Annotated in this window: 61 protein-coding genes and 2 tRNA genes (1 of these 63 running past the window's edge); 24 read left to right on the top strand and 39 right to left on the bottom strand. The window is 42.5% G+C overall.

Annotation, left to right across the window (positions count from 1 at the left end; genetic code table 11):
• Positions 1-282: 282 nt before the first annotated feature.
• Positions 283-690, top strand: a complete 408-nt coding sequence (locus ACPK8D_RS00555; protein ID WP_424715897.1) for a DUF3303 domain-containing protein — start codon at positions 283-285, stop codon at positions 688-690.
• A gap of 107 nt (positions 691-797) precedes the next feature.
• On the opposite strand, the gene ACPK8D_RS00560 is transcribed toward ACPK8D_RS00555, so the two are convergent.
• Complete coding sequence (locus tag ACPK8D_RS00560) at positions 798-1337, bottom strand: N-acetyltransferase family protein (protein ID WP_424715898.1); 540 nt, start codon at positions 1335-1337, stop codon at positions 798-800.
• Between the two features lie 155 nt (positions 1338-1492).
• On the opposite strand from ACPK8D_RS00560, the gene ACPK8D_RS00565 reads away from it, so the two are divergent.
• Positions 1493-2407 (top strand): DUF2156 domain-containing protein, encoded by a 915-nt coding sequence (locus tag ACPK8D_RS00565; protein WP_424715899.1) that lies wholly within the window; start codon positions 1493-1495, stop codon positions 2405-2407.
• A 116-nt stretch (positions 2408-2523) separates the two neighbouring features.
• Here the strand turns inward: ACPK8D_RS00565 and thiC are convergent, their stop codons facing one another.
• Positions 2524-3810, bottom strand: coding sequence for a phosphomethylpyrimidine synthase ThiC (gene thiC, locus ACPK8D_RS00570; RefSeq protein WP_424715900.1), 1287 nt, complete (start codon positions 3808-3810; stop codon positions 2524-2526).
• A gap of 660 nt (positions 3811-4470) precedes the next feature.
• On the opposite strand from thiC, the gene ACPK8D_RS00575 reads away from it, so the two are divergent.
• Genes ACPK8D_RS00575 through ACPK8D_RS00585 form a run of 3 tightly spaced genes read left to right on the top strand, consistent with a single transcriptional unit; the run spans position 4471 to position 7322 of the window.
• Complete coding sequence (locus ACPK8D_RS00575; RefSeq protein WP_424715901.1) at positions 4471-6960, top strand: DNA topoisomerase; 2490 nt, start codon at positions 4471-4473, stop codon at positions 6958-6960.
• A 16-nt stretch (positions 6961-6976) separates the two neighbouring features.
• The gene (locus ACPK8D_RS00580; RefSeq protein WP_424715902.1) at positions 6977-7123 is read left to right on the top strand and encodes a hypothetical protein; all 147 of its coding nucleotides are present in this window, start codon (positions 6977-6979) and stop codon (positions 7121-7123) included.
• A 34-nt stretch (positions 7124-7157) separates the two neighbouring features.
• Entirely contained in the window at positions 7158-7322 is a 165-nt protein-coding gene (locus tag ACPK8D_RS00585) for a hypothetical protein (RefSeq protein ID WP_424715903.1), read from the top strand.
• Positions 7323-7610: 288 nt separating this feature from the next.
• Here ACPK8D_RS00585 and ACPK8D_RS00590 read toward each other — a convergent pair whose 3' ends face one another.
• From ACPK8D_RS00590 to ACPK8D_RS00600, 3 genes are all read right to left on the bottom strand, one after another.
• A complete protein-coding gene (locus ACPK8D_RS00590; RefSeq protein ID WP_424715904.1) occupies positions 7611-8216 on the bottom strand; it encodes a 30S ribosomal protein S3ae in 606 nt (201 codons plus the stop codon).
• Positions 8217-8742: 526 nt separating this feature from the next.
• Positions 8743-10251, bottom strand: coding sequence for a serine--tRNA ligase (locus ACPK8D_RS00595; RefSeq protein ID WP_424715905.1), 1509 nt, complete (start codon positions 10249-10251; stop codon positions 8743-8745).
• 898 nt (positions 10252-11149) lie between these two features.
• Complete coding sequence (locus tag ACPK8D_RS00600) at positions 11150-11293, bottom strand: hypothetical protein (protein WP_424715906.1); 144 nt, start codon at positions 11291-11293, stop codon at positions 11150-11152.
• Between the two features lie 326 nt (positions 11294-11619).
• Here ACPK8D_RS00600 and ACPK8D_RS00605 point away from each other — a divergent pair, with 326 nt between their 5' ends.
• From ACPK8D_RS00605 to ACPK8D_RS00620, 4 genes are all read left to right on the top strand, one after another.
• Positions 11620-11811, top strand: a complete 192-nt coding sequence (locus ACPK8D_RS00605; protein WP_424715907.1) for a DUF7557 family protein — start codon at positions 11620-11622, stop codon at positions 11809-11811.
• A 177-nt stretch (positions 11812-11988) separates the two neighbouring features.
• Positions 11989-12087: a type II toxin-antitoxin system RelE family toxin gene (locus ACPK8D_RS00610; protein ID WP_424715908.1), complete on the top strand. Its 99-nt coding sequence runs from the start codon at positions 11989-11991 to the stop codon at positions 12085-12087.
• A gap of 140 nt (positions 12088-12227) precedes the next feature.
• A complete protein-coding gene (locus ACPK8D_RS00615) occupies positions 12228-12482 on the top strand; it encodes a type II toxin-antitoxin system MqsA family antitoxin (RefSeq protein WP_424715909.1) in 255 nt (84 codons plus the stop codon).
• 173 nt (positions 12483-12655) lie between these two features.
• Positions 12656-12964 (top strand): nucleotidyltransferase family protein, encoded by a 309-nt coding sequence (locus ACPK8D_RS00620; protein ID WP_424715910.1) that lies wholly within the window; start codon positions 12656-12658, stop codon positions 12962-12964.
• A gap of 143 nt (positions 12965-13107) precedes the next feature.
• On the opposite strand, the gene ACPK8D_RS00625 is transcribed toward ACPK8D_RS00620, so the two are convergent.
• The 4 genes from ACPK8D_RS00625 to ACPK8D_RS00640 form a co-directional block, all read right to left on the bottom strand.
• The gene (locus tag ACPK8D_RS00625; protein ID WP_424715911.1) at positions 13108-13914 is read right to left on the bottom strand and encodes an HNH endonuclease; all 807 of its coding nucleotides are present in this window, start codon (positions 13912-13914) and stop codon (positions 13108-13110) included.
• Positions 13915-14247: 333 nt separating this feature from the next.
• Entirely contained in the window at positions 14248-14925 is a 678-nt protein-coding gene (locus ACPK8D_RS00630; RefSeq protein WP_424715912.1) for an ATP-binding protein, read from the bottom strand.
• Between the two features lie 346 nt (positions 14926-15271).
• Positions 15272-15586 carry a helix-turn-helix domain-containing protein gene (locus ACPK8D_RS00635; protein WP_424715913.1) on the bottom strand — a complete coding sequence of 105 codons (315 nt, stop codon included), beginning with the start codon at positions 15584-15586 and terminating at the stop codon, positions 15272-15274.
• Positions 15587-15768: 182 nt separating this feature from the next.
• Complete coding sequence (locus ACPK8D_RS00640; protein ID WP_424715914.1) at positions 15769-15975, bottom strand: type II toxin-antitoxin system HicB family antitoxin; 207 nt, start codon at positions 15973-15975, stop codon at positions 15769-15771.
• 147 nt (positions 15976-16122) lie between these two features.
• On the opposite strand from ACPK8D_RS00640, the gene ACPK8D_RS00645 reads away from it, so the two are divergent.
• Complete coding sequence (locus ACPK8D_RS00645) at positions 16123-16266, top strand: type II toxin-antitoxin system HicB family antitoxin (RefSeq protein ID WP_424715994.1); 144 nt, start codon at positions 16123-16125, stop codon at positions 16264-16266.
• Positions 16267-16281: 15 nt separating this feature from the next.
• Here ACPK8D_RS00645 and ACPK8D_RS00650 read toward each other — a convergent pair whose 3' ends face one another.
• From ACPK8D_RS00650 to ACPK8D_RS00665, 4 genes are all read right to left on the bottom strand, one after another.
• On the bottom strand, positions 16282-16914 hold the full coding sequence (locus tag ACPK8D_RS00650; RefSeq protein ID WP_424715915.1) for a type II toxin-antitoxin system VapC family toxin: 633 nt from the start codon (positions 16912-16914) through the stop codon (positions 16282-16284).
• A complete protein-coding gene (locus ACPK8D_RS00655; RefSeq protein WP_424715916.1) occupies positions 16907-17281 on the bottom strand; it encodes an STAS-like domain-containing protein in 375 nt (124 codons plus the stop codon). Before ACPK8D_RS00655 ends, ACPK8D_RS00650 begins: the two co-directional genes overlap by 8 nt.
• 222 nt (positions 17282-17503) lie before the next feature.
• Complete coding sequence (locus ACPK8D_RS00660; protein ID WP_424715917.1) at positions 17504-17992, bottom strand: DNA polymerase ligase N-terminal domain-containing protein; 489 nt, start codon at positions 17990-17992, stop codon at positions 17504-17506.
• A gap of 255 nt (positions 17993-18247) precedes the next feature.
• A complete protein-coding gene (locus ACPK8D_RS00665) occupies positions 18248-18523 on the bottom strand; it encodes a ferritin family protein (RefSeq protein WP_424715995.1) in 276 nt (91 codons plus the stop codon).
• A gap of 596 nt (positions 18524-19119) precedes the next feature.
• Between ACPK8D_RS00665 and ACPK8D_RS00670 the strand changes: the two genes are divergently transcribed.
• On the top strand, positions 19120-21324 hold the full coding sequence (locus ACPK8D_RS00670) for a lectin like domain-containing protein (protein WP_424715918.1): 2205 nt from the start codon (positions 19120-19122) through the stop codon (positions 21322-21324).
• Positions 21325-21485: 161 nt separating this feature from the next.
• Here ACPK8D_RS00670 and ACPK8D_RS00675 read toward each other — a convergent pair whose 3' ends face one another.
• From ACPK8D_RS00675 to ACPK8D_RS00690, 4 genes are all read right to left on the bottom strand, one after another.
• The gene (locus ACPK8D_RS00675) at positions 21486-21740 is read right to left on the bottom strand and encodes a KEOPS complex subunit Pcc1 (protein ID WP_424715919.1); all 255 of its coding nucleotides are present in this window, start codon (positions 21738-21740) and stop codon (positions 21486-21488) included.
• 235 nt (positions 21741-21975) lie between these two features.
• Entirely contained in the window at positions 21976-23313 is a 1338-nt protein-coding gene (locus ACPK8D_RS00680; RefSeq protein ID WP_424715920.1) for a DHHA1 domain-containing protein, read from the bottom strand.
• A gap of 232 nt (positions 23314-23545) precedes the next feature.
• On the bottom strand, positions 23546-23866 hold the full coding sequence (locus ACPK8D_RS00685) for a hypothetical protein (protein ID WP_424715921.1): 321 nt from the start codon (positions 23864-23866) through the stop codon (positions 23546-23548).
• A gap of 896 nt (positions 23867-24762) precedes the next feature.
• Positions 24763-25497: a hypothetical protein gene (locus ACPK8D_RS00690; RefSeq protein ID WP_424715922.1), complete on the bottom strand. Its 735-nt coding sequence runs from the start codon at positions 25495-25497 to the stop codon at positions 24763-24765.
• Between the two features lie 258 nt (positions 25498-25755).
• Here ACPK8D_RS00690 and ACPK8D_RS00695 point away from each other — a divergent pair, with 258 nt between their 5' ends.
• Together ACPK8D_RS00695 and ACPK8D_RS00700 are read left to right on the top strand one after the other, a co-directional pair.
• Positions 25756-26133 carry a hypothetical protein gene (locus ACPK8D_RS00695; protein ID WP_424715923.1) on the top strand — a complete coding sequence of 126 codons (378 nt, stop codon included), beginning with the start codon at positions 25756-25758 and terminating at the stop codon, positions 26131-26133.
• 389 nt (positions 26134-26522) lie between these two features.
• Positions 26523-26594, top strand: a tRNA-Gly gene (locus ACPK8D_RS00700).
• A gap of 386 nt (positions 26595-26980) precedes the next feature.
• Here ACPK8D_RS00700 and ACPK8D_RS00705 read toward each other — a convergent pair.
• From ACPK8D_RS00705 to ACPK8D_RS00715, 3 genes are all read right to left on the bottom strand, one after another.
• Entirely contained in the window at positions 26981-28912 is a 1932-nt protein-coding gene (locus tag ACPK8D_RS00705; protein ID WP_424715924.1) for a PGF-pre-PGF domain-containing protein, read from the bottom strand.
• A gap of 30 nt (positions 28913-28942) precedes the next feature.
• Positions 28943-29707: a hypothetical protein gene (locus ACPK8D_RS00710; protein WP_424715925.1), complete on the bottom strand. Its 765-nt coding sequence runs from the start codon at positions 29705-29707 to the stop codon at positions 28943-28945.
• Positions 29708-29791: 84 nt separating this feature from the next.
• Positions 29792-32392, bottom strand: a complete 2601-nt coding sequence (locus tag ACPK8D_RS00715; protein WP_424715926.1) for a hypothetical protein — start codon at positions 32390-32392, stop codon at positions 29792-29794.
• 1165 nt (positions 32393-33557) lie between these two features.
• Here ACPK8D_RS00715 and ACPK8D_RS00720 point away from each other — a divergent pair.
• Entirely contained in the window at positions 33558-34631 is a 1074-nt protein-coding gene (locus ACPK8D_RS00720) for a hypothetical protein (protein WP_424715927.1), read from the top strand.
• 373 nt (positions 34632-35004) lie between these two features.
• Here ACPK8D_RS00720 and ACPK8D_RS00725 read toward each other — a convergent pair whose 3' ends face one another.
• On the bottom strand, positions 35005-35211 hold the full coding sequence (locus tag ACPK8D_RS00725; protein ID WP_424715928.1) for a hypothetical protein: 207 nt from the start codon (positions 35209-35211) through the stop codon (positions 35005-35007).
• A 932-nt stretch (positions 35212-36143) separates the two neighbouring features.
• Between ACPK8D_RS00725 and ACPK8D_RS00730 the strand changes: the two genes are divergently transcribed.
• Positions 36144-36554: a superoxide dismutase family protein gene (locus ACPK8D_RS00730; RefSeq protein ID WP_424715929.1), complete on the top strand. Its 411-nt coding sequence runs from the start codon at positions 36144-36146 to the stop codon at positions 36552-36554.
• 194 nt (positions 36555-36748) lie between these two features.
• On the opposite strand, the gene ACPK8D_RS00735 is transcribed toward ACPK8D_RS00730, so the two are convergent.
• From ACPK8D_RS00735 to ACPK8D_RS00745, 3 genes are all read right to left on the bottom strand, one after another.
• Positions 36749-38476: a radical SAM protein gene (locus ACPK8D_RS00735; RefSeq protein WP_424715930.1), complete on the bottom strand. Its 1728-nt coding sequence runs from the start codon at positions 38474-38476 to the stop codon at positions 36749-36751.
• Positions 38477-38765: 289 nt separating this feature from the next.
• A tRNA-His gene (locus tag ACPK8D_RS00740) sits at positions 38766-38838 on the bottom strand.
• Positions 38839-39002: 164 nt separating this feature from the next.
• Positions 39003-39785, bottom strand: coding sequence for a sulfide-dependent adenosine diphosphate thiazole synthase (locus ACPK8D_RS00745; protein ID WP_424715931.1), 783 nt, complete (start codon positions 39783-39785; stop codon positions 39003-39005).
• 110 nt (positions 39786-39895) lie between these two features.
• Here ACPK8D_RS00745 and ACPK8D_RS00750 point away from each other — a divergent pair, with 110 nt between their 5' ends.
• Positions 39896-40114: a hypothetical protein gene (locus ACPK8D_RS00750; protein WP_424715932.1), complete on the top strand. Its 219-nt coding sequence runs from the start codon at positions 39896-39898 to the stop codon at positions 40112-40114.
• A 111-nt stretch (positions 40115-40225) separates the two neighbouring features.
• On the opposite strand, the gene ACPK8D_RS00755 is transcribed toward ACPK8D_RS00750, so the two are convergent.
• Positions 40226-40366: a hypothetical protein gene (locus ACPK8D_RS00755; protein WP_424715933.1), complete on the bottom strand. Its 141-nt coding sequence runs from the start codon at positions 40364-40366 to the stop codon at positions 40226-40228.
• Between the two features lie 126 nt (positions 40367-40492).
• Here ACPK8D_RS00755 and ACPK8D_RS00760 point away from each other — a divergent pair, with 126 nt between their 5' ends.
• On the top strand, positions 40493-40675 hold the full coding sequence (locus ACPK8D_RS00760) for a hypothetical protein (RefSeq protein ID WP_424715934.1): 183 nt from the start codon (positions 40493-40495) through the stop codon (positions 40673-40675).
• 15 nt (positions 40676-40690) lie between these two features.
• On the opposite strand, the gene ACPK8D_RS00765 is transcribed toward ACPK8D_RS00760, so the two are convergent.
• Complete coding sequence (locus tag ACPK8D_RS00765) at positions 40691-40951, bottom strand: hypothetical protein (protein ID WP_424715935.1); 261 nt, start codon at positions 40949-40951, stop codon at positions 40691-40693.
• Between the two features lie 251 nt (positions 40952-41202).
• Entirely contained in the window at positions 41203-41736 is a 534-nt protein-coding gene (locus tag ACPK8D_RS00770; RefSeq protein ID WP_424715936.1) for an META domain-containing protein, read from the bottom strand.
• Between the two features lie 274 nt (positions 41737-42010).
• On the opposite strand from ACPK8D_RS00770, the gene ACPK8D_RS00775 reads away from it, so the two are divergent.
• From ACPK8D_RS00775 to ACPK8D_RS00790, 4 genes are all read left to right on the top strand, one after another.
• Complete coding sequence (locus ACPK8D_RS00775) at positions 42011-42220, top strand: TOBE domain-containing protein (RefSeq protein WP_424715937.1); 210 nt, start codon at positions 42011-42013, stop codon at positions 42218-42220.
• Between the two features lie 274 nt (positions 42221-42494).
• Positions 42495-42635 carry a hypothetical protein gene (locus ACPK8D_RS00780; protein ID WP_424715938.1) on the top strand — a complete coding sequence of 47 codons (141 nt, stop codon included), beginning with the start codon at positions 42495-42497 and terminating at the stop codon, positions 42633-42635.
• 23 nt (positions 42636-42658) lie between these two features.
• Positions 42659-43219 (top strand): TIR domain-containing protein, encoded by a 561-nt coding sequence (locus tag ACPK8D_RS00785; protein WP_424715939.1) that lies wholly within the window; start codon positions 42659-42661, stop codon positions 43217-43219.
• A gap of 45 nt (positions 43220-43264) precedes the next feature.
• A complete protein-coding gene (locus tag ACPK8D_RS00790; protein WP_424715940.1) occupies positions 43265-43618 on the top strand; it encodes a hypothetical protein in 354 nt (117 codons plus the stop codon).
• Positions 43619-43983: 365 nt separating this feature from the next.
• On the opposite strand, the gene ACPK8D_RS00795 is transcribed toward ACPK8D_RS00790, so the two are convergent.
• From ACPK8D_RS00795 to ACPK8D_RS00825, 7 genes are all read right to left on the bottom strand, one after another.
• Positions 43984-44175: a CxxC-x17-CxxC domain-containing protein gene (locus ACPK8D_RS00795; RefSeq protein WP_424715941.1), complete on the bottom strand. Its 192-nt coding sequence runs from the start codon at positions 44173-44175 to the stop codon at positions 43984-43986.
• A 691-nt stretch (positions 44176-44866) separates the two neighbouring features.
• Complete coding sequence (locus ACPK8D_RS00800; protein ID WP_424715942.1) at positions 44867-45364, bottom strand: DUF2795 domain-containing protein; 498 nt, start codon at positions 45362-45364, stop codon at positions 44867-44869.
• Between the two features lie 18 nt (positions 45365-45382).
• Positions 45383-45571 (bottom strand): DUF2795 domain-containing protein, encoded by a 189-nt coding sequence (locus tag ACPK8D_RS00805; RefSeq protein WP_424715943.1) that lies wholly within the window; start codon positions 45569-45571, stop codon positions 45383-45385.
• 35 nt (positions 45572-45606) lie between these two features.
• On the bottom strand, positions 45607-45795 hold the full coding sequence (locus tag ACPK8D_RS00810; protein ID WP_424715944.1) for a DUF2795 domain-containing protein: 189 nt from the start codon (positions 45793-45795) through the stop codon (positions 45607-45609).
• A 36-nt stretch (positions 45796-45831) separates the two neighbouring features.
• Entirely contained in the window at positions 45832-46020 is a 189-nt protein-coding gene (locus tag ACPK8D_RS00815) for a DUF2795 domain-containing protein (RefSeq protein WP_424715945.1), read from the bottom strand.
• Positions 46021-46038: 18 nt separating this feature from the next.
• Positions 46039-46227, bottom strand: a complete 189-nt coding sequence (locus ACPK8D_RS00820; RefSeq protein WP_424715946.1) for a DUF2795 domain-containing protein — start codon at positions 46225-46227, stop codon at positions 46039-46041.
• A 320-nt stretch (positions 46228-46547) separates the two neighbouring features.
• Positions 46548-46799 carry a DUF2795 domain-containing protein gene (locus ACPK8D_RS00825; protein WP_424715996.1) on the bottom strand — a complete coding sequence of 84 codons (252 nt, stop codon included), beginning with the start codon at positions 46797-46799 and terminating at the stop codon, positions 46548-46550.
• A gap of 647 nt (positions 46800-47446) precedes the next feature.
• On the opposite strand from ACPK8D_RS00825, the gene ACPK8D_RS00830 reads away from it, so the two are divergent.
• Positions 47447-48478: a calcium/sodium antiporter gene (locus tag ACPK8D_RS00830; RefSeq protein WP_424715947.1), complete on the top strand. Its 1032-nt coding sequence runs from the start codon at positions 47447-47449 to the stop codon at positions 48476-48478.
• Between the two features lie 447 nt (positions 48479-48925).
• Here ACPK8D_RS00830 and ACPK8D_RS00835 read toward each other — a convergent pair whose 3' ends face one another.
• The gene (locus ACPK8D_RS00835) at positions 48926-49603 is read right to left on the bottom strand and encodes a diacylglycerol/polyprenol kinase family protein (protein WP_424715948.1); all 678 of its coding nucleotides are present in this window, start codon (positions 49601-49603) and stop codon (positions 48926-48928) included.
• Positions 49604-49972: 369 nt separating this feature from the next.
• Between ACPK8D_RS00835 and ACPK8D_RS00840 the strand changes: the two genes are divergently transcribed.
• Positions 49973-50344, top strand: a complete 372-nt coding sequence (locus ACPK8D_RS00840) for a VOC family protein (protein ID WP_424715949.1) — start codon at positions 49973-49975, stop codon at positions 50342-50344.
• Between the two features lie 460 nt (positions 50345-50804).
• On the opposite strand, the gene ACPK8D_RS00845 is transcribed toward ACPK8D_RS00840, so the two are convergent.
• The 4 genes from ACPK8D_RS00845 to ACPK8D_RS00860 all read right to left on the bottom strand — a co-directional run bounded on the left by ACPK8D_RS00845 (position 50805) and on the right by ACPK8D_RS00860 (position 54993).
• The gene (locus ACPK8D_RS00845) at positions 50805-51194 is read right to left on the bottom strand and encodes a VOC family protein (RefSeq protein ID WP_424715950.1); all 390 of its coding nucleotides are present in this window, start codon (positions 51192-51194) and stop codon (positions 50805-50807) included.
• Between the two features lie 343 nt (positions 51195-51537).
• Complete coding sequence (locus tag ACPK8D_RS00850; protein ID WP_424715951.1) at positions 51538-52536, bottom strand: TIGR03557 family F420-dependent LLM class oxidoreductase; 999 nt, start codon at positions 52534-52536, stop codon at positions 51538-51540.
• Positions 52537-52887: 351 nt separating this feature from the next.
• The gene (alaXM, locus tag ACPK8D_RS00855; RefSeq protein WP_424715952.1) at positions 52888-53619 is read right to left on the bottom strand and encodes an alanyl-tRNA editing protein AlaXM; all 732 of its coding nucleotides are present in this window, start codon (positions 53617-53619) and stop codon (positions 52888-52890) included.
• A gap of 87 nt (positions 53620-53706) precedes the next feature.
• Positions 53707-54993: a cell surface protein gene (locus ACPK8D_RS00860; RefSeq protein ID WP_424715953.1), complete on the bottom strand. Its 1287-nt coding sequence runs from the start codon at positions 54991-54993 to the stop codon at positions 53707-53709.
• Positions 54994-55337: 344 nt separating this feature from the next.
• Here ACPK8D_RS00860 and ACPK8D_RS00865 point away from each other — a divergent pair, with 344 nt between their 5' ends.
• Positions 55338-56036: the 5' portion of a mechanosensitive ion channel family protein gene (locus ACPK8D_RS00865; RefSeq protein WP_424715954.1), read on the top strand. Its footprint extends 198 nt past the window's final position; only the first 699 of its 897 coding nucleotides appear in the window; the start codon lies at positions 55338-55340; its stop codon lies off the right edge, out of view.

Below are 56036 nucleotides of genomic sequence, written 5' to 3' on the forward strand. Positions count from 1 at the left end.
AGAGCAAGAATCTCTTCACGTTTCATAAAAGAAAAAAATAATTCATTTTATATCCAATTTTTCCTCGGAACGAGGAAAAATTGTGGAGCCCTAACAAGGCTACCTGAATAGTTACATAAAATAAAACATTTTACCGAACCTTTTTTCCTGAACATTCGTTCCTAAAAGTATATGCCCGTTTGAGGAGAAACAATACTTAAGTTTGGCAGATGTGCGTTTGAGTCCAGTTCAGATTCGACATAACAGGATTCGGACCGATTTTTAACTTGGGGGTGTAATGAAATGCTGCTGATGGATATTATTACCTGGGAGCCGAAAGACTCATGGAAAGTTGCGGAATTCTATGCGAATTACGAATACCCGAAGGGCATAAAAGTAATCGACGAGTGGACTGACCTTACGGGCTACCGCACATTTGTGATTTATGAATCTGACGACGAAAAAACATATGCAGCGTCAGTGCTTCCTTTCATAGGGCTGTGCAGGTTCGAGACCTTCCCGGTCATGAAACTTGACAAATTTATGCAACTTGCCCAGAAATTTGCCGAGAAAACCGGCGGAAAAGGATTCGGAGCTGAAAAGGGCGGAGAAACTGCAGAAAAAGAAATTCTGCAAGAAATCGAAAATCTGGAAAAAAGGATTGAACGTCTGGAACGCCATTCTTTTGTCCAGCAGGAAGATGTCACCTGAAGCCAATAAGATATTACCTGAACCTGCCTGAACCCAACTGTAGAAAGATACGAGTTTAAAGTATTACGTTCAGGTCTTAAAGAAATAACTGTAGAGAAATAACCTTTTTATTTTTCAAGGGCGCTCTCGAACTTATCCGCGCCCATCCTGTAGATTTGCCATCCTTCTACAGGGCCTGCCCCAAAGTATTCGTAGAATTCCCTGGCAGGATTCCAGTCGAGAACAGCCCATTCCATTCTTCCGCAGTTTCTCTCTTTTGCAAGCTTTACGCAGTGGAGAAACATTGCTTTTCCTATCCCTTTTCCCCGGAACTCGGGTTTTACGAAAATATCTTCGATGTAGAGCCCCGGTTTTCCCACAAATGTAGAGAAGTTATGGAAAAAGACCGTAAAGCCGGCAGGCACCCCTTCCAGTTCGGCAAAGAAAACTTCGGCATAGGGCCTTTTCCCGAACATTGATTCAGCCAGGGTTTCTTCCGTGGCTGTAACCAGATGGGAAAGGTTTTCGAACCCGGCAATGCCTCTGACGAACTCAAGAATCAGGGGGATATCTTTCCTTTCTGCGGTGCGGATTTTCAGATCGGGTTTTACCCCATTGTTTGCAGGTTTTATTTCATTTTGTGCAGGTTCGGTTTTATTTTCGGACATTTTACGATTCCTGTATCAAATCGATAGATTTAGATAATCTCAATAGGTTGATGAAACTGAATTTACTTGATTTCATTTATAATGCATTTAGTTTTTGTTAGCTTGAGGATTGCCAGTAAAAATAAATTTGAAGCCAAAAAAAAGTCTTGTTTAAAATGCTTGGTCAGGAAGATTTCAAACCGGTCACGCTCGCAGATCGGGCTTTTTTCGAGCGCCATTATGCGCTCTACCCGCAAACCCACAGCGACAATACTTTCACGAGCATGGTCTGCTGGAACCATTTTATGCATTACAGGTACGCATACGTGAACGGAAGTGTAATTCTTGCGTGCACTGCCTCAGGCGTGACCCGGTTACACCCGCCTATAGGCCCCCGTGATCCTGAGCTCATGAGGGAAGTAATACGGCTGGCGCTGGACGTGGGCGATGAGAATAAGCCCCTTATACACATCGACCCCGAAACTGCACGATGGATAAGGGAAATCGAACCTGACCTTGTGCTGGTTCCGGACCTGAAGCATTTTGAGTATGTGTACCGGGCTCTCGACCTCGCCGAACTTCAGGGAAAGAAATATCTCAAGATCCGCAGCCAGATTAACAGGTTCCGGAAAAATTACCCGCACACGGTCGAGCCGATAGCACCCGAAAACCGGGAAGAGATAATGGAGTTCCTGGTAAAATGGTGTGAGAGCAAAAGGTGTGAAGATAATTTCATCCTTGCCCACGAAGTAGAGGCGATCTTCTACGCGATCGAACACTTCGCCGAATTGCCCCTGCGAGGTCTTATGATAAGGGTCGATTCACAGGTAGCAGCCATCTCTCTTTTTGAACGTCTCAACGCTAATACGGCGCTAATTCATTTCGAGAAAGGGCTGCCTGAATATAAAGGAATCTACAAGGCGATCAATGCAGAAACTGCAGCAGTTCTTGCCAGCGAGGTGGAGTACATCAACCGGGAAAGCGATCTCGGCATCAGCGGGCTTCGAAAAGCAAAACTTAGATATCACCCGCATTATATGGTCAAGGTGTATTCACTCAAACGCCAAACCTGTTTTTCAATTACCATTTAATCTCTACTCTACCGGCATAGAAGATTGAAAAATGAATTTAGAGAATTGAAAAGAGAATTGAGAAAAAAGAATTGAAAAGGGAAAAAAGCTGAAAAGAGGAAAAATCTAAAAATCCTTCATTCTTCCTTCTTCTTTTCCTCAAAAGCTTCCTTTACGATTTTCAAGGCACAGAGCTCCCCACACATCGAGCAGGTATCGCTTTCGGTTCTTCGGGCATCCCGGATTTTGCGAGCTCTGTCACCGTCGATTGCCAGTTCGAACTGCTTTTCCCAGTCAAGATCCCTGCGGGCATAGGCCATGGCCAGGTCCTTTTCCCAGGCGCGTTCTCTCGGGCCTTCTTTTAAAAGGTCGATAGTGTGGGCTGCGACCTTTGTCACAAGCAGTCCCTCTTTTATATCCTCAAGGGTTGGAAGGGCAAGGTGTTCCGAGGGGGTTACCATGCAGAGAAAATCCGTGCCGTACATGCCTGCAATAGCTCCTCCGATTGCGCCTGTAATGTGATCGAAGCCGGGAGCAATATCGGTAACAAGCGGGCCCAGAAGGTAAAGAGGGGCGTCGTTGCAGAGTTCTTTCATGCCCCTGACACTGAGTTCGATCTCGTTTAAAGGCACGTGGCCTGGGCCTTCCACAAAGGTCTGGACATTAACGGCCCGTGCCCGTTTCACGAGTTCACCGAGTGTGATAAATTCCATGAACTTCGGGCGGTCGGAGGCATCGGCAATGCAGCCTGGACGCATGCCGTCTCCAAGGCTAAGGGTCATATCATACTCTTTTGCGATTTCAAGAAGGTAATCGAATTCGGCATAGAAGGGATTGTCTTCCCCGTTGTGCAGCATCCAGGCAAGAGTAAAAGAACCTCCGCGGCTCACGACATTCATTATCCTGTCGCTCTGGCGCAGGCGCTCAAGGGAATTTAAGTTAACCCCGGCATGCACGGTCACAAAGTCCACACCCTGTTCGGCATGTTTCCGGACGGCATTGAACATGTCATCCGATGTCATCTCCACAACAATTTTCCTGGAAGCTGCAGCCTGGTAGATCGGAACCGTCCCGACTGGAATTTTAACGGATTTCAGGATGAGGGTGCGGATTTCGTCCAGGTTCCCGCCTGTGGAAAGATCCATTACGGCATGAGCGCCGAAAGCTTCTGCGGCCTTTGCTTTTTCGATTTCGGCATCAAGGTCTATACAGTCCCTTGAGGTTCCCACATTGGCATTGATTTTTGTGCTCATATATTTGCCAATGCCGATAGGAAGAGTATCTCGCCTGTTATTCACGGGGATTGCTATCAGCCCTTTTGCAACGCAGGAGCGGACAGTCTCGGGGTCTATTCCTTCAGCTTTTGCCACGGCTTCAATTGGGGTGGTGATGATTCCCCTCTTCGCATCTTCCATCAGTGTCATTGTTACTCCAGATTGTGAGGTGAATGAGGCAGCTATAGTTCTATATTAATTAAAATATTTGATAAAACACATCAGTAATAATATGAGGAATCTAATATGAATAATCTCAACTGCAATTAATTCCCAAGTCTTACGGTCCGGCCGGAATAATCGGGTGTAAAGATAAATCAAGTATTCCTGTCTTGCAGAGTAGAACAGACAGTGAACTGATATATATCTTTTCACGTTTGGGAAGTCGCTTAGTATGTATAAGCAGACAAATATATAAATAATGTAGACATATTATCTAGCGCAATATATACAGAGAAAACTGAAAGAAAGCTGGAGAACTTGTTTTTAAAGTAATGGGTTTTTACCGGATGAAGGGTTTTTATCGGATAAAGGGTTTTTACCGGATGAAGGGTTTTTACCAGAGAACCGATATAGTTAAACCGAACCAGTATAATTAAACCGGCGAACACAAGCAAAACGAGAAAAAGAAAGCACGGAAATCTTTCCTGTGTATTTCCTTATACACCTTGCTATATATTTCATTACTATTTCCTTACACATTTCCTTATGCATCCAATTACGCATTTACTTACGCACTTCTTTACGAATTTCTTTATTTGACTATTTTATATCTCAAAGTTATCCAAGAAAAGAATCAGGGTATTTTATATGACAGTTGTCGCATTTGCAGAAAAGAATAAGGCAGCAGCCCAGATTGCCAGCATCCTGGGCGATGGGGAAGTTGAGAAGATTTCAGTGGAAGGGCTGCCGGTATATGAGTTTAAGTGGAAAGGGGAAGAGTGGCTGGTAATGGGACTGTCCGGGCATATTATGAATTATGATTTCCCGGAGCAGTATAACAAATGGAGTGAGGTTAACCCGGGTGTACTCCTTGGAGTAGACCCCGAAAAGCTTGTAACGCGAGCCGACTATGCAGCGGCCGTAAAAAACCTTGCAAAACGAGCGAACAGGATCGTGCTTGCCTGCGACTATGACAGGGAAGGAGAAAACATAGGCTTCGAGGCCAAAACACTCGCCGAGGAAGTTACAGGTGTACCGGTCACAAGGGCACGTTTCTCGGCTCTCTCTCCAAAAGAGGTCAGAAGAGCCTTTGAAAGCCTGGTAGACCCGGACTATAACATGGCAATGGCTGCCGAGGCAAGGCAGATCCTTGACCTGAAAATGGGAGCTGCTTTTACTCGCTTTGTCACGCTTTCGGTCAGGGAGAAGGCAAGGACAAAGGATATTCTTTCAATCGGCCCCTGCCAGACGCCTACCTGCGGGTTTGTATACGAAAGGGAAAAAGCAATCCGGGCTTTTCAGGCAAAGGACTTCTGGAAAATAACTGCAATTTTCTCGGCAGATGGCGGAGAATTCGAGGGCACCCACAGGGCAGGAAATATTCACGAGAAGGAAAAAGCCGCTGAGATCTTCAAGAGATTAAAAGGGGCAAAGGAAGGGCTGGTTGCGAAAAAGACCGTAAAAGAAGCCAAAACCAGCCCTCCGAATCCGTTAAACACTACCGAGTTCCTGAAGCGGGCCTCCAAGTTCCTTGGAATAAGCCCGGAACTTGCCCTTGAGGTCGCAGAACAGCTTTACCTTGCAGGATTTACCAGTTACCCCAGGACCGAGACAAACAAATACGCCGATGACTTTGATTTCAAGTCCCTTGTATTTGATTTTGCGCGCCAGAAGGAGTACAAACCTTTTGCGGAAGCTATCCTCATAGCTCCTATTGTGCCGAAAAACGGGGAGAAGGATGCACATGACCACCCTCCGATCCACCCGATCAGGGCGGCTTCAAGAGGAGAAGTAAGCTCTGCAGTAAATATCCCTCAGGCCCCTGAGGTCTACGACCTTATAGCAAGGCATTTCCTGGCAAACCTAATGCCGGCAGCAGTTTTCGAGAAAACCCACCTCCACCTGCTTGTGCAGGAAGAGCCCTTTGACTCGTCCGGGACCGTACTGAAGGACTCGGGCTGGCTTGAAGCTTATCCCTTCGAAAACAAAAAGGATAAACTTCTCCCGTTTGTGGCAGAAGGCCAGAAGCCGGGTATAAAGAAGCTCAGCAACACAAAGTCCAAGACCAGCCCGCCAAAGAAACTGACCGAAGCCGAACTTCTGACCCTCATGGACAAAAATGGAATCGGCACAAAGGCAACAGCTCCGAGTCACATTGAAACAAATAAGAAGCGAGGATATTTTGAGACAAAAGGAAAAACGGTTTCTATCCTGGATACAGGTTTTACCCTTATGGAAGGGCTCTCTCTGACCGTCCCGATTCTTGTCAGGCCGGACATAAGGGCAAAGATCGAAGCCTTAATCCAGGAAGTAGAAGATGGGAAAAAAGAGTTTGAAGCCGCTCTTGATGAGGGTACAGCCCTGATCCGGGAGATGTACGCCCAGCTTGAAGCAAACAAAAAGGAGTTAACTTCAAGAATAGCAGGCACGATCAAGGACGAAGCTGCCCTTGAAGATAAGAAAAACTACATAGGAACCTGTAAGGCCTGCGGGCACGTGCTCAGGATCGTGCAGACGGATTCGGGCCGTTTTGTGGGCTGCACAGGCTATCCTGACTGCCGAAACTCGCATCCCCTGCCAAAAACCGGGGCTTTAACAGTACTCAGGAGCAAGGAATGTAAGAAGGAAGGGGCAGCTGTCCTGAAAGTGGGAAATAAGTATAACTGGTCTGTAGGCATAGGTCCCTGCTTTACCTGCGACCTTGAAAAGGAATGTTACCCCCCCGAAACAGTCGGGCCCTGTCCGGAGTGTGACGGAAGCATGTTCCTGATCACTTTTAAAGACTCCCGATTCCTGGGATGTACGAGACGCTGCGGATACACCCACTCAGTCCCCAAAACCGGGAAATTAACCCTCCTTGACCGGACCTGTGAAAGCTGCGGCTGGAAGCTGTTCAGATTAAAAGAAGAGGGTAATGAAAGCCCTGAAGAGGATTTCTGTGTAAACCGGCGCTGCAAGGAAGGCAGACAGTACTGGAGAAAGCCAGGTACAGGAACTGAAACCAGGATAAAGAAGGAAAAGGCTTCGGTAAGCCCGGCAGCAAGTTCAGCAGCAAGTTTACCGGCAGGTTCGGCAGCAAGCCCCGTAAGAGGGAGAACTCCAAAAGTATCGGCTGCAAGCTTGAAAAAGAGTAAGTAAAGGCAGAGTTGGCAGAATGCGGCTCCCGAATTCCGCAAACCTTTTCAAAAAGGGTTTGATTGCAAACCTTTTCAGAAAATGCTTGATCGCAAACCTTTTAAAAAAAGGTTTGATCGAAAACGACGTGACTACGTGGTCAAGCGGCGCAACGCAAGCCTTTTAAAAAAAGGCTTGATCGAAAAACTCCTAGCAACGGCGTGATAAACCGGCGCAACGCAAACCTTTTAAAAAAAGGTTTGATCGAAAGACCCCTAGCACCGCTTGTGGTTGAGATCGCTTATAATCCCAAAACCCTATCCGGCGTGATCAACCGGCGCAACGGTTGCGGCCCAACGGTTGCGCTCAAGAGGGCTAATTTATAAAGATTCAGGTTTCCTTATTTTCCACAATTCATTCCACAATTAGAGAGCTTAAAGTGGTCTTCTGCTATTGTCTGGTTGTAGAGTTTGGGGTCAAAAAAGACTAAGAAATTAGAACAATAGAAGATATTAAAAATCCTACACTAAAGGAATTAGAAAAGAGATTAAGAAAAGAGATTAAGAAAAGAGATTAAAAATCCTACACTAAAGGAATTAGAAAAGAGATTAAGAAAGAAGATAAGAAAATCCTTTCGGATTTTCCCCTGCCTCTTGGTATAAACCGGAACGAAATTATGCTGGTGCGGGTGCAGGTGCAGGCACGGTTTCGACCTGGGTTTTCCTGATTTCGACTCTGCGGAGCGGGTAAATGAATTTGGCCTGCCTGTAAATGGCTGCTGAGAGCCTGCCAAGGATTGCTTCCTGCATAAAGGTCTCGAAATCGGATTCTGATGCGCGCCTTTTGACAATCTCGACCATCATTTCCCTGATGGCTTTGATCTGGCTTGAGCGTGCCCTTTTGATGGTGAAGCAGGTGGGCTTTACACGGATGACATAGCCGTCTTTGGTTTTAACATCGATATTGGCATCGATCCTTGAGGTCTGCCTCTTCACAATTGAGCGGATATAGTCGGTTGTGAGTTCGTGGCCCATGAGATCGGTGGTTGCGACATCTCCGACGACATTGCTGATCCTGAGGATGACCTTCGTGTTATTCTTGGTCATGTCGTTGGTAAGTTCCCCAACAGTGGTTTCAATATTGCGCCCTAAGAGCAGGGAAGGTTCTCCTGCCATAGTCGTACCGACAATACTCCTGTTTAAGTAAACAGGGGCTTCAATATTATACCATTCCTTGGATTTCCATCCGTCAAGCTTTCTCTGTACTTTCTTTCTTGCCAAGTAATTCCTCCGAAATAATATTCATTTTTATTAGTCTGTTTTTATTTTTTATATTATTTATGCAGTTTTTGTATGCTGCGGGTTTATCCTGCGGCCCTCAAGCCTTTCAGTTTCTTCTTCCGGATGCTCAGGGTGAGCTTCTCTTTAATCAATGAGCATGAATGACCTTCAGCGCGTTTACACAGAATTTGCGCTGCCCGGCGCAGTTTGTGGTGCTTTCAGCACTAGCGTTTCCCTTTTAAGATGAAATTTCCGAGCTTCAGTAGGCTTCCGAATCTTGACCCGTCCCCTATCTTCCGGCAGCTACAAGCTCCTGATAACCAAAAATATGATCCGGAAAAGGGCCAGAAGTTCTCAGAAATTAGCGGCATCTAACTAGTTAATGGCTCACTATACATATCATTTCAGTATATAAACAAATCGGTCAGAAACGCTTTCTGCCTATTGGCTAAAAAGGATAAGTAAGAAAGTTAAAAGGAAAAGTTGAAAGAAAAAAGTTGAAAGAAAGAAGTTAAAAGAAAAGAGTTTAAAGGAAGCGGATGCCTTTCGGCATTTCGCCTACCTTTTTCCTGAATTCTTCAGGCCAGTTTGCAGGGTCAAGCCCTTTCTGTGCAAGGAAAACCGCAGCCCACCTCTCAAGCCCTACTCCGGAACAACCTGACCAGAGTTCTTCTCCGGACTGGAGTTTCACATTGAAGCCTTTGGGATACTTGTCTCCGTTGATGCTCACATTCTGGAACTCAAGCCATTCCCCGTCCGGCCCGCGATAAGGCAGGCAGGCTTCATAGTCGGTTGTGCCGACAGTGTTTTCTTCGGCAAGCCCGAGCAGCCCTTCCTGTGCCATGAACCAGGGTGTGACTCTTGCTTTTCTCCATTCGATGTCCAGGATGTCGTTGAAGATGTGCATATAGCGCTCATGCAGTTCTTCTGCGCACTTTATTACCTCTTCCTTTGTCCCGATCCAGACGATTTCTACTCTGTGGAACTCATCGACCCTTTCGATCCCGTGGATTCCGCCGCTCTCATACCTGTGGGAGGTTCCTGACCTGTCAAAGACTTTTACAGGAATCTCCTCGTTCGGAAGAGTTTCCCCTGTTACGTACATCCAGAAAGGCGGGCACTGGGCATAGGCCATGCCTCCGATCGGCTCTCCGATTTTTTCCTTGATGAGTTTTGTGGGAACTTCATGGGTGACCTTGTAATAGTCGGCAACCTCTTCCCAGTATTCGGGATCCCTTGTCTGCGGAGGGCATACATAATATATCTCAGGGTATACGCCCTTGGCATGCCCGGACTTCATCCAGACTTCCCAGGTGACCAGCTTCGGGAAGATCATTTCCCTGTACCCGAGCGGCTCCAGAAGTTCGTCAAAAACAATCTTTTCGAAAGTGCGGAAAATTCTTGTGGACTGAGGCCCGTGGATCCATTGCCCGCGGCTTGCTCCTCGTTTGAGCCAGCCTTCTTTCATCATGGCCTGGGTAGGATCTTCCTTGAAAGGGTGCTTCATCGGCTCTCTCTGCCAGAGCAGATTCCAGTGCTCAGCCTTTGCCCCGTACTGCGAAGCCTCGATCTTCTCTTCAAGGAGCGTGAGAATCCTGTCCGGCACCCGGTTCTTCATCTCAGCTTCCCCGACTTCAAGCTCGAGCACGATTCCGCCTTCGATGTTTTCCATACCTTTTATGTAGGGCACTTTCAGCATCCTGAGCTCGTGCTCAGTCGGCACCTTAATGACAAAGGACTCAACCTCGATTCCGCGAATCCCGATTTTATACTTCTTTCCGAGCGCCTCAGCTAACTGTTTCCTCAGCCTGAGGACCGCGTCATGCACCCTGACATACCTGCCGGATTCAAGCGCAAGCTCGATCCTGTCCTCCCCGAGCTTCCATTTTGTAATTTTTGCTCCCTGCCCTTCAGGCGCCCCTCGGGTGAGAAGGGTATTGTTTGCCTCTTCGAAAAGCGCAGCTATAACATCCTTTGCAGGAGTGGGGTCTGCACTTGTTTTAAAATAAGCCTTGAGATTGAACTGTAATTCCAAAGTTTAAGCCTCTTTTGATTATGTTGAATAGTGTAATATGAATTGAGATAAGGATGTAAACAGAGCCTAAAATCCTGTTTCTGATATAAATGCTATTCTATAGTGAATGTTTGTAACTCAGATGAAGAATATCGAGTTTTTAAACATATAAATTATAATTTGAGAGTAAACACCTATAATTCAGACATAGAATTAGATATAGGTATCTGTAACCCGCTTATATTCGTACTATCTACATAAAAACCTGACTAGCTATTTAAATATTTAGCACCTGGAAAAAATACCGAGTTACATAATATATGATTTAATTCTCTTAAATTATATTATTGTAGTAGATATTTATAAGATATATAGTTTCCTGTGTGGGCCATTAGTGTCAATTATTGGTGTCAGCTATTGACCAGATCATCTTAAAAGAGCCCGTGTTCCAGAATTCTGAACCTGAAAATTTTAACTTTGCGCCGGAAAAGAATTAGCTACATAATAGAACCCTGGCTACGTTCGCGGTCACGCAGTGACCGGCCTTTCCGAAAGAGAATAGAAGCGGAGAGAAGTAAAAGATTCAATGTAGCAGGCTATATATGGTTATATATTATACATTGAGAAATATTTTATAATCTGAAAGGGGCGTTGGCTGTGTAGTGGCCTAGCCATACTGAAAAATAAAAACTGTCATCCTACAGCCGGTCCTGCCTGATAATAGCGTATTTCGGGTTATTGAACAGCACCATCCATTTAAAAAACATTATGGGCTGGCAGTTTCGATCGTAATACTTGCTGGATGTCGTTTTATAGGAGTTTCGGTCCATAGTTTCACGTTTTTCGCGCTCCTTGTTCCGGGATCAATCAATCAATCAATCAATCAATCAATCAATCAATCAATCAATCAATCAATCAATCAATCAATGCCCAACATTTTTCTCATTTTTGCAAGTTCGGCCAGGTCCTCGTCGGTCAAGGGGGCCGCGTCTTTAAAGATCAGGCCCTCTTCCTCCATTAAAAACCGGCTAGGGATCTCCCGACCTTTTTCGTCTTTTGGCATTTCTGCTTTTCCCTCCTGCTTTCAGGACGCGGCCTGGCTATTTATAGGCTATCTGTTTTTGCTTTTTTACTCAATTATCCTTATAGTCTGAAAGAACATTCAGACCTGAATAGGAACACACATACTGTGACCAGAATACAGGATGAAGATTATGGATCAAAAAAGAATATATGGATGTTAACCTGATCCGGCTTCTATTCTGGAAAGAAAGGATGAAATAAAAGAAAAATTCAAAGTTGAAGTAATAGGAATTTTTGGCTCATTGGCATATAAGCATTTAATGAGAACTTATAACTACTTATAATATTGAGTCCATATAGGACGTTATGAGCGAAGCGACAACAATCCCGGTAACTAAAGACGTGAGAGACAGACTAAAACAGTACGGGAAAAAAGGAGAAACCTACACTGATATTCTCAGGCGACTGATGGATGAAGTTGACTATGAGACTTTCATGGAACGCCAGTACAAAAAACTGGAAGAAAAAGATAAATTCGTATCCCTGGACGAAATCTGATGAATTTTGAAGTCAGGCTGCATCCTGATGCAGTAAAATTCCTGCTAGACATGGATGAGGACACGAAAGAAAGAATAAAAACCGGAATAAAAAATCTGCAAGCAAATCCCTTTAAAAGCCACTCCCGTTCCGGAATAAAAAAGATTAAGGAACAAAAAAAGAGAGGATCTATATCGGTTGCGGGTTGGCGGTTACAGAGTTGTCTATGCAGTTGAAAACAACACTATTTTTGTTCTTGAAATAATCTCCAGAGAAAAAGGATACGCTTGGCTTTAACAGTTTCCATGTTGATAAGGAGTTTTTCTCTTCCTGGGGTGAGTATACTTCACTTTTATCCACTTCCTTTTATGTAAGTTCCTTTATAACTGGAGAGAAAAACAATCAATGGATAGACTACGTACTTAGGAGAGATCAAAATGAAACCTGACAGGTGCAGTTTCTGTAAAGGTAAACTCGTCGAAGGCAAAACCGAGTTCGTAGTAAAAGTTGGAAAGCAGATTATAGCCATTAAAGACGTTTCCGCCTATGTCTGTGAAAACTGTGGAGAAGCATATTACACCCCAGAAGTTTCAAGAAAGATCGATGTAGTTATGAAAAAGTTCCATGAGTCAAAATTGCTCTTGCATCCTTTAGCTGCCGGAGAATTAAGTTTTGATGAAATTGTTGCATGATTTTCACCCGAGTTTCTCTTTCAATATTTTCATGTAGCTATTACTCTTTTTAGTTTGAACGCATATTTTGCACAAAAAGCTGAACAGCAGAAAAACCAGATAGACATGAAGCTGATATCATTATGATAAATTAGTTATTTTATTTAGAAAGAATCAAACAGAAGAAGATAAAAATGCCTTCCCAACAACTTAAGGACGCTGACTATTTCATAAGAATCCTCAGGCAACACCTGCCGGAGATCAGAGAAAAGTACAGCGTCAGCTATCTCGGAGTTTTCGGTTCATATATCCATGGGGAACAAACGAGTGACAGCGACTTTGATGTTCTGGTAGAATTTGATGAAACACCTGGTCTTCTGAAATATATCGAGCTTGAGTATTACCTCAGTGACCTGCTGGGAGTAAAAGTAGATCTGGTGACCAGAACAGGGCTCAAGCCGAACGTTGGAAAACGCGTTCTTAACGAAGTGCTATCTTTATGACTTACAAGAGAGATCAGAGAGATTTCACTGAATTTTTGCAGGATATTCTTGATGCCATTAATGATGTTGAAGCATTCATCAACGGCACGGAATTCGATGAAATTTCATCGAAAGATGATTTTGTAACACTGATGAAAGAAATCTCACTTAATAATATGTTCTTCGCAGTCAATGATTATTTTCCAGCCGGGATCTAAAAAATCTGATTTCACATCTGCGTAATGAAGCTTCTTATGACAAAGTGGGCAAACAACTAGCAAGTTCCAGCTCTGAAGTGTTTCTGGAGCTTTTTTATTTAGCTCTATCATGTGGTGAACTTCTGCATATTTCTCTCCATCTTTTTTCAAAAATCCTGGATATCCACAGATCATACACTTATATCCATATTTTTCTTTGATGGCATTAGATAGTAAAGTCGGTCTTTGTATTAGCTCAGTTATAGTTTCTTTAAATTTAGGTGTATTTTTATATTTCAGATCTAATTTTTGAATCAGTTCATCATAATCTAGAGTTTTTCCTTCTTTAAATTCATTTGAGAATACACCGGCATCATACACATAAGTGCTTATAGGCTCAGATATCCAATTAAGCACTTCTTCTTCATCTTCAGGTTCAATTATAGCATAAGTTTGAACTGCATCGTAATTTTTTGAAGTAATTTTTATATCATTTATATCGAAAGGCTCCACAGACCTCACATTATTTCCATTTATTAAATATCTCCAGTGCTTACCCCAGATTTTATCGCTTAGATTATTTACATCCTCTTCACAAGACACAAAATTCATTATCCATCTTATTGGTTTTTGTCCAGGCAGTAACGTGCTTTTAGTTTGAGCTATCAATATTATATCGCCCGGTTTGACATAATGTGGCTTTCCATCTGTAGCGTGTTTTGCGTTACTTAGAACACCTTCCATAGTCTTAGCTGAATTTTTGAAAAGTAGCATGTAATACGAAAAAACTTATTAAATTAATAAGTTTTTTGGTTTTGTTGACAGAATTATAAAAACGATATTATGGTTGTATATTAAAAAACAGTGAAGAAAAGATGTTTAATAAAAGCACTGTTATATAATAATTTTAGTAACTTGTTGAGTTTTGGCATTGAGAGAAATTTCGACCGTTTCCGCAGTGTTATAAAAGATTTCTCTCACGAATGCCGGCCAGAAACATTTAATTCAGTTTGATCTTTTCGCCATGAAACTTTTCACAGGAATCTAAAACCTGCCGGGCATTGAGAAGGTAAGCCCATCGCTTAAAAAAGATATTTATCCAGAAGCTCACTTTTCAAGAATTTCCCAGTTGCCGCCTTTAGCCGGACCAACTCTTCTGAGGAGGCCTTTTTTCTTTAATTTAGAAATATTTTCTTCAACTTTTCTTGCGGGAATGCCTACTTTATCGGAGAGTTCCCTGGCTGAAATTCGCGAGTTTTCTCTAATCAAACTAAGTATCGTTTCTTGATTTTGGGTTAGAGTTTCTCCGACCTTTTCTCCGACCTTTTCTTCACCTTCTTCAAGGTATTTCCTCTTAAATGTGACAATGAACTGAGTCCCAATCTCTTTGAAATCGGCACCAGGCTCTTTTGAGAGAATCAGACTTATTCCCCTACCCCATTTTTCTATCCAGTGGATTTCATGGAAAATTTCGGCTATCAGTTCGTTTCTTCTTTCGGAAACCATTTCGGTTTTGATCTGCTCGATCGTGAGCCCGCCGTAAAGTAAGCCTTTGTTTCGGATTTCCACGCGATTTTTGAAGATAGCCACATTTACTGAATCGTATTCGTAATAATCTCGGTGGCAGAAAGCATTTATGATAGCTTCCCTTATTGCCTCTCTATCGATCTCAGGCACATCGGTTCTCTTCAGGCCTTCGACTTTCATGCCAATGTGGATATTTTTGAGGATGTATTTTTCTGCTTCTTCGATCAGGTAAAACAGATCGCCTGTAAAATCCTGCATATCGTAATATAAGACGTATCACCAGTGGCAAAAACTGCACACCTGAGTCTTGCATTAGGGAAAAAATTCTCTGGTTTTTTGCCGAAAAGGATTACTGCGGGTTTGTTAATTTTCCGTCTTCTGCAAGCTTTAATTTTTTCAGGGAATTTTCCAGTCCCTGGTACTCTTTTCCTGCTTCTTTTACAAAGAACTTGACTTTTTCTTCGCTAATATCTTCCAGGCTCGCTTCCTTACAAACTGCCCGATCCCATTTTAACTGATTCTTGTTTTTCCTTAAGATCAGATTTTCAAGTTCTTTTACACTCAGGGGCTTGTCCTCATCAGAAGTGCGAATATAGGCTCTGCCTTACGCAAAATATGGAACATTATTTCCCTGAAAATTAACTTCTATACAGGACTTTCCCTGAAGTGTTACCTGCCGGATAACGGGATAAACGCTTGGCTCTATATGCGCCGAAATAGCCTGAGAAATAGTCCTCAAAGTATCTGCCCCGACGTCCTGCCCCACAACTGTCCCATCGTCCTTAATCCCGAAGTATAATTTACCTTCCTGATGCTTGTTAAGCATTGCAGCTATTGAAATCACTGCTGGCTTTAACTGCGCTGTAGATTTCTTAAGTTCGAGAATTTCAGACTCTTTCAACTGGAAATAAGAACTCATGGAAAGTACCTTCAAAACAATCGTGCGGTCTAAGATAAAACTGAGTTCTTATAAAAGATGCGGATTGCTTGAATACCTGCACTTCAAACCTAAAAAGATAACACGAGAACAAAAGAAGTAATTGGACTCTACCTTGAGGTTAAACCTGATAACCAATAATAGTTAACCTCTAGATTTGGAAATCATACAAAAGAGATATCCACCGTATAAATCTCACCCCTTACCTGAACCTCTCCACCCGTGACTTCCAGAACAAGCTGGATGGCTTCCTTGATATTTTCAAGCACCTCTTCTTTAGTATCTCCTTCACTGATAGCGGCAGGAATTTCAAGGCACTGGGCGGTATAGCCTCCATCATCGGACTCTTCAAGTTTAATTGTAAACCGCATAGATATTAATTGGGATTTTGATATTAATATACTTCTTAATTCCAAAATTCGCATTGCTTACTCCAATCCGTAATCTCTGGAGAATTGAAATTGAAAAATAATTACTGTGTGAAGTGAGGATGAGCCTGATGAGAGAATTCTGTCGTTATTGAACAGGACGAAGATGGAATTTACGTAGCTTCTGTTCCCGAACTTCCGGGCTGCCATACTCAGGCAGAAACGCTTGATGAATTAAACAGGAGAGTAAAGGAAGCAATTGAACTTTACCTTGGAGTTAAGCCTGAAAAGTAAGAAACTAAAAAATAGTTATTTTCTTCCGGTGTCCATCAACTTCTCATTTGCGGTCAGGATCTCGACTCCGAGTTCACTGAAATCTTTGTCATGGGTTACGAAAATCATATCTTTTGCACGGCATATCTGGGCAAAGAGAAGGTCGTTAAAATCGTATTTACCCTGTTCGAAAAGGTCCATGACTTCAGGAAGGTCTATGGCCTGCAGTTCGGGGTCGCAGGCCAGGGTGCTTTTGAGAATCTTTCTCACGTTGAAGGCTATTTCCTGGGCTATTGCCCGGAAGGCCAGAGAGTTTCGAAATTCCTTGAACCTTGTAAAGTCGGTCTGCTGTTTGAACTCGATTCGGGAGAAGGCATTGATGAATTCCGAAATTATCATGCAGTTTATGTAGATCGTGCCGTCGGAGTTTCGGATTTCTCTTAAGGCCCTGGAATAGGCATCCGACCGCTGGTCAGGCCAGCCTATAGGGCCGTAGATATACAGCCAGATGTTGGTGTCAAAAAAGTAGCCTTTGCCTTCGGGAAAATCGTATTTGTCTATGGAATGCACTTTTACAGGAACAGGTTTTGCGGGCCGGGCTCCCCCGGCGCGAAGCCTTGGGCGGCGTTTTACGGGATAGACGACTGCGCGATGAACGCTTTTACGCATCCTCTTCTCCTCCCAGCACGTCTTTCAGTGCCTTTCTACAGGTGTACGCATGGTCAAAATAGGTTTTCGCCCGCTCGATGACCCTCTTAAGGATAGTCTCGTCTTCCTCGGAGATATCCGTGAATAAGAGGTTGTTCTCAATCTGTTCTGCGGGAAAACAGCAGTAAAGCTGCCCTACTGCCGAATTCAAAAAGGCAGGCGTCAGTTCACTAGTCTCTGCAAAAGAAAGTTCTATAAGCTTGTTTTCGCAGAGCGCAGCCGTAATTCGGTCGTAAACCTTCTGCCCGTCACAGGAGGCAACGCAGCAGTTTTCCCCGGCAGTTTCAAAAACATTGATTTTTACCCTTTCTTCCGTAAGTATCCCCATATGCTTATACTCATAATGGTTTAAAAAGCTCAGGGTCTGAGCCCGAAATCATGCCTCTCAAAACCTGCCTTTACTGCAATAATTTCATTTTCATACTTTCACTCTCAGGCTTTCACACTTACACACTACTTTTATACCTTCACTCTTGCACTGCGGCAAGAGTATTCACAAATACATTTCAGTCGACCTTCAGTTGACCTTCAGTTAACCTTCAGTTGACCTTCAGTCGGCCTTCAGTCGGCCTTCATCTGGCCCTCGGTCGGCCCTTTTAAAGAAAAGCCAGCCCTTCTCCCCTTTTCCATATTTTGTCCGGATCAAAACGTAGTCTCCTTTCAGTTCCTCTCCATTAAGCGTCACCACAATTTCCCTTTCCTCACGTTTCAAAAGCTCAAAAGTTCCCCTGTCCCAGATCTCAACCTTGCCGGCTCCGTACTCCCCGGCCGGAATTTCCCCCTCAAAATCGGCATATGCCAGAGGATGGTCTTCAGTCTCGATAGCTAGCCGTCTGGTGCCTGCCTCTTTCGGGGGCTCCTTTGGCACAGCCCAGCTTTTAAGAACACCATCCATCTCCAGGCGGAAATCGTAGTGCAGGTTGCGCGCATTATGGCGCTGAACCACAAAAATCGGTTTGTCGGAACTTTTATTAAAATCACTGGCCGACGGCTCAGGAGTCTTCTTAAAGTGTCTCTTCTTTTCATACTCTTCAAGCATGGAGGATCAATAGAAAATATGGTCCTGGGAAGATAAAGGTTAATATGGCAGGCTAATTCGGTTATGGCAGGTTAATTTGACTACGACAGGCTAATTTTATTATGGAAGGTTAATTTGGTTATGAAAGGTTAATTCGGTTATGAAAGGTTAATTCAGTTATGGCAGGCTAATTTGGTTATCTCAGGCTAATCTGGTAAGTATCGGGTAGAAATAAAAAAAATAAGGAAAAAATGCAAAAAACGTAGAAAATAGAACTTATTTTCTGCTTCTAGCCAGAGCATAGTCTGAATAGATTCTCAAAAACTCTTTGTCGGTTTGCAGCAGTACGGTTTCAAACATCGCTACATGGATTTTTTCTTTCCTGGCGATGTCAAGCAGGATTTTACGAATTTCCTCGCTTTTCGCCAGGTTTGCCATCTGCTCATAAATGTTGATAGCATCCAGTTCCGCAATCATGGCAGCTCTAAGGATTTCTTTATCAAGGTCTTCAGGTCTGGTTTTCTCAAGGTCTGCAAGTACTTCCGAAAGCAGGTTTTCACCCCCTTAAAATATGCCCTATAAGGTATGGAAAGGCAAGAGTAATGTTTCTTTCTGTTGGAAAAATCGTTTCAATCCGAGAATTTATTAAAACTGGCCAATTAAAATTAGATAGTGTCTAAAATCAATTAACTGAAATTAATTAACTAAAATAATTAACTAAAATTGATTAACCGAAATTGGACAGTGTATTAAAATTAATTAACTGAAATTAAGTATAGATAAATACAACTAAAAATTGAATACTCATACAGCCTAATTTTCTATACTAACTGGCACTGCCCTTCTTTAAAAAGTAATACGACTTTTTCGCGAAATTGTAGCCCATTTTAGCCTCTATGAAGCCTTTATACAAAGAGAATTGTCTAGCCTTATAATAAAAAAATTATACTCAGTTGGAAAAAGACTTATAGACAAATTTCATAAATAGTTCTATAAGTCAGTTATAAAATAATGATAAAGATTTACATCCCGGGCATCCTAAAAACCTTCTAAAGGCTGATCGGGAGACGATCTAACTGAGGCCAAAAATCTTGAAAACAATAAAGTTCTCCCTGCTTAAAAAAATAAAATTTTTTCTGCCTGCATTTATGGTCTTGATTTTGTGCCTGCCGGGCAGCCTGGGTTTTGCTGCAGCAAGTGCCGAAGATCTTGAAATGCCGCAGAACTGCACATCTTCTGCCGAATCCGTGCTTGAACCTGCAATTGAAACGGCACCAATGAATCCCGACTTTCTGGAAGGCTTGCAGCCTTCCCCGATTGAATCTTTGTCTTTGGGGGATGAGAACGGACAGATTTCAGGTACAGGGTATAAGCCCTCGCCTGTGAATCTGCCAGGACTTGCAAGCCCTGAAGGAAAACTTTTACTGAAAGCTTCGGGTTCTGACCTTCCGCCTGTTTATGATCTGCGCAAGGAGGGGAAAGTTACAGCCGCAAAGAATCAGGGGAGGGATGGAAGCTGCTGGGCCTTTTCAACTATTGCTTCTCTTGAATCTTACATCCTGGGAAAAGAGAGAAAAAGCTATGATTTTTCCGAAAACAACATGAAAAACCTTGTCTCAAGCAGTTATCCGCAGGGTTTTGATCTTACTCCGTATGAAGGTGGTAACGCATTAATATCAACAGCATACCTTTCCCGCTGGAGCGGACCTGTAAATGAATTCCAGGACCCTTATAATGATTCCTCTACCTATTCGCCCTCAGGACTTCCCGTCCAGAAACACATACAAGAGGCACTTTTCCCACCTGGAAGGACAGGGGCTCTGGATAACGAGGTTCTTAAAAGGGCACTTCTGGAATACGGGGCCGTGTACTCTACAATGTACTGGAACCTGGCATATTATCAGGGAAAAAATCATACTTACCGATATACCGGGAGCACGTCTGTCAACCATGCCGTAACCATTGTGGGCTGGAACGATTCTTTTGACAGGAACTTGTTTGCACACGTTCCTCCAGGAGACGGGGCTTTTATAGTGAAGAATAGCTGGGGTGATACCTGGGGGGAGGACGGATACTTCTATATTTCCTACTATGACACAAAACTGGGATACGATGAAAATGCCGTGTTCACAGCCGAAAGTCAGGATAATTATGACAACGTCTACCAGTATGATCCTCTGGGATGGATAGCATCAAAAGAGTATCCAGGAAGCCTGGTTGCCTGGGGAGGCAATGTTTTTTCTTCGGAAAGGACTGAAAACCTCAAAGCCATAGGGTTCTATACTACGGACATTAACACGGCTTATGAAATATACGTTTATAAAAATCCCCTTTCCGGCCCTGTTAATTCGGGACAGGGATTCGTTGCACAGGAATACGGCCGATACCCCTTGCCAGGATATCATACACATGTGCTGAACTCGACGGTGCCACTACATGCCGGAGAGAAGTTTTCAATAGTTATAAGATATGTTAACCCTTCAGCTTCAGGTCCTCTTGCAGTCGAACAGTATGTACCGTTGTATAGCAGCAAGGCACGGGCCAATCCCGGTGAAAGCTTTGTGAGCCCTGATGGGGTCAGATGGAAAGACCTGCAAGACGTATCCGGCAACGTGGAAGCAAACCTCTGCATTAAAGCTTTCACAATGAGTAATGTACTTCCTGAAGCTGATTTCACTTCAAACGTTACAGCAGGGATGTCCCCTCTTACAGTCCGGTTCACAGATCTTTCCAGCAATGCCCTTTCCTGGAAATGGGATATGAACGGTGATGGGAAAATCGACTCAACAACCCGAAACCCAATCTATACCTACGGCTCTTACGGGAATTATACCGTTTATCTGACTGTCGGTAACAGTAAAGGATCTGACACCAGGACAAAACCCGGTTATATAACAGTGGTTCCTCTTTCAATTAACTCAGCCAGCCCAGGAGGGAATATTACAACCTACAAGGGAGAGAGGCAGGAATTCAGTGTCAGTACAAACTATGTATGTAATGTAAGCTGGTACCTTAACGGAGAAAACAGGAGTTTCGAAGCTCTTGTTAAGAATGGCTCATACTCGGAGATAATCCGCTCCCCGGGATTTTATAACGTCACGGCAGTTGCCAGAACCGGAGATGAGGAAGTTATACAGAACTGGAACTGGACAGTTCGCACCTGGAATCCCTGGGATAGCCCGGCTTCGCAGGAAGGGGAAAAGATAAGTACCAAAGAACTGCAGGAAGCTATCTATATCTACCGCAACGGGTTGCAAATCCCTGAAACCGGAGCTAAGCTTACGAGTGAGAGGCTCAAAGAACTCATACTTCTCTGGCGGGAAGGTTCAGGGGAGGGACGGTTTTCTCGATAAAATCGGGGGCAAAGAAGAGAAATAAGTAAAGAAGAAAATGGAAAAAAACAAGAAAAAAGAAAAAGAGAAAATAAAGAAAAAAGGTAAAAGGAAAAGGAGTAAGGTAAAAAGGAGAAAAAGGAAAGAAAATAAAGGGAAGAAAGAAAAACTGGGAAATAAATTTAGTTCTGCCGGACTTTATCTCCTTTTTCCAGAGCCTCTTCGACCCCTTCCCCTATTTTAACATTCATGAGAAAATCATCAACAGTTGCAAGCAGGGAACCTATCTTCTCAGAATGAAACCGGACACAAACTCTCGCGTCACTGATTTCACTTTCCATGCTTCGAAGGTTATCCGGAGAAAGAGCTTGCAGAATTCTCGCAGCGGATCTTCTTGATTCGGGATCCGGAAATACAATTGTACCTGTAATTTTCATAAGCAGCCCTCATCGTTTTGCCAGCTTTTTATCTTTGTCTTTTTTAATTCTTTTTTCTTTTTTAATTCGTGTTTTTTGAGTTCTTATTATTACTTTCCATCGTTTTACTTGGCTTTTTCATTTTCTTCTGTCCAGAATTCTACTTTTTATTTCTTCTTTTTCTTTTATTTTCTTTGTTTTTTCCTTTGTTTTTTCTTTTATTCTCTTTGTTTTTTCTTTGCTGGCTTCTTATTTTTTATCTGGGTTTTCCTTTTCCGGGCTTTCGGAGCTGTTCACCTATGATTCGGTCTGCAATGCTGAGGAATTCCTCTGCACTCCCGAGAGGGATTGCAGCACCTGAGGCTACACTGTGCCCACCTCCGCTTCCGCCGACTGCACCTGCGGCTTCCCTTAGGGCGAAAGCAAGGTCGAGACCCTTTGAGACAAGTTCGCGGGTGCCTCTTGCAGAGACTTTCAGGATACCTTCGGATTCGTTTATGCAGATAAAGGGAAGTTCGGGGTGAAGGTAGCGGACAATCGTGCTTGCAAGGCTGCCTGTAGAAAGGGCATCAACGGTAATAACGTACCAGATATTTTCCCCTTTGCGAATTTTTTCCACATTTTCCCGGATATCCAGTGTGAGTTTCTTCCCGTGTTCGTTTTTAAGAGAGAGGGTTTCATTGACAATCTCCTGGTCTTTCAGGCAGAGAGAGACAGCCAGCCCATAGATTTTCTGCTTTCCGCATGTGTTAAGAATAGAGATAAAATCGTAAACGTTTCTTACAAGCTCCCGGTTCAGGAGTAGGACTTCTCCTATAACAGCCTCAATAGCCTCCGGGCTTGCCTGCCTGACAAGTTTCAGGGCGACAGCATTGGCAAGCCTGGAGATTTCCTCCTCAGACAGATCTTCAAGCTTTCCGGAAAGCCCGAGCTGGCCCAGAAATTCTTTAACTTTTTCAGGATAACCGGTTATATCCAGGAAAGGTTCGGTAGTGTATGCGAGCACGTCTACAAGGTCTCCATCTCCTACTTTGAGCCCCTTTCGGATAGACACGACCCCTGCTTTTAAGGCTTCTTCCAGAATGAAGGCGTTGGCCGTGTGAAAAAGCTGTTTGTCTCCGATTGCACCTGCAATGGCCAGCCCCGCAAGGTCAACGTTATCGGCTGCCAGTTCTCTGGCTACCAGGTAGCAGGTTCCAGAAGCCGAGATGTCAGTAGCCCCATCGATTCCTACCAGATGGGCGTTTACAACTGCCTTTGCCGGAGATTGCCCTACAGGCTGGTGATGGTCGAGCACTATAGTGTCGGCTGCTACCTTACCAATAAGTTCAGGCTGCCCGCTGCCCATATCGCAGAAAATAACAAGTTCTTCCCCGGAAATGCTCCGGTTCACTTCTTCAATCAAAGCTTCATCCAGCCTTCCAGCTATCGAAAGCTGGAAACAGATGCCTGCCCGCAGCAGGGCCTGTGCCATTATCCCGGCTGAGGTCAGCCCGTCAGCATCATTATGTGAGACTATGCGCGCAAATCTGTATTTCCGGATTTTTTCGGCTGCATTTTTTGCAAGATTTATCAGTTTCTCAAGCTCACTCAAAATCCATCACTCAAAAAATTCAGTAGTAAAGTTAAAAGACCGATTTAAAATATTGATTTAATACATGCTGCCAGAGCATAAAGGATGCCAGTCTATACTGGCTTGATAATATAAAACTTTGTACATTCAGTAACCGAATGGTTTTTACGTGACAGATAAAATGTTTTCGATCGGTTTAACTTTATAAAAACGGAAAACAGAAAACACATTTCCTTTTAAGAAATTATTAATGTTAGTTCTTCTTTAGTCTCAAAAACAGGTTATTCAACTCGCGTTTTCTGTCAGTCACAAATTTTGGAACATCCGCTTCTACCTTGTATGAAGCAACAGTTGGAATTATCGGAATGGCAATCTCAAGTTTCTGAGTCACTGTACTTGAAGGCATATTCATTTTAGAAAGGACTTCATCGATTTGCCATTTCATTCCAAGCATATAATCCTTGATTTCTTTTAGATCCGTATAAATAATATCAAGATACTCTTGTGGGTTCTGCAGTTCATAAATTGATTCTTTAATTTCTTTCAAAAATAAACTTGTTCTTTGTATATCCATTATCTGTGGAATCAGATTATTGAGTAATATATATTGTTTTACTACGTCGGACCCCTGTAAAATCTTATCAATTTTGTTAAGAATTAATTATTTTCTTCAATTTTAGGAACATATGATTTAAGCAAAATAACAAGGCTCTCAGTTTGCATTTTAAGATATTGTGGTACGGGCACTACGAACACCAACTTTGCGGTATTTTTTGCATCCTATCAACAACTAAAACTTTTTTGCAACGGGTTAGAATATTGTAATATTTTCTTATATCGCCAAATCAAAAATGGTTTTTCAGCGTTAGTTACTGCGCGGAATGAAACATGTATGATTTATTACCAGTAATTATAAAAGGCGATTTTTGATGATTTTTCAATAGCAGTTATTGCGCGAAATGTGATTCATATTTACGTTATTTCTCTAAGGATGGTCACATATTAACCCCAATATCTACTCTCAATCTGGATGGACCTTTTAAATACCTATTATTTTTTGACTAAAAGATATATAAATACCCTTAGCAGTTCCGAAGTTTTTAACGCAGTCCTCTAAATGGCTTTAGTGACCAGCTAGGGAAAGTTTTAATCAGTGACTTTTGCAATCAATGACCCTTGCATCATTTATAAGTCACAGACAACAATAATGCTATGTAAAATCGTTGACTTCCTATTAGGCCAGGGTCACTTATTGGAAGAACAAGCTGTAGTATGATTAATTCTTGTTAGGTTCACAGCAAACACAGTCAGAGTTAATGGAAATTACCATAAATATAACTGCTCTTACTGTGTGAAATTATACACTGAATTATAAGGCTCTATACAGTCTGAGAATAAAAACCATTAATGTAAAAAGAAATAATTAAATGCACCTATTTAAAGTGCCTTTAATTTATCAAATTTGAAAACTTAATCTATAGTATTATCATTCCAACTACTCATTCTTGTTAAAGTTACTCTGTCATATTCCTTAGCGCTTTCTGGAATAAGATATAAACCTTGTGAATAGATATTTTCCTCACTTTCTGCAGCTTTATCAAGATAATTATTGAATACATTTTGAGCATTTTTATCTGCTAGTACTGCTATTATATCAAAAACTTTATAATCGTCACTCTTGAATCCAATAATAACTGGTTTAATCACCCATTGGTTGATTTCAGGTGTTACACTAGAATAAGGGTAATACTGTTGTTTTTCTGGAGAGTAAACTATAATCCATAGCTCATATCCATCCGGAATGTTTTTTGCGATTCCACCTATATTCTCTTTCCAATGAGTTTCTTTTACAGGATGGACAATTTCTATATCTGTTTTTGCCTTTGGTATTTCTGTTTGTGTTTCCTTTTCTGCTGACACTTCTTCTGTTGCTGGTAAATTCTCCCCAGATACATCTTCCATTGCTGATTCTGACGCCAGTTTTGCGCTTGATTCTTTTTCTGCTGATGCTGTTTGTGAAATGATGTTAGTAGTGCTTATATTCTGTGGCTCCTTTGTAGCACAACCAGAACTAGCTGCGAATAATAAAGTTATAACAATAATTATGGTAACACCAATTAACAAAGGGGCTCCTCTCTTAGTATTAATAACTTCCAAAGTTATACCTCTTTGATTCCTTTTTAATTCTGGGTAATCAATGTTCATATTTCCACACCTATAGTTCTACACTCCTTTATAAATATCTAGATGTCCTTAACTACTTCATGTAATTTCTATAATTAAATTTTTCGTTTTATTTAGAAATGTTTGGATTAAAGTAGCCATATTCTTCAGAATATAATTGAAATTTGTATATAAACATAAAAATAAGATATTATTCTTAAAGCTGATAGTTATCATTATAAAGGTCGAAAAAAAAGTGGAATCATTAAAACTCTTGTTTATAAACTCCGGAGAATAAGGATGGATATTAATTTCCCTGATAGTTCAACTGCACTCACAGTTGGAGGTTTATCTTTTATATTTTTTTCATTTATTAATATTGCTAGTTATCAAGATGGTAGAATATCTTTTGAGGTGCCTGCAGGAAAAAGAAAATATCTATTTTGTGTTGGCATTCTCATAATAATTGCTGGATTCCTTTTACCCACGAATAACTCAGAACAACGATATAATGATGCTCCGTTAGTTACAATTACTAATGATGTAACGCAAAATATAAATTCAGATCAAAGGTCAGATATACCGACAACATCGGATAATGATGATAATAGAACTAGAAACTATAATACTAATGATAAAGAGTTTATGATAAGAAATAAAAGCCCATTCGTAACATAAACGTATGTAGCTTAATCTTTATTACTATTTTCTTGTAACAGATAACACCGCCTGTGTTTTCTAAAATCAAATTGCGGGCGGCCACCCCACCCTAAACAGGCTGTCCGACAATTACCTCCTGTAATAAAAGAATTTCTTCTTTTTTGATTTAAAGCTCTTGTTTGCTTTCTTTTCAGTATTTTTTATTACTACCAATAATTGTCGAACAGCCTCTAAAGGTCAGGGTATTCGTGACCCTCTGCGCTCCCATAGTAATAAACAAAAGTACATAAATACCTTAAAAATATAGGTGATATAAAACACATGCCCCGAAATTCTATCAGGGGTCAACCTAATTAATGAGAAAATATATACTCTAAAAAAGCGGCAGAGCATCCTGTAAACTTCGAACATCAGTAGTGTAGCGGTCATCACCGGGCGTTGCCAACGCTCGAACCCGGGTTCGAATCCCGGCTGATGTATTGCAAACTTTTTTAAAAAAAGTTTGATCAAAACCCCCTGGCTACGGCGTGATCAACCGGCGCAACGGTTGCGGCCCAACGGTTGCGGCCCAACGGTTGTGCTTGAGCAAATTAATTTTGAACTTTCTCGATCAGCATGTAGCTATATAGTCTATTTGAGTTTTCCCTGCCCTCAGTTGTTTCCTCAATTATGGAACTGGAACCTGAGGTTTGTGTAGATGATTATTACATTAGAAATATAAATTTGGTAATGTAAAATTACTGTTTTCCAGAAGAGATGCTTGTGAGAAAGCAGGAGACTGCTGGATGGCAGAGTTAAAAAAGAAAGATAAGCAGCTTTAGAGGCTGCTTAAAATTGAAATTTGTTTATATATTCAGTACTTCTTTTACTTCCTTCTCAAGACCTGATACACAGCTCCGAGGACTCCGATGGCTATTACAGATTCAAAACCCGGGATGGATCTCCAGCCAGAGGGTTTTTGTGCATCAGATGCCGGGTTCGATTCCGGACTCTCGGAAGCGTTGGAAGAGCTGGTGTCTGCCTGATTGGAAGATTCCAGTTCTATCTTCTCACCGGGTACCAAAATTGTGAAGGAGCCGAAACCCGGAGTCCTGGATTCAAAGAAGACATAGGTGCTGTCTTCACCAACCTTTTTGGTTTCAAGCTTGCTCCAGGCTTTATCGTAGTGCCAGAGCGCCAGAGATGATTCGTCAGCGCCGCAATCCTTTAGCCATGCCTTTTCGACTCTAAAGCCAACAACTGCATTTTCCATATTATTGGAATTTGCGATTCCTCCCGAACCTACCCAGATGTTAACGTTCTTATAGACCGTGCCTTCAGGCAGGCTAGAAACCAGCTTGGACTGGCCTTTCAGCATTTCAACAATAGTAGTAACCTTTCCAAGACTCTTCTTGGCATCAAATTCCACATATCTTATGCAGGTTGCACCCTTTGCGAACTCGAACTTTATGTGCTTCCCGGCGGTGACAGATTTTTGGGACAGTTCTTTGGCCTCGACATTGCTCTGGGGCTCCTGTGAAGCGCCTGCTCCACCGCCTGAACCGCCTGAACCGCCTGAACTGCCGCCCGAACCGCCTGAACTGCCGCCTGAACCACCACTGGAAGATTGACTGACAGTAATGGAACAGTCAGCAGGAGTGACAGAGGACTCAGCTTTGTTGATGTCTCTTAAAAGTCCTACAATTTTATACCCACCGGTTGATGCCGGAGCTTTCATGGTGTAACTAAAGCTTGTTTCACCTATGAGCAGGAAAGAAACTTCACTGCCATTTACGGTTACAGCTTTTTCCGGCAGGGTAGATTTAACAAATGTGAAGCCAGCAGGAAGCTTTTCAAGGACCTGACCGGCAGCACCATAGTTAGCTACATTGACTGTTACCTGGAACTCCTGACCGGGACTGACCGTAGCAGGGAAAGCTCTTCCCGCACTGCCTGCAGAAATCGGGGCGTCATATAAAGCGTTGGCAAAGTATGTACCCAGAACTGCATATTTGATTCCGCTGGATATATCGTTATTACTCACAAGACTCTTAATTTCCTCAGGAGAGAAGACCCCGTCAGCACCTCCGAACTCTGTCGCGAGTTGACTTTCACTCAGTACGGTAATAGAAATGCTGTCTGCATCTATAGCACTGCTTCCCGAGGGGTTCGCAGCCGTAAAGACGAATTTGAACTTACCTGGTACAGTACTCTTTATATCATAGGAATAGAGGTCTCCACCTTCTGGCTTCAATGAAACCATGCCCTGTCCTATGGGGGTAAGGTCAAGAGTCACTGATGGAGCTCCAGAGGATTTACCTATAACCTTTGCCCTGACAGCTGAGAAATCCTTTCCTTCATTCAGAATAAATTTAGGGGACGCAGATAAAGTTTCTATAGTCGGGGGTATAAAATCTCCGTTGAAAGTCAGGTCAATTTTCACCGGCACAGCTCCGTGATTATAGATTACGGAAACTGGCTCGGATGGGACGCCTGCCAGCTTGAAGGTTATCGCTTTTCCGTTATCTTGCTCGGTACCGTTAACTGCCACCTGATACTTTCCGGTATTTATAAGAGGATTCGAGCCAACAAGCTTTGAATCTATATATGCAGAGATTATGATTCCGGGACCCGCACTTACAGCATCTCCGTTCAGGTTTCCTTCAAACACGTTGGGGATAGAAGGAATAGTAGAAGAAGCACTGTTGGCAGATGCAGCCGGAACAAGGGACATGCCCAGTAGCAGAATAACCAGGCATGCTAAAATTTTTAAACGTTTGTCCTTGATCGTCATCATGTCACCTTGAAATTTTACCATTAATCATGCAGACTTTTTTGAAAAAGTCCTTCAGGGATTCCTTCTAGATCCCCTCCCGAAATCGGATCCAAAAGCAAGCAGAAGTATGCCTGCAACCGCATAAACAATCAGGAAACCTGGAGTACTCTCTGGTTTAGGGAAGTTTTCGGAAGATTCTACTGCCTCTTTGTCTTCGGAGTTTGCGCTCGTATTTTTCAAAGCTGTCATGTTCGGCTCAAGGACTGAACTTTCAATGGCATCGACATTGGAACCCTCTGCGGAAACTCCCTGTTCTTTATTTTCTGTTAAAGGTTCTGAACCTGTTTTCAAATTTGAGTTAGTATTTAAATTATTGTTTGAGTTGCTATTCGAGTTACTATTCGAATTGGTACTTGAATTGGTATTCGAATTGCTGCTTGAGTCAATTCCAGCAGTCTCAGAATAAACTGCCTTACCATCAGGCAGTTCGAGGGTAACCATACCTCCGGATTCCCAGGCAACGTTGCTTGAAGCAGCCTTTCCGTCCACCTTAAAAGTAACCGGTTTTCCTATGTCCTCAGCAGTACCGGGAATAAAGAGAGAGTAATTTCCTGAGGAGGTATTTGCAAGACACTCCTTTTCATTAAGATAAGCTGCAACGACAGTCCCGTTGGGAGCAGGCGTGCCGTCAATGAGAGCAGCCCCTGTTACTGTCATCGGAAGTATCGGGGGGGATGGAGGAACATCCGCTGCTGCCATACACCCATGGGAGAAGGCCAGGAAAAACAGCAGTAGTACGGATGTTCCTAAAAGGCCATTTTTTAATTTTTTATTCATTGTAGACCTCCAATTATACGAGAACAACAAAAAGAAAAAGAACCATTCAGCCTGAACAGGCTGAACAGTCAGTTGTTCTGGAAATTAGGCTTGCTGAAATCCGTTAAGGAGTTCCTCAAAGCCTTCCGGCCACGTAGACTGATCATTCATATCAAAGTTTTCCGGCAGTTCAAAGCCGTCCGGCAGTTCAAAGCCGTCCGGAAGACCTTCATCGCCCGTCTGGCCTACTTTCGGTTTGTACGAATTTTCTATGGATGCGTAGGTACCTTCATTCTTTATGAAGATCCAGTAGCCCTGTCCGGGAACCATGTGCTTATCGGTCTCAAGCGCTCCAACTGGCCTGGGATCAGCGCCACCAATGTATTTAAGAACCACAGTTCCGTCCTCAACAACTATACCAGGGATTATGCCGCCCCAACCTTCATTATTTTGATAAGTGATGAGGTTGGAGAACTTGTAGTTTTCAGCATTATCGGTATTGAATTCGTTGAGCGAAGCCAGAGTTGTTGACCAGGGTGCATAGTATGAAGAGGTGTGCCCTATCATTTGCCATCCTGACTTGAGAACAAGAGAGGCAGGTACATCAGGACTAGTGCTGTCAGATGACATTCCCTTGAACTTGACATTGGTCATGAGAGGCTCTTTAGCGTAGACCCAGTAACCCTTGCATGGTTCGATTGTTTTTGGGAACTGCCAGCATGAGCCGTCCCAGTAGAGAACTGTGCTGCCACTGCCAAAGACATCCTCAGGACAGGCCTTCGAATCAACAAGTTTCTTAGGTACGGATTTAAGGTTCCAGCCCTGTTCAAGCGTGATATCCATATCTTCATATGTCTGCACAGGCCCGCACATGGAGAAAGCAGAGTTGTAGTTGCTGGCGTTATCCCGAGCAATAACAGCTACCCAGTAGTCCTTGCCATAGACAAGATCTTTTCCTTCAAGTGCTTCAATGCACAGTTCCGTAACGCTTGAATTCTCTAACTTCTGGTTTGGAGTATCTGTCCCGTCTGTGTGAGTCTCTGACCCGTCTGTAATTACTTTTTGCATATCCTCAATGCAGCTTGGTTTAAATGTGCTGATATAGACTTCATATGGCATACTGGCAAGATCGTTGTCGGTGCTTGCATTCCAGCTAACCATCAGCCCAGGATAATCTCTTATAGATTGCCAGAAAGTTAAACCAGGTGCATCTACAATATTCAGGTTTGCCACACAAGCCGGAGCAACACTATCAACTGAGAAAGATTTTAGATCAGGCTGGTAGGTTTTGCCGGTTGTGCTGTCAGTAATAATTACTGTCCAGTTTTTGTTAAATCCATCTGATACCGCAGCTTTTATGGAATAGACGTCTTTACCGACGACGAAGCAACTCCCGTCACACTTTTCTCCCGAGCAGCCCACGCAGCCATTTTCTCCTTCGTCACCTGTATATCCTCCGTCACAGTCGCAGTCGCAGTCGCAACTTGCCTTTATTTCTTTACCGTCAACGAGAAGTTTGTAGGTGAAAGGTAGTCCTGCTCCTGGTATCACGGATTCTTCCTCGCTATCGAAAGGTAACATGGATCCGTCCCCGCTATTTCCCGTAACAGTGAAGTTGAATGTCGGGTTTGCGGAAACGTACCCTCCATCGGGAGAAACGAGGGAGACTGTAAGCCCGTTAAGGTCCACATAGAATTTCCGGACTTCACTTGTAACGCTGTTTCCGGCTCCATCCCAAACTGAAACCGACCAGTTGTGAGCACCATCATCAAGATAAAGTTCCTGGGTTACGGAAATTCCAGACTTTGCAGTCCCGGTAATATTATTTCCGTAAGCGTCCATAGCAACTTGTCCATCTATGTACAGTATATATGACAGGCCAAGATTATTATATTGAGCAGCTAAAGCATCTTCACAGGTGAAGTTGAATTCAGTGGCATCATTTATTACCTCTTTGGAGCAATCCAGAGGGGTAATAAGTTTTACACTGGGACATTTAGTGTCCACATATAGAGCACGAGAGCCGGTTGTGTGTGTTTGTCCGTTACTGTCCCTGGTTCTAACTTCCCATGTGTGATAACCGTCAGCCAGCTCAAACTCAAGTTTTTTATATGCGCCAGAGGTTATAACCCCGTTATTCTTTGCGACACCATCGAGGTAGAAAGTGTAGGTAACTTGACTTCCAGTTTGACCGTATCCAGAATAATCGTATGCAGTGAAATTAAATTTGACACACTCTTCGCTGGCAAACTGGGAGGTTGGGCTGATTATATCTATATACGGATCAACTTCAAATCCATCAGGATCTGAAAAATACCCGTCACCGTCATCACCCAGCAGATTATTTCCTTCAGCGTCAAATGGAGAGATATCAACACCGAAAAGACCCATCAGGTCTTGTGGAATCTGAGAGTCATAGCCAAAGGTATTTTCATCTATTGCAGTCATAGGAGCGTCAGTTACTAAAAATTCATCACTAGCGCCCACTAATAAATTTGGATTACTGCGGTCAAAATTCGGATTGAAAGTGATCGATATATTTGCGTGATCGACAGATTTATTGAAATCTGCAGTTATATTTACAGTGTCTCCCGGTTCGAAACCGGTTGCGCTGTAGGTAACATTGGCGCTCATGTTTTGAAATGCAAAACTCTCTGTTTCTGCAAGTGCATTTCCTACTCCAGAGAGAAGGAATATCATGAGCAACACACTAAATTGTATTGATCTTTGTTTCATGTTCTGCACCTTATCCTCAAATATCCAACTTTATTCCAGTTTAAACATTGAATATTATCTGTTATTTAATAAAATTATTAAGTTGAAAGATATAGCAGATCTTAGCCATTAAAAAGTCTTCGCCAAACAGTACATTAATATTGAGTTAGTGGGAGGCTCAATTACTAAATAAATAAAGACTGTTTGACAATTGCAGTTTATAGTTTACCCCTATTTTTTCAACCCAACCCCCTCTATATAATTAAACTGATAATGTTCCTATCTGTTCGGTTGACAAGAAACCCAACGCTTCTCCTTAACTCGTTTTTAGTAGAAGTGGGGTAACATCTGATCCTGATGCGGCAAGTAGTAGCCTCATTGGCTAGCTTAACAGGTTCTTGCTGTTATCAGGTAAGTTGTTAATTGGTCCCGTTTTCTCGCAGGCTGAGTGATCAGCACTGAGCATGAGACGTGTACCTGTTATCGCAAGGCGTAAATTTGGCATAAACTAAATTTCCACCGACTGCAAGAGTTTAACTCTAATTCAGGGTACAAATCTCCGCATATTATCTTATGACGATAATATAGCTAAGATTGCACAATAACTGATATAAATCTTTCTGACAGAATAGAATAATTAAATTTAGTTAGTACTAAAAAAGAATTCGACGTTCTTTGATAAAAATTATTTATATTGTAGGAATTAGAAAGGCCTACATTTATATGAAATTTATAGGAAAAATTAAGAGGGTTTAAGACCTTAAAAGTATAGGAGCTAGAATAAAAGATTCTTCAGAGAGAATGAAGGCATTATGCATCCGTAGAAAACTCTTATTTTAGGAAGTATAGAATCTAGCGAGTACAAATTTAGGGAGTATAAGGTTTTAGCGTACAGGGTATAGGGAGTAAAGAATTTGTAAATTATGGGTTTTAGGGAATATAGGGCTTTAGTATGAGAGAAGTTTCTGTAATTTATAAAGTGTAAGGTAGAGAAACCGTACTATCCTTTTCGAAGTGGAAGCTCACAAACTTAAAGTGTTGAAAAAGCATAATTTAAATAAAAACGATTTTTAGTGGAAGGAATGGGGGAGTTAAAATTCGATATACTTTTCAGGATTCTACCGATTTTCCGGTCCAGAGAGACTTTATCCAGGACATGCAGGACTTTATAAGGGTTTCAAAGGAAGTCATACCTCTGGAAAAATCAGCTATCACGATAAAAGATGAGAACCGGGAAAAGCTTGCAATTTTCGAAAAAAGGATTCAAGAAATAGACATGTTTGAGAAGGATGTAAGGAACTGTATTGAAAGCCGCACAGCAGGAGTAGATGCAACTGAGATTCTTGAGGTTAAGGAGAGAACTCTTGAAACCTTCTCAACCATGGCGCTGGCAAAGAAAAATGAAAAACTTACAGAGCTCGACAGGGAGAATAAACTGGACCTCATGGAAACGCAGCAGCTTTATACAAGGATACTCTCAACTCTTGGTCCTTTTTTTGAAGACAGTATCTATGGAGCTCAAAACACATACTATGCTTTCATCGAGGATAAAACACTGAGGGGAAAGCAGGTAGGTTTTGTTGACAACATGCAGTACGAATTCGAACTTCTTTTTACACAGGATACTCTGAAGGTAAAAGACCTGCAAAACCTGACTCTGCCGATCTGGTCAAAGAGCGGGATCCTATCCAGGGAGGAAAAAGTAAAGAGGCTCGATGTATCCGACTTCTATATCGCGAATATCGAGTATGAGGGAAGCAACCTTAGAACCGTGCTCGAAGACAGGGACGCGGAAAACAGGTTTATTATCTCGTCGGATGAGAAAGCCTTCCTGATTATGCACAGGGATTATGAGATTACACGAGACGAAGAGCTGGCTGCGGCCTTAAATCGGGACTCGGTCGATGCTTTCATAGTAAAGCTAAAGGAGTTCTTAACGGAGTCCGTGGGATCAGAGAGGCTCAGGCGTATTATGCTTGACGGGAAAAACGTAATTGAAGAAAATAGAGTTTTTGACTGCTTGAAGCTAATAGCTTCCATATACGGAAAACTGGTAACGGAATGCCTTGAAAAAGGATATACGGAAGGAGAAATTACCATCAAGATCGAAGAGCCCGGAGGGATCAGGACAGAAAAATACCTTGAGAAGTCGGAAATTTCCAGAGAACTCTCAACCATTGGAAGTGAAGGACAGGAACTTGCCACGATCTTGAGGGTTAGGGAGGCTTGATAGAAGGCAGGCAATAATTAATAGTGAAACGATAATAGACAGGCTGGTTTATGGAATAGGTTGTTTCAGAGTCGCTTATAGTACTGGTAATCCGAAGCAGAAAGTCTTATTAGGGAGCAGGCCGGGGAAATACCTGCTGATGACCACTACGATTATCGTAGTCCTGACTTCTGATTTCCCTCTAACTTCTTTTGCAGCACTTTCTGGCTTCAAACCTCCCTTTAAAGGTCATTTTAATTCTTGGAGCCATAGTAGGACTTTACAGCTTTGCGGCTGAGACAATCAAGAAACCTTTTACAAAAAAGTAAAATTTGAGAGCTCTCCGTGCTGGAAGCTATACTGATAGCGGAAAATCCGGTTTACTCTGAAGTTATTACGGTTTTCCTTCTTCGTAACCTGCCCCGTCCGGCAGGAAAGGAGTGAAGATGACTACCATAAACAGCAACAAAAAAGTGCCGTACATTCTGGCCGTTGCCTCAAATGTGGCATAGAACATGAAAATTACGAGCATGACCCAGACAATGAAACTGAGCTGAAGAGCAATTTTCACTCGGTATAAATTTTCCGCGCTTTCGCTCAACAAAATCCCCTTCAAAGAACCCCTCCGAAAATCCCGAGTAAAAATGATTCTCGATTGGATAAATAGGTGTTTGTCTGAAAAAAGCTCTAGAGATCTAAAAAATATGAATGTAAAAAAGCTCTGTAAGAGCCGACTGAGACCACGGCAAACCCTGAGCCCGATAATATTGAGGGCTGCAAATATTCAGTATCGGCATAGACAGATGCATCCGAATTTTAATAAAATCAAAACTTAATTACAGAATATTCAACCGGATGCTTAAGGCACAACCGGAGTTAAAGGCCGGATCCTGGCGTGTAACTCGTCAAATCGCTCGTAGAGAGCTTGAATAGCCAGACAGGAGTCAGGGACCGGGTGTCTGAGGACTAAATGAAGGGTGCAAAGCTTGTGGTCATGTACCATTGGCCCAAAAATAAGATTTAATAGAATGGTAGAATCTTCCTCGCCCCCTGGCTATGCCACCCATCTCTCCTTTACGCCGCTTGTCAGCTCACCCCTGGTGCATATCGCACGTCTGGATCCCTAAGACACCGCGCCGTGCCTCATTTTTCCATAGTTACTCCAAATCGAATTTTTTCGGTTCTATGTAAACCAGCAAAGCTATCGTTTCAATACTTGTATAATTACCCATTTGCAGAAATCCGGACATAAATACGTTTTTATAATAATGTTTTTATATTATATTGGCATTTATTTTTCTTAAGCCTAGGTTTACTGGGTGGGAGGCCGGTATCCATCTCATCCACGATTTTAACGAGCAAGCTTCTTTTACATCAAAACTGTCATTTTTCTGGGGGAACAAGCTGATGAAAGCTGGACTAATATTACTAATGATAATCTCGACAATGCTGATTTCTGCAACTGCGGCCTATGCCCGTGAAGATATTACACATGATGCCACAGCTGTCATGAAGGACGCGAAGGGCAATACCGTGGGGCTGGCCACCTTTACCGAGAACTGCAGCGGCCTGGTTCGTATCAATGTCAACGTTAGAAGCCTGACACCGGGCCTGCACGGCATCCATATCCATGAGAAAGGAGACTGCACAGGACCATCATTTACCTCTGCTGGCGGACACTACAACCCTCTGGGCAAAGAGCATGGCCTTAATAATCCGGAAGGCCCTCACGCCGGTGACCTGCCTAATCTCGAAGTAGGCAATAATGGTACAGGAGATATGAATATCACCACCGACCTTGTTACGCTGTCACCCGGGCCTACTACACTATTCACAGCCAACGGCACTGCGCTGGTTATTCATGCTGAACCTGACGATCAGATAACCAACCCTTCCGGCAATAGTGGCGCGCGGATTATCTGCGGGGTCATCGAGAAAAAATAAGTTTTTTATCTTTGCAGGAGTATGAACCTGGCCAGCAGCAGAGAAAAAACACGCACGTGACCATAACCCCGTGCTGTTTAAACATTTTTTATAACATAATACTCCTATTATATTGAAGGAAATACTTTAATATAATTTACAAAAGATAATTCAGCCGCGTAAGTCCTGTTAATAATTGAAATTTCAAAAAAATATTAAAATTCAATAAATCGGATCAATTTATCTCCTTCACTTACCCGCTTGAGAAAGTCTACTCTGTCAGTATAAGGGACTCCGGAAATTATCGAATCCGCAGCTTTCCTTCCAAGTCCGGGAAGTTCCCTGATGAGATTGGGAGAAGCGGTGTTGATAGGCAGAGGGTAAGGTATGCCGGTAATCGAGCGCATCCCATGTCCTGTGACCGTTACGTCGGTAAATTTCCGCAAAGGCAGGGAAGCAGGAATCCCTATCAGCAGAGGGTATGAGCCAAGCTGTCTTCCGAAGGTAATCCCTTTTTCATGCATTTCACACATTATGTCCCTGAGTACGGTACCTTCGGGGACAACACGCCGCAGCATTGGAAGGTCGATATTCTTTCTTACCCGTTCCTTGTAATCCAGAAAGAGCTTCTTGTGCTTTCTTGCGGCTTCGTCTTTTCCGTACATCGGAGTTCCGGGAAAAGCCATAACCTGGCGGATATTGATCCTGCGCAAGAGCAAGCCCGAATCGAGCACATCCTTCAGGAAATCATAATTAAACTGGAAAGTTTTCTTAGACTCGCCCATCAGCCCGTGCACGAAATTGATACCCGGAAGAATTTCGGGAAGCCCGTTTGCACCTCGGATGGCCCCAAACCTGTTCACAAGTTTGATCGCCTCAAAAACCTCCTCAGGAGTCGCCTTGAGGAAATTTGCCTCAATTACTGCTCTGTCGGCACTTTCCATTCCAAAAGCTGCCACGTCTCCTGCTGTATGATATTTAACTATCGTTTTCAGGATCTGCTCAGACTCTTCAGGGTAAGCTGCAAGTGTTATCGGGTTTGCGTTATCCATATGGAGCACAGATAGCTCTGGAGCCGAGTTTCGGATTCCCCTGTAGAGCCTTTCAATAGCCTCCGGATCGGGCTTCGGGATAGGCCCTCCAGTATCCGTGCCGTGGTAGGAGAAAAGGTCAGGCTGTCGACCGATCCTGAAGTATCGGGCTCCATGGGAGTAAAGGGAAGATACCTCGAAAGTTACATCCTCGATGGGACGGTAGTCGGAAGCCCCGTAAAAAGGTTCTGTGCAGAAAGAGCAATGAACCTGTCTGCCGCAGCCCCTGTAGGTCTCAAGCTCGCACATACAGTAAGGAAAATCAGGGTGCTGTCTGACCAAAAAGGCTCCTCTGGGCCCCCAGCGCCCGATTTCGGCTGTTGTCCTGAAGCGGTGCTCTACAGAGTCTGGATTTCTTATCTTTGCAGAAGAAACTCCATTAATGCCGTCCTTGAAAAGATCATAAACAAAAGCTTCGAGATCCATTCTGGCAAGCACCGCACTTGCAAGGCTTATCCCTCCCTCAGTGCCTTTTGCAGCCCTTCCGCCTTCGCTGCTGAAACCGAGCCTGATAGGACCGCCTATAACCTTTACGCCGTGCGCAGTCCGGAAAATTGTCTCGATTTCCCCGGGCGTGATTGGGGATGCCCGAAGATATTTACCTGGCACGGTCATGCCTGCTATAACGATAACCAGGTCCGCTTTTCCTGCAAGTCCCCCTGCTCCGGGCGGGTTTTCTCGCAGGGTGTCAATGGTCAGGTAGTGAATGTCCCTTTCGGAAAGCCCGCGTTCCCTGAGAGCGCCTGCTATATAACGCGGGTAGGGAGAAAGGTAGGGAGGAACCCCAAGGCAGGCAGGTTCGTCAACATAGCCATCTATAATGAGTGCTTTCATGTCAATTCTTGTTTCCATTTGCTTGATAATCGAAGGTATACAGTGTAGTCAGATATAAGTTACAGGTAATTACAGGTAAACTGCATATAACATCGAGATTTCCATGCCCGTCCCCATCTTCTTTGCAGGCGCAGTTATAAGATTTAAGTGTTACAGAGATTTGAGTTCATAATTAAAAAACGAATGTTAGAAACAGTATGGAAAACGTCCGTGATAAATGGTAAAGAAAAGTAAAAACAACATTGTCGCAGAAATAAAGGGAAATGATTAAGGTTAGGATAAATAAAGATTTAAAAGAAATAATTAGGGCCGGGACCGAGAATCGAACTCGGGTCGTAGCCTCCACAGGGCCACAGGATGGACCTCTACCCTACCCCGGCCACAGGGGTCTGGTACTTCAGATTGAAGCAACCTATAGAAGGAGTTTTTTTATATAAAGTTTTTGCCGGAAAAGGCAGGAGACCCTCCTCAGGGAAGGTAAGGCTTCTCTTTTCCGGCCCTCGGGATGCAAAAATCCGGCTAAAAAATTCTCCCTGAATCAGTATCAGAGTTCTTTAAGCTTTTCAAGGGCAAGTTTTGCAGCCTTTTCTCCCGAGAGGAGCATGCCTCCGAAGACAGGCCCCATTCTTGGAGCACATGTTGCGGCATTTGCAGCCATACCCGCAACAATCAGGCCCGGATAGATCTCCTGGGTTGCATCGACGGCCAGGCGCTCGCCAACCTCTGACCACATGGGTTTTTCCCCGAGCAGCCCGAGTTCTCCGATCTTTGCATTGGGAATTTTCCTGAGAATCGTATTGCATACAACCGCATCATGCCCTGTCCCGTCAATTACGAGTTTCGTGCGGATCATGAGAGGGTCCACGTGCAGGCGCTGTGCCGTGACAGGCCCCCAGTTGATGACGATTCCTGTAACCCTGTCATTTTCCCGAATCATAACATCTTCAAAGCTAACAAGATTGAAAACCTCAGCCCCGGCTGAAGTTGCACCTGCAATCAGCTTCCCGACGGACTCTACGGAATTCGCCACATAGTACCCGGCCTGATACTCTCTATACCTGATCCCGAAGTCGTCAAGGATGCGGCAGGCCTCTTCCTGCACAACTATGCGCGGGAACATCATGCCTCCGGCCCACATGCCACCCCCGAGCGACAGCTTCTGTTCGTAAATAGCAACCTTTGCCCCTGCCTCCGCAAGATACTTTGCGGCCACCAGGTTTGCAGGCCCTCCTCCTACGAGTGCCACATCAATATCCGTATAATCAAGGAAGGTTTTAGAATACTCATCAAAAATTGCCCGTGTGATTATAACTTCGTCAAGTTCCATTTTAATCTCTCATAAACTTTTAAGGTTAAAAGTCCGAAATCAGCCCGGCTCTTTCAGGAATAAGTACAGGGAATTGTAAACCCTGATCTTTCGACATTAAAATTCACATTTTGATTATGGGCATTGCTTTTAAAGTTGTTGGAATCGATGGAGGAGATAGGAAAAAACGGCTGAGAAATAAATTCACTGATGAAACTATAAAATTCTTAAGTTATCCAGAGCTGGATTTCATTTCTGTAGAATTTTACATACACCGACATTATATCCTTGCGGTGAGAAAGTCCGGAAAATCAGAAAGTAAGGCCAGAAATTTTGAGGTAAACTTTTGAGGTAAACTAAAGTTTAGCAGGGATACGCTCCCGAGTTTTAATGTTTGCTGGAGTTTCATTTTTGTGATTATAATTTCGGGTGTAAATGGTGTAAATATTACAGTAATTTACTCAAAACTCTACAGCCGCAGCCATCAAGAAGAAGCTGTACCTTTGATTTTCTTCCGGGTCGCATATGCCCGCAGTATTTCTAACTAACTTCATTGTCTGGCCGCAGCAGACACGCACGGCAAACTGCACTCTGATTTGCAAATCAGCCCTCTTAAGCTCGCTTCAGTATCTTTATTATAATTAGCCCTCTTGAGCTCACTTCAGTATCTTTATTATAAATAAGCCCTCTTGAGCTCACTTCAGTATCTTTATTATAAATAAGCCCTCTTGAGCGAACGAAGTGAGCGAAAAGGGCAGCGTACTCCCGAGCCGCAATTCGGGCGAGGCGCAATTCGGGCGAGGCGCAATTCGGGTGCCGAAAAAGGATTCTATATAATCAATGATCCTGTTTTCGAAAGAAGGATAAGGGAAATTCTTGTCGGTGGAAGAGAGTGGATGGAATCTGTATAGATTTCTTTATCAGTATTATATAGTGCCGTTAGTAAAAGAATTAACCGTTTTAAGGATCAAAACTCCAGCAGTTGCGTAAATTATTAAAAGATACCAGGGCAAAATACTATTTTTTTCTTCGTCCTTCAGGAACAGATAGAATACAAAAACCAGTAAAGGAGCATATTTCGATGCAGAGTCGAGTTGAACATGGATTATATTCTCTGGTATGGTTATAAGTACTAGTGTGCAGACTGCAGCGACTATCGATAACTTTACATCATCGGCCAGAGACATTATGTTAAATAGCCCTTAATATCGTATAATCTTTTGTTTTTATATAAATAATTTTATTAATTTGCGTTAAAATTAATCCTGAAGAATTAATTCGCCAGCGTTTTTAATAGCATAAAATGAGCTCATGATTCTTCGTATACAGGAAAGCCAGAAAAGAGAAATCAAAATAAAAGAAACCAGGATAATCATGTAACGTTAAAAAAAGGATTATATAAAGACTTGAGCGCCAAAATGCCAGAGTTAGTTTTAGATCAAATTTTCTGCTCAACCAGCCCCCCATTGGTAAAGAACATCCTCTGACCTGTGTTTTCGGAATAGAGAATAAGCTGTTCGTTCTCAAAACCTGCTGATTTTACACTGGTTAAAAGTGACAGGTATTCGCTGTCCATAGACCCGGGCCCGCATGCAATAAGCGTCATTACAGGCGGATCAAGCGTAAGGTTATTTTCCTCAAGAATGTAGTTCCCGCTGCCGCCGTTGCAATCAGCTTTGATATAATATCTGCCGTCAGGGAAGAAAGCAAGCGTGTAATTCTCAGGATCCGGCACTACAGTTTTATTTTCAGGTTCGTCGGACTGCTGAAAACCTGTCCACTGCCATTCAACATTTGTTAGGTTATCAGCCGAAATTACGCCGGAATTTGCCGGGGTCGCAGCAGGCTCAGGAGAAGTATCTCCCTGCTCGGCACAGCCTTGCGAAAACGACATCATGATTATGATTATAACAGTAAAGAATAAAGAAATCAGGTCTAATGGCTTATTTTTTATTTTTATTCTCAATTTCATTACATTCCTCCCAGATTAACTCTGTAATCCAATGAATACTGATATATCCCTTAATCCAATGAATTTTTGTATATTCCTTAATCCAATGCATTTTTTGATATATCCTTTATTTAGACTTCAATTTGATTTGCAGTCATCGGAATTAATAAGTGAAATATAAATCGAAATTTATAATACCTGATTTGGGTTCAGAAAGCCAGATTCCTATGTTTCTTTAATCGACAAGGCTAACCTTATTGATAACAGAATAAGAACCTGGATTAGGAGGATAAGAGTGAAAATAAGTGCACGCAATGTGCTGAAAGGCAGGGTAAAAAGAATAGTACACGGATCAGTTAACTCCGAAGTAGTAGTTGAGCTTCCGGGTGGTATGGAAATTACTTCCATTATTACAAAAAACTCGGTAGAAAACCTGGATCTGAAAGAAGGGCGTGAGGTATACGCAGTAATTAAAGCCACAAGCGTGATGTTAGCTTCTGACTGACCGTTCGAGTTGCAGTACTGCACAATCGCAAACCCTCATCAGGGCTCTTGTAACCAGGAAAGCAGGTTATTACTATCTCAAATCAATAGATTATTACTATTTCAGACGGATTCTTGAGAACTTTACCCTTACAGAACAAGTTTAACAGTGGGAATTCTTAGAAAAGCAAATTTAAAAAGCCAGATAAGATCTAAAAAGTCAGATCATCCTTAAAAGCCAGGTCATCCTGAGAATCACCTTAAAAATTGCATAATTGAGCAAAGGAGGAGTCATTTTGCCAAAAGAAGACAAAGAACCATCTTTCCAGCCTGAACCGATACCTGATCCTGAGCCCGAACCTGTTCTTCCACCTGAGCCGATACCTCATCCGGAGCCGGAAATTGAGCACGATAAGAAACCAAAGAAAATTAAATAACTCCAGGTTGACGTACGGCAGCTATGATCTCGAAAATTTATATAGCTCACTCCGAGCAGGATGAGCCCCTTGCCCAGGAACTTGCCAGGGCACTCTGGGCCGTGGAACTGGAAAGCTTTTCATCCCTCTACAGGAAGGCTCGAATTCTTTCCCTGGGCGAAAGGATACGTTTTGGTATTCGCCAGTCCGACTGCTTTATCCCGATTCTCACACAGGAAGGTGCAGGGTCGCCGGAAGTGAATCAGGAGATCGGCCTTGCGGTCGGAGCCGACCAGCTTGTAATTCCTCTGGTAGAGAGAGGAGTTGAACTGCCTATCCTGATACATCACCTCCAGCCCATTGTGTTTTCTCCTGAGGCTTATGAAGATGCTCTTGGGAAATTGATACAGAACCTGAGAGAACTAACCAGGCTTGATTGGCTGAAGATAAAGTGCCCCTATTGCGGGGAGGAAATGACGCAGTACATCTCACCCCAGGAAGAGGTAGAAAGAGCGCTTCTCGCAGGGACACACCTTGAGACAAAGTGCAGTTATTGCCAGAAAAACCTTCATCTGGACCCAAGAACTTTCAGGCCTGTGCTCTGATCATGGATTAGCAATCGGATTGAAAATGGAGAAGAGGTTGAATTGATGGGAAGAAAAGTCACAAACGAAATAAAAGATGAGCCAGGAGAGCCAATGGTAGCTCGATCCAAAATGGGTGAAGCGGCTGTAAGTGAATTAGAGGTCAAAGGAATCGAAAATCTCACCCCGACGGAGAAGAAACACCTGCTTCTGCAACTTGCCCGAGATAGGGTTAAGGATAGTTCTGCAGGCCCATGGGAAATCGTTGACGTCTTCAGAGAGGAATGGAGGGCCGTAAAAGATACACTGGCTCAACCGGTAGAAATCGATTTAAGGGATACAGGAAGGGACTCCCTCTTTCGGGTACTGCTGGATATAACACAGCTAGAAAGACAACTCGAAACACAGGAACAGGAATAACACTTTTTAAATCTAAATTTTAAATTTAAAGCTGCTTCATTTTTAAATCATTTTCATACTATGCTGGATTTCTACCACATTTTCAGCGCGATATAAGAAAGATAATAGAAAAGATAATAGAAAGGTAATAGAAAGGTAACAGAAGGGTAATAGAAAGGTAATAGAAAGAAAAGAAGACAACAGAGAAAAGAAAACAAAAAGTGCAGGAGAAGAGTGGAGGTAAAAACAGCAACCTTAACAGATCGAAAAGTAGCAGGACTTAACAGATCGAAAAGTAGCAGGAGAAAAGTTGAGGTAAAAATAGCAACCTCAACAGGTCAGTTAAAGATTATCAATGAAAACCATAAGGCTCAATGCCGAATATATCAATACCTTTTAGGTTTGCGCTTCGCGTAACACTCCCTGCAATAGACCGGCCTGTCAGGGTCCGGTTTGAAAGGCACCTCTGTTTCTTCGCCACAATCTGAACACTTTGCCTTGTGCATCGTCTGTGGTCCTCTACTATAGTCGCGTTCTCTGCTGGAACCCCGATCCCTCTGGGAACCTCTTCTTTCCATTATGATTTCCCCTATTTGTTTTCTCATTAAAGTTCATACTAAGAAATTATCAAATAATCCAAAAAGAACCTCATTTATGAACGTGTTATTGTCTGGGGGTCTCGATGAACTAATTGAATTATTAATATCTGGTATGATGGTATTTATTTTTACTGCATTAAGCTGGATTAAGCTTTAACAATTTCTTGCCTTTTGGCCCGAGCGCTCCGCAATTCATTCCTACCAGCTATGCGATTTTCCTCATATTACTATAACATTTGTCGCATTAAATCCCAGATAATAATCGGGTTTCCAGAAGTAATATTAAGAAGTTCCGACAAAAATTTGTAACATTCTACTGCATTATAATAATTTTTTATTTTCGCTAGAAATTCAGCATCGAAGCCGTCATAGAAATAGTATGGAACTCCGGTCAGGTATCGGGTTCCCGAAAAAGAAAGGAGTTTGTTAACCTCCCTATTTTTATTTCAAATGGGGAACAGCTTCTTCCCTCGAATTTAGTTCTTCCTTTAATAAATTATCTAAAAGAGTTAGTAAATTCCTTCCCACGATCTCTTTCTTTAGATTCGATCAATATCCTGTATCCTATCATGTGAGAGAACTCAGGTATCTTAAGAGATCATGAAGGATCTACTATTTTCTATAATGTTCCCCATTTGATGTTTATTCTTTTACTTGCAGTTTATTTTTATTAGTCCCCTTTTCTTCCTCTGCCTTCTTTCTTTCCCCTACCTCCTTTCTCCCCTCCTTTCTCTTCGATATGTCCTGTCTCCCCTCTGAACTCTTTGCTGACATCTGCAGCGTTCTCGTATTCCCTGTCCGGGATATCCTCAAGAATCTGCATTACTTCTTGAGGGGCCTTGTTGTCTCTAGCTTTCTCAATAATTTCCTGTTTCCCTGCTGGATAATCCATGCCCTTTAAAGCTTTCTGGGTTTCAATAGGAGGACTTCCAGCGCCTCTGTGACTTATTCCTTCTCCTCCTTCCCGGCCTCCTCTTCCTGTGTCTCCTTTAAATTCCTTGCTGACATCTGCAGCGTTCTCGTATTCTTTATCTGGAAGCTCCTCGAGATCCCTCATCACATCTTCACTGGCTTGATGTTTTTTGGCGTGCTGGAGAAGCTTTTCCTTATTTACAGGATAGTCAATATCTTTTAGAGCTTTTTGAACTTCAATAGGACTTGATTCCATAAATTACCCCCCATATTATTACATTTGTTCGAATTCTTTGTTAACTTTAGCAAAACTGGTGTACACTTTATCCGGAAGACTTTTAATGTCATCCAGTACATCCTCACTTGCATTATGCTGCCTTGCATGTTCAACAAGATCTCTTTTCTCTGCAGGATATTCTGTATCTTTCAAGACCTCCTGAACAGCAGCTGGACTTGTCTTCACAAGTATACCCCAGGCTGGTAATTTTCCTTCAGTTTTTACATTCCTTTGAATTCCTTGCTGACATCTGCAGCATTGGCGTATTCCTTGTCTGGAAGCTCCTCAAGCACTTTCATCACTTTTTGACTGGCTTCATGCTTTTTGGCGTGTTTAAGAAGATCTTCTTTCTTTGCAGGATAATCCATATCTTTTAAAGCTTTCTGGACTTCAATTGGACTTGTTTCCATAAATTTTCCCCCATATTATAATTTATATTCTTTAGCTTATTTTCCCTGAAATTCCTTGCTGACATCAGCAGCGTTGGAGTATTCCTTGTCCGGAAGTTCCTCAAGAACCTCAATTACCTTATCGCTAGCATCATGCTTCTTAGCGTGCTTAATAAGCTCCTTCTTGTGTACAGGATAATCAATATCTTTTAAAGCTTTCTGGACTTCAACTGGACTGACCTGCATTAAATATCCCCCCAATGTTTATTTTCCTCCGAATTCCTTGCTGACATCTGCAGCATTGGCGTATTCCTTGTCTGGAAGGTCTTCGAGAACCTCAATTACCTCACGGCTGGCGTCGTGTTTTTTAGCGTGCTCGATAAGCTGCTTCTTATTTACAGGGTAATCTATATTTTTTAAAGCCTTCTGGACTTCAATAGGACTGGTTTGCATAAATTTCCTCCACATTTTGTGTATTTTATTTATTTTCTTGGTTTCATACTGGTATAGTCAGTATCGATATACTTTCTTACAATCAACATATTTTATGGAAGAAAGTTTTCTCTGGACAGATTCTCTGGACAGAAAGTCTTCTCTGTCTTCTCTGTTGTCTGAACCCCTCTACTACCAAACCTCTGGTACTGTACTCTCAGATGTATTCAGCACTATCGATTGCATTATATTCGATAGTTCACTTTTTGCAGGGGAAAATCATTCTTTCGATACCATCCGGTCCTGTACTGGATTTAATCTAAAAGCCCCTGCTCAGTAAATCAGTACTCTTTTGGTTTTGGCGGTTTGATGCGTTCCCTTTCCAGATGTTCAATTTCCCTGGTAACGTCATCAGGGGTGTTATACTCTATTTCAGGTATCCCCCTCAGAAGGTCCAGAAAATCACTGCTTGCCTGCTTACCCTCGGCAAACTTAACAAGGTCGTCTCTGCTTGCAGGATAACCTATTCCCCTGCCGGTTATAAATTCCTCAACCTCGCCTGGACTCCTTTTTATAAGTTCACCTCCCCGGATTCAGGTAGCTATTGCCCTTCCCAGTTAGTTGCCCACCCTCCATTGAGTATTATGTAAAGTATAATATAAAAAAGAATTCAACTCAAACGTTTAGTAGAAGATGATTATTTAGGCCGAGCAGCTTCTCGGTTTTTTTTAGAATTAAAGACAGAACGTACCTGCAAACCAGGGTTTTTGGTTAGCATCTATTGAAAGGTGTGCCCTCAGAGATAGCTTGGTTTAAATCAGGTAAATTGAAGAAAAAAGCCCCATTGTAGCGGCAACAGATGCCGAAAATATACTTCATCAGGAAATCAATTCGTCACATATCTAGAAAAACTTTCTTGAAAGCTACCGAAGCTTATAGTTAACAAATTGAAATAAATTAATATGTATTTCGGCTTGTAGTTCTATAATATAAAACTAGCGCTGAACCTGTCTGAGGGTAGGCATGTCAATTTTCAGTGCTGACCAGTTATTGAGGTGTATTTGCTCCTTATAAAGTATCAGGTAAAGTATTCGCCTGCTATTGAAAAGTTTTCAGCTGCCTGGCATATAAAAGATATTGTTTCCTTCTTTTAACTGAAAGCCTTTAATACGAGTTTCTCTAGATAAGAGTCCAGATCACTAACAGTAAACTGAGGAAAAAATAGACCAGATGTAATTTTATGATCGCAGAAAATCTTCTAATCCTTATACTTGGCCTCGTTCTTCTGGTCAAGGGTTCAGATTACTTTGTAAAATCAGCTTCAACGATTGCAGAGAAGCTTGGTGTTTCCGAATTTGTAATAGGTCTGACACTTGTAGCGGTCGGAACATCAATCCCGGAACTTGCTTCGTCAATAGCTGCTTCTCTCCAGCAGGCAAGCGGTATCGTAATCGGGAACGTGGTTGGGTCAAATATTGTAAACATAGGGTTCATTGTCGGGCTGGCTGCAGTTATCTCTCCAATGAAAACCGAAATAGAGATGCTCAGGAGAGATGGTTATATCATGCTTCTTGCAGCTGTGCTCTTCTTTGTATTTGTCCTGAATGGAGAACTTTCAATACTGGAGTCAGTCTTTTTCATACTGATCTTCATAGCCTATGTATTTTTCCTGTTTGAGGAAGCCGAAAAATACGAAGGAAAGCTGCATTTCAAAGAATTCGTAATATACTTCTTTAAGTTTGAATACATAAGCAGCGCAAGGCAAAAGTTCAATTGCATAAGAAATGGAAACGCCGGAGATGAAAACTGCCCGCCCAGGGAAGGTTTCGCAAAAGATATTCTGATCCTGATAGTAAGCTGCGCAGCAATTGTAATCGGGGCAAGGTATTTTGTGGACAAATCAATCTTCTTTGCAGAACTGTTTGGAGTTCCTGAAACCATAATAGGTACCACGCTCGTAGCAGTCGGCACTTCCCTTCCGGAGCTTGTGGTGACACTATCTGCAGCAAAGCAGGGTTTCGGAAGTATAGCCCTTGGCAATATTATAGGCTCGAACATCGCAAATATATTTTTGATTCTCGGACTTTCAGGGTTGATCTATCCTGTAGCTGTCGAGCAAATAAGTCTATCCTTTACGACTCCGGCTATGATTTTAATAAGCGTTATACTCCTTGTGTTTATCAGTACAGGCTGGGAAATAAAAAGGTGGGAAGGAGCGGCTTTAATAGCCTTTTACGCAGCTTTTCTTATAGTGCTGTTCAGGATAGGGTAAAGAAGTCGAAAACCGAAAAATTCCCGGAAAACAGGCCAGAGTTAAAATCTCTGCCTGTTTTACAGAAAACTTCAAATTTTTTGCTGCTTACTCTGATCAGGTACTTGAGTATTGCTAGTTTTTTCGATACTTAAGCTCTGCTAGTGTCTTGCCAGTTTTCCCGATACTTAAGCTCTGCCAGTGCCTTGCCAGTTTTCCCGAAGCTATTTCAGGCTAATATCTCCGGGCTCGAAGTACCCTGTGAGAAAGCAATTTAAAATCCGTGCAGCCACTGCTATTTTCCTGCCAGTTAAAGTAAACTCAGCAATAACTGTATCAGGATCAGCAGGATAATCAATCCGATAATTAATCTTAGAATCCCGACCACTATTTTTATACCCCCGTTTATAGATAAATAAAATATAATTTTCATATAATTTAAATCTACAGCATGCTTCGGGAAAATCCTCAGGTGTTAGATAAACCGATAATAAACATAAGTAAACCTGAAAATAAAGGAATCAAAAAATTGTCATTAAAGAAGAACTTGAATATCATTTGAGAATTAAATTCCCGGATTGTCTGCAAACCTATGACGCTTTCCAGCAGCATTCCGCCTGCAGCCCCGATAAAAGCCTGAAGAGGGGTCACAAAAAATAAAGCCGCTAAAAAGGCTGCGATTATACCTGAGACAGTCCCTTCTACGGTTTTTTCCCCCGAGTATGGCAGCTTATGCCTGCCTGCCAGTACGCCTGCGGCGGTTGCTACCGAGTCTCCGAACGCAACTATTGCAATCGAAGCATACACGATTTCCTCAGGAAATAATATATAAGAGAAGGTTATTCCGCAAAGGAGCAGGATAGTTCCTTTAAACGGTATAGTCTGCTTCGAAGGCCTTCCCCATCTGCACAGGAATGTAGACAATGGAAGCGGGAGCTTGTCCAGAATAATAGCTATTGAGATTGTCACATAGAAAGCAAGCAAAAACAGCAGGAGAGTAAGAGCCATATCTCCGGCTGCCCGGACTAAAAGAATTAAAGTTATACCGGTGAACAGGTGTATTAACTGGCGCTCAACCTCACCTTTAAGAGTGGCTTTTTTATCGAGGTAATCGCACTTTAAGTTCTGGGTGTATTCATTTGCCATAAAATCACTTTTTAGTGACCTTACACAGGTGTTTAGTCCCAACAGGCTACCGGAAAAGATCTGAAAATAAAGGCCTGAAACGTAAGTCTTTTTCCTGAATTTCTGATTACAAAAGAATCATTTTTTGAAATATATAAAATATATACAGAATAAATTTACCGGATTATAGGAACAGGAAACCAAGGATTCGATTTAGAGAGAAAGTCCGGATGTCAACTTAAATTCACCAGGGAGAAGATATTGAGACTCTACACTAAGAAGTATCTCTTCCGGAAGCCGGGATAATCTTTAAAAGTGGGACAACCTTTAAAGGTATTTGTGCACCCAAGAACTATATTCTTCAACAACCAGTAATGATGGGGTATAGAAATGCCAACGATAGTTCACTTTGACATCCCGGCGGATGATCTTGAGCGGGCACAGAGTTTTTATTCCAGACTATTTGGCTGGAAGTTTGAAAAGCCCATAGAAACCATGGAATACTACCTGGTTGAAACTGAAGACCTTGAAGGGAATCCCGGGCCAGGGGGAGGCCTTGGAAAAAGGGAAGCTGCAGATCAGAGAATGATGAATTATATAGGTGTTAACTCAGTGGACGAGTACCTGGAGAAAATTGAAAAACTCGGAGGTAAGGTGCTCATGACAAAAACCGCTGTGCCCGGTATGGGATATCTTGCAATCTGCATGGACACTGAAAATAATCCATTTGGGATCTGGGAAGATAATGAAGGAGCTAAATAATTTAGATTAACAAAGATGTCTTAAGATTAGCAATAGATATGTTTAAATTAGCACAAATATCTGTTTTCAAAGATATAGAATATTTTTGAAATAAAAACGATGTCTATTTTTATATTCAACTTCCAACCAGTAAAGTTACAAGCATAGATATCCCTGATTTTTCAGATCATATTATCCGCATGGATAGTTGAATGATACCTGATACCTGAGATATACCTACAACCTCAAGTTCTGTGTTCGATGATTCTTAGCTCCATTTAGATAAGCATCAAACTCAAAGCTCCATTTAGATCAGCATCAAACTCAAAACCCAAGGTCTACAGCTATAATAAAGCTGCATTAAGTCCTTCGCGGCAGCCTGCGCAAGCTTGCGGAAACAACTCAAGTGCAACAACCGGTGGATTATCCTATACCACACACGAGTATGAAAATAAAAACAACTAAATATATTGTATATTTTTTACCTTGGATGCTCTATGAGCCACAGTGGGTTCCCATAAAGGTCTAAGATGAGCGCCTGGATACCATAAAGTGCCTTTCCCGGCTCCTGTACAATCGTTACGCCCTTCGATCTTAGCTCATCGCACGTCTTCCTGCAATCATCGACTTTAAACATCAAGGCCGGGGTTTTACCTATGAGTTCTGTTTCCCGCTTTGCCTCAGCCTCGCCTTGCATTTCGGCATTGGGCACATGGAGAATTATTTCCGTACCCTGACCTTTTGGGGCGACGGACAAAAAGCGCCATCCTGATACCGGGCTAACATCTGTAACTTTTATAAAGCCAAGTTTATTCGTATAAAAGTCAAGTGCCTCATTATAGTCTTTTACGAATAACATTACATGCGTCATATCTTCGATCATAAACACACCTCAAATAACATAAACATTGCAGGTCTTTAATAAGGTCCAAACATGCCATTTTTGAGAAGGTTTTTTTCAGAGTAACCTTCTTGTCTTATCGGGGTAAACATGGCATCTTCTGCCTCAAATCATTATAGAACTGCATGAGAGTAGACCATAAATAATTCCAGAACTTAAAAAGGTTAAAAGTTATAAAATTGACGGCATTCTTCCCATGACTTAAGTCAGGGGCATTCTGCCTTCAGGTTGTAAAGTCTTTTTGAGCAGAAGCTTCAAAAGCGGCATCTATATAAAAGGTGTCTATATAGAAATCAAAAAGAGAAATAGGAGTTCATCCCATCTCTTTTAATGCCGGTAAAATATTTTTCCCGTAGGTTTCGAGGAAAGCTATCTGGTCTGAGGCTGCCGAATGGAGATAAATGTGTGTGAAACCCAGATCAATATATTTCTTTACGAATTTAATGTGGTCTTCGGGATTTTCCGAAAAGCAGGCATTCTTTCGTATCGTATCAGGGCCCACGACTTTACCATTCTGAGCAGACATCTCCGGAGTGTAGATTTTATTCACGAAAAGGGCAGGTATAAGCGCTCCAGCCCAATACTTCATAAAGTTTTCGAGGGATGCTTCAGGATCTGCCCCATAGTCGACAAAAAGCTCAACTGCTTTTGGCAGGTTTTCCGGACTTTTACCTGAATCCCTGGCCCCCTTTTCAAACTCGGAAAGAATCTGCTCATATTTCTGCGTATCCGACTCTCCTCCTACGGTTAAAAGGCCGTCCCCATAGTAACCTGCAACATAGGCACTTTCGGGCACTAGAGAGGAAATATAGATCGGAATATTGTTTTTAGGCAGCGTATATAGTTTGGCGCTCTTTGTCCGGTAGTAACACCCATCAAAGCTGACCTTCTGCCCTGTCCAGAGTTCACGGATAAGTCCGATTGCCTCTATCATTCGTATCTGACGCTCATCATATTCTGGCCATTCGAGGGTTACGGGATACTCGTTTAAAGCTTCCCCTGTTCCAACCGCAAGATAGGTCCGTCCCCCGGCAAGCGATGATACGGTTGCAGCAGCCTGAGCAATAACAGCAGGGTTATAGCGCAGAATAGGGCAGGTCAGGCCTGTTCCCAGTTCTATGCTTTGAGTACTCACAGCTGCCGCACCAAGCCAGCTCCAGATAAAACAGGCCTGCCCGCTTTCACTCCAGGGGTGGAAATGGTCACTGGCATCAATACTTTCAAAGCCTGTCTTTTCAGCAGTTATGACCTGTTGCAGCATCTCCGACGGAGGAAACTGTTCAGGCGCAATTTTATATCCTAGTTTAAGCAATCTAACCCCCCATTGATTTGTCTATAATTCAAGAATTATAAATTATATTAGATAATCATATTCAGACTCAAAAATCCTCACTTCAGCTTAATGTATCCTGCTGATAAAATCCTATATCCTTGTAGACCTGAGCCTGGAAGAAAAAGAAAGAGTAAAGAAAAAATAAAGTGAGAAAAGGAAAAGAGGAAGGCAAGAAAAGAGAAGAGGAAGTCGAGAAAAGGAAAGGGAGGAGGTAAGAAAAGAAGAAGAGAAAGTCGAGAAAAGGAGAAGGCAAAAAAGTGAAAGAAGAAATAGAAAAAAGAAAGGGAGAAAAGTAAAAAAGAAGGAGAAAATGCAGGTTCGATCCGGAGCTTAATCTAAGAGTGTAAAATACATTCTTCTATTGCTTTTTCCTTTGTTCTGCAGTTTTGTGATCTTTATGCCTTTTATTTCTTCAGTGTTTTTAACATGAGTTCCCCCGCAGGCTTCGATTGTCACTCCTTCGATTTCGACCATACGCACTTCTTTTATTTCATCGGAAAAGCCTTTTGCCAGGGTAGTTAACCGTGAGAGCTTTTCTTCGGCTTCTTTGCGGCTTACAAGGTAGAAATTAACAGGATTTTTCCGGGCTATAAGGTCGTTGGCAATTTTCTCGTACTCAGCAAACTTATCTCTGTCAAAGGCCTCAAGGCTGAAATCCACCCTGCTCTGGTCAAGGCCAAGCTGGTTTCCGGTTATCTGGGCTCCTGCCTCTTTTTCAATTACGTTTGCGATTACATGAGTTGCCGTATGCATGCGCATGTGCCTGTAACGGCGATCCCAGTCTATGAATCCTTTCACTTTGTCCCCTGCTTTTAACCCGTTTGAAACATTTTCACCAGCGAGCTCATGACTGATTTCTCCATCGAACTTGCCTGCATAAAGGACATTAAACTCAGCCCCGTCGGATTCGCGGACTAACTTTCCGGTATCACCTGGCTGACCTCCACTTTCAGGATAAAAGGCGGTACGGTCAAGAACTACAAATCTATCATCAGTCGCCTTTTCGACAGTTGCTTCGAACTCTTTCAGGTAACAATCAAGGAAATAAAGCGCCTCTGTCATTGCCAGACCTCTTTTCTTAAACTTAGTAAATGGAAATAAATTTTCGCTCAAGCCTGCGTGATCAAATTTTTTTAAAGTTTGCGGGACTCAGGAGGCAGAATTAGGGAAGGTTACTTTTACACCGCTGTCGATTAAACTGATACTGGAAAGAAGTTTTTCCTTTCCATGTTCCAGTTCTTCCCTTAAAACAGCCAGCTTTTTTTCGGAATCTTCAATATCTTCTTCAAGCAAGCGAGTTCTGCTTAGAAGTTCGGTCTCCTTATGTTCTAGTTCGACCAGTTTTCCGGTATCCGAGTTTTCGATTTCAGCTCTCTTTGTCTCAAATTCCTTCAGGGCTTCAAGGTACTCCTTTTTCCGTTCCGGAAAACCCGAGATTGCAGCTTTAACCTGTAAGAGGGCTTTTTCTTTTTTCTGGGCCTGCATATCCAGGGCATTATCCTCAAATACCTTTTGAAGCTCAGGAAAAAAAGAAGGATCCAGATGTGCGGGATCTTCAAGGCAAATATCAAGCTGTTTCTTTACTTCCGGCTTTAAGGTATACCTGCTGCTTTCGTGAAGTTTTTTAATTCTCGAGAGATGGCCAGACAGCGGCAGGATAAGAGAACTCAAGCCTGCCTCGGCTTTCCTGAGTTTCTCCCTGGCCGCAGAAAATTCTGCCTCCAGGTTCTGCAGATTCTGCCAGGCAGCTCCTTTTCTGAAATCCTCAAGAGCCTGGCTGGCTCCCGAAGCTTCAGCCCTCAAAGCCTGGACTTTGCGGCCTCTGGATTCCATTCCCAGCTCTTCGGCTGCTATTGAGGCCGAGAGCTTCTCTATTTCATTGATGTCCGAGTAAGCTGCTTCTATGGCATCCATTTCCTTCTTATTTACCAGAATTACCTCTCTGAGCTCGTTAAAAACCGCACCCAGGCTGGCAAGGCTTTCACTAACTTCTTTTGATTCCTCGGGAAAAACGCCTCTGGTATACCTGAAACTCCGGTTCATATGCTCCAGGCAGGTATCGAGACTCTGCGTAGCTGCCCCGTAGAAGCTTTCCAGAGCCCTGAAATCCCTGTTTTCCTGCACCCTGATTTTATCTATCAACAGCGTGACCTGTTTTGTCACATTTTCCCTGTTGCTCTTCGCTCGCTTTACAGCCCTGATATCAAAGTCTCCCTCGACTCTGGCTTCCGCAAGCCTTAAGTTACTTTCTTTAAGTGCCGAAAGCGAAACTTCAAGTTCTCTCAAAAGGCCGGATGCATCCTTTTCTACTCGGGAAGATATTTTTTGAGACCTGGAATCCAGCCATGCGGGCAGGTCTTCAAAATTAATTTCCTTGAGACCGGTCTCCTCACTGGAATCTTCTTTTTTTCCGAAAATTTTCTTAATCCACTTCAACCTTGACCTTCCCTGAATTTGATAAAATTACTTAAACTTATAAAATTACTTAAACTTATTTCTTTAGTCCTGTATATCTTTGAAACTTGTTCTATGAAAGATTTATTCTGTAAAAGACTTTCCTGGTTAAAAAGGCAGCATAAAAGAAAGTTATTTTCTACAGATACTTATAAAAGAAATTAATTGCATTTTATACTGACGGCACATCTGATTAGTATAATCCTGCACTTTACTTTATAAGTCTACTCTTTGTAAACTCTCTCTTTATAAGTTATACTGGACAGCGGCATGAGAATCGTTTTTGTTCTTCTCCGAAAAGGAGATAAAAAGCGAGGAAGGTAAAAATGAGCTATGGGATAATGCAGCAGGTAATTCCGTATACCGGGATAACGGTATCCAGACTGATTTTCGCAATTATAGTGCTCGTCGTGGGATTCATTTTATCAAAATATACTATTGGTATTTTCAGGAAAGGAATACAGAAAACAAAGATTCCGGACCTCACCATCCAATTTCTCACCCATTTATTAACTGTCTTCCTTTATGCGATTGTTATTCTTGCTTTCTTGAAGAGCCTTAACTTCGACGTGGATAGTTATATAGTGGGAGTTTCTGCAGTGATAGGTCTGGTTCTCGGTCTGGGCATGCAGGACACCTTCACAAACCTGACTGCCGGAGTATGCGTTGCAGCAATCAGGCCTATAGATATGGGAGAGACCGTAACCGTAAACGGACAGACGGGAAAAGTAAAAGCAGTAGGGATTATGTCAACCGAGCTCCTGACTCCTGACAACCAGCTCATAACAATCCCGAATAAGCTAGTCTGGGGAAATTCCATTGTTAATATGACACGCATGCCCACGAGAAGAGTTTCCGTAGATGTGGGAATAAGCTACTCCTCAGAAATTGAAAAAGCCATTGGGATAGCACTCAATCTTATGAAAACACACCCTCTTGTCCTTCAGGAACCAGAGCCCGCAGTAGTGACTACCGAACTTGCTAATTCCTCGGTAAATTTGCAACTCAGGGCCTGGGCAAAGACC

Source organism: Methanosarcina sp., assembly GCF_049706645.1.
Taxonomy (GTDB): Archaea; Halobacteriota; Methanosarcinia; order Methanosarcinales; family Methanosarcinaceae; genus Methanosarcina.

What these genes read in the sequence shown, in the direction of transcription:
- ACPK8D_RS00555 (WP_424715897.1), top strand. Translation starts at nt 283, where the DNA reads ATGCTGCTGATGGATATTATTACCTGGGAGCCGAAAGACTCATGGAAA.
- ACPK8D_RS00560 (WP_424715898.1), bottom strand. Translation starts at nt 1,337, where the DNA reads ATGTCCGAAAATAAAACCGAACCTGCACAAAATGAAATAAAACCTGCA.
- ACPK8D_RS00565 (WP_424715899.1), top strand. Translation starts at nt 1,493, where the DNA reads ATGCTTGGTCAGGAAGATTTCAAACCGGTCACGCTCGCAGATCGGGCT.
- thiC (WP_424715900.1), bottom strand. Translation starts at nt 3,810, where the DNA reads ATGACACTGATGGAAGATGCGAAGAGGGGAATCATCACCACCCCAATT.
- ACPK8D_RS00575 (WP_424715901.1), top strand. Translation starts at nt 4,471, where the DNA reads ATGACAGTTGTCGCATTTGCAGAAAAGAATAAGGCAGCAGCCCAGATT.
- ACPK8D_RS00580 (WP_424715902.1), top strand. Translation starts at nt 6,977, where the DNA reads ATGCGGCTCCCGAATTCCGCAAACCTTTTCAAAAAGGGTTTGATTGCA.
- ACPK8D_RS00600 (WP_424715906.1), bottom strand. Translation starts at nt 11,293, where the DNA reads ATGCCAAAAGACGAAAAAGGTCGGGAGATCCCTAGCCGGTTTTTAATG.
- ACPK8D_RS00605 (WP_424715907.1), top strand. Translation starts at nt 11,620, where the DNA reads ATGAGCGAAGCGACAACAATCCCGGTAACTAAAGACGTGAGAGACAGA.
- ACPK8D_RS00615 (WP_424715909.1), top strand. Translation starts at nt 12,228, where the DNA reads ATGAAACCTGACAGGTGCAGTTTCTGTAAAGGTAAACTCGTCGAAGGC.
- ACPK8D_RS00620 (WP_424715910.1), top strand. Translation starts at nt 12,656, where the DNA reads ATGCCTTCCCAACAACTTAAGGACGCTGACTATTTCATAAGAATCCTC.
- ACPK8D_RS00625 (WP_424715911.1), bottom strand. Translation starts at nt 13,914, where the DNA reads ATGCTACTTTTCAAAAATTCAGCTAAGACTATGGAAGGTGTTCTAAGT.
- ACPK8D_RS00630 (WP_424715912.1), bottom strand. Translation starts at nt 14,925, where the DNA reads ATGCAGGATTTTACAGGCGATCTGTTTTACCTGATCGAAGAAGCAGAA.
- ACPK8D_RS00635 (WP_424715913.1), bottom strand. Translation starts at nt 15,586, where the DNA reads ATGAGTTCTTATTTCCAGTTGAAAGAGTCTGAAATTCTCGAACTTAAG.
- ACPK8D_RS00640 (WP_424715914.1), bottom strand. Translation starts at nt 15,975, where the DNA reads ATGCGGTTTACAATTAAACTTGAAGAGTCCGATGATGGAGGCTATACC.
- ACPK8D_RS00650 (WP_424715915.1), bottom strand. Translation starts at nt 16,914, where the DNA reads ATGCGTAAAAGCGTTCATCGCGCAGTCGTCTATCCCGTAAAACGCCGC.
- ACPK8D_RS00655 (WP_424715916.1), bottom strand. Translation starts at nt 17,281, where the DNA reads ATGGGGATACTTACGGAAGAAAGGGTAAAAATCAATGTTTTTGAAACT.
- ACPK8D_RS00660 (WP_424715917.1), bottom strand. Translation starts at nt 17,992, where the DNA reads ATGCTTGAAGAGTATGAAAAGAAGAGACACTTTAAGAAGACTCCTGAG.
- ACPK8D_RS00670 (WP_424715918.1), top strand. Translation starts at nt 19,120, where the DNA reads ATGGTCTTGATTTTGTGCCTGCCGGGCAGCCTGGGTTTTGCTGCAGCA.
- ACPK8D_RS00675 (WP_424715919.1), bottom strand. Translation starts at nt 21,740, where the DNA reads ATGAAAATTACAGGTACAATTGTATTTCCGGATCCCGAATCAAGAAGA.
- ACPK8D_RS00685 (WP_424715921.1), bottom strand. Translation starts at nt 23,866, where the DNA reads ATGGATATACAAAGAACAAGTTTATTTTTGAAAGAAATTAAAGAATCA.
- ACPK8D_RS00690 (WP_424715922.1), bottom strand. Translation starts at nt 25,497, where the DNA reads ATGAACATTGATTACCCAGAATTAAAAAGGAATCAAAGAGGTATAACT.
- ACPK8D_RS00695 (WP_424715923.1), top strand. Translation starts at nt 25,756, where the DNA reads ATGGATATTAATTTCCCTGATAGTTCAACTGCACTCACAGTTGGAGGT.
- ACPK8D_RS00705 (WP_424715924.1), bottom strand. Translation starts at nt 28,912, where the DNA reads ATGGTAAAATTTCAAGGTGACATGATGACGATCAAGGACAAACGTTTA.
- ACPK8D_RS00710 (WP_424715925.1), bottom strand. Translation starts at nt 29,707, where the DNA reads ATGAATAAAAAATTAAAAAATGGCCTTTTAGGAACATCCGTACTACTG.
- ACPK8D_RS00720 (WP_424715927.1), top strand. Translation starts at nt 33,558, where the DNA reads ATGCAGGACTTTATAAGGGTTTCAAAGGAAGTCATACCTCTGGAAAAA.
- ACPK8D_RS00735 (WP_424715930.1), bottom strand. Translation starts at nt 38,476, where the DNA reads ATGGAAACAAGAATTGACATGAAAGCACTCATTATAGATGGCTATGTT.
- ACPK8D_RS00745 (WP_424715931.1), bottom strand. Translation starts at nt 39,785, where the DNA reads ATGGAACTTGACGAAGTTATAATCACACGGGCAATTTTTGATGAGTAT.
- ACPK8D_RS00765 (WP_424715935.1), bottom strand. Translation starts at nt 40,951, where the DNA reads ATGTCTCTGGCCGATGATGTAAAGTTATCGATAGTCGCTGCAGTCTGC.
- ACPK8D_RS00770 (WP_424715936.1), bottom strand. Translation starts at nt 41,736, where the DNA reads ATGAAATTGAGAATAAAAATAAAAAATAAGCCATTAGACCTGATTTCT.
- ACPK8D_RS00785 (WP_424715939.1), top strand. Translation starts at nt 42,659, where the DNA reads ATGATCTCGAAAATTTATATAGCTCACTCCGAGCAGGATGAGCCCCTT.
- ACPK8D_RS00790 (WP_424715940.1), top strand. Translation starts at nt 43,265, where the DNA reads ATGGGAAGAAAAGTCACAAACGAAATAAAAGATGAGCCAGGAGAGCCA.
- ACPK8D_RS00795 (WP_424715941.1), bottom strand. Translation starts at nt 44,175, where the DNA reads ATGGAAAGAAGAGGTTCCCAGAGGGATCGGGGTTCCAGCAGAGAACGC.
- ACPK8D_RS00800 (WP_424715942.1), bottom strand. Translation starts at nt 45,364, where the DNA reads ATGGAATCAAGTCCTATTGAAGTTCAAAAAGCTCTAAAAGATATTGAC.
- ACPK8D_RS00810 (WP_424715944.1), bottom strand. Translation starts at nt 45,795, where the DNA reads ATGGAAACAAGTCCAATTGAAGTCCAGAAAGCTTTAAAAGATATGGAT.
- ACPK8D_RS00815 (WP_424715945.1), bottom strand. Translation starts at nt 46,020, where the DNA reads ATGCAGGTCAGTCCAGTTGAAGTCCAGAAAGCTTTAAAAGATATTGAT.
- ACPK8D_RS00820 (WP_424715946.1), bottom strand. Translation starts at nt 46,227, where the DNA reads ATGCAAACCAGTCCTATTGAAGTCCAGAAGGCTTTAAAAAATATAGAT.
- ACPK8D_RS00830 (WP_424715947.1), top strand. Translation starts at nt 47,447, where the DNA reads ATGATCGCAGAAAATCTTCTAATCCTTATACTTGGCCTCGTTCTTCTG.
- ACPK8D_RS00835 (WP_424715948.1), bottom strand. Translation starts at nt 49,603, where the DNA reads ATGGCAAATGAATACACCCAGAACTTAAAGTGCGATTACCTCGATAAA.
- ACPK8D_RS00840 (WP_424715949.1), top strand. Translation starts at nt 49,973, where the DNA reads ATGCCAACGATAGTTCACTTTGACATCCCGGCGGATGATCTTGAGCGG.
- ACPK8D_RS00845 (WP_424715950.1), bottom strand. Translation starts at nt 51,194, where the DNA reads ATGACGCATGTAATGTTATTCGTAAAAGACTATAATGAGGCACTTGAC.
- alaXM (WP_424715952.1), bottom strand. Translation starts at nt 53,619, where the DNA reads ATGACAGAGGCGCTTTATTTCCTTGATTGTTACCTGAAAGAGTTCGAA.